Origin of the sequence: Oerskovia sp. Root918 (assembly GCF_001428945.1) — a bacterium.
Taxonomy (GTDB): Bacteria; Actinomycetota; Actinomycetes; order Actinomycetales; family Cellulomonadaceae; genus Oerskovia; species Oerskovia enterophila.
In genome coordinates this window covers 342,664-398,625 of record NZ_LMJG01000011.1, presented here as the reverse complement: position 1 = coordinate 398,625, position 55,962 = coordinate 342,664, and the positions used below count along the sequence as shown (strand labels likewise).

Below are 55,962 nucleotides of genomic sequence, written 5' to 3'. Positions count from 1 at the left end.
CCGGCCGAGGCGGACGAGACGCCGGTCGAGCCCGAGGAGTCCGGAGCGTCCGGAACGTTCGAGGACACCGGACCGGCCCAGGCCGGCGACCGCCGCCTGCGACGACGATGGATCGCCGCCGGTACCGCCCTCGCCGTGATCGCCGCCGGGCTCACGCTCGGCGGAGAGATCGAGGACCGGCGCGCCGCCGACCGCCTGGTCGCTGCTCCCGGTGGCCTTTCCCCGTGGGGCGCGGAACCGCCTCACGAGCTGTGGTCGCTGGACGCGCCCGGAGGTCGTCTCGTCTCCGGTGGCGCCGCAGGGCTCGTGCTCCTCGACCGCGGGACGGTCTCCCGGGTGGACCTGGTCACGGGCGACCTCGGGTGGTCGCGCGAGGTCGGCACCGACCTCGAGTGCGGGACGGACGTCGGCTGGCAGGCGGCCGTCGACCAGGACGACCCGATCGTGTGCCTGTCGGGCACCGACGACCGGGAGGTGACGGTGCTCGACGGCGACGGGAACGTCCTCGGCGAGCTGTCGCTCGACGACTTCCTCAGCACGGGAGCCGACGTCGCGCCCGGCCCCGCGGGGTCGGTCGTCCTGGCCGAACGGGTGGGTGAGCCGTCGGACGCTGCCCCTGAGACGACCGTCAGCGTCCAGACGACGGACAGCTCCGAGGACGTCGTCGTCCCCGCAGGCAGAGGCGTGCAGGTCTCGGTCGTCGACGCCTCCACGGGCGACGTCCGGTGGGAGCGCGAGGTCGACTTCGTCCTGCCCGGCGACGCGGTCGGCGACTGCATCGTCTTCTCCAACGACGAGGAGGGCGGCGAGTCCCACACCGTCGACGTCGAGAGCCTGACGGTCCGCTACACCGGAGGGGTCGTCCAGGTCTCCGGCTGCGGGGTGCGCTCGCTGTTCTCCGCCGACGGCGTCCAGCTCCAGGCTCCGGGCGACGCGAGCATCGGCGTGTTCCCGGTCACGTCGGGCGGGTTCGTCTCGATCGCCGGGTACGTCGAGACCACGAACGCGCTGAAAGACGACGGCACGGTCCGGTGGAAGAGCCCGGGGCGCTACCTCTACCCCGGCTCGACCGACGGCTCCGCGCTCGAGGTGTCGCTGCTCGCCTCCGACGGCCGGCTGGTCGCGGTCGACCCTCGCGACGGCCGTCAGCTCTGGACGGCGGACATCCCCGCCGAGCAGGTGCTGGTGCAGGCCGGCGAACAGGTCGTCGTCACGAGCCACCTGTACCGGAGGGCGCTCGACCCCATCACCGGGCAGACGCTCTGGGAGACGGAGGCCGGCTACGGCGACCGCTTCCCGGCCGGCTCCTTCACGGACGGCAGATGGCTCGTCGAGGTCGCGATGCGCGGCGACCAGTCCACGGACGGGACCCGCCTCACGGCTCACGACCTCAGGACGGGCCAGGAGGCCTGGGTCGTCGACGGCGTGTCGGACCTCGGGCGGTTCGCCGCGATCGACGGAGCGCTCCTCCAGGTCGGCGAGGGGACCGTGTCGCGCTGGGGCTGAGCGGGCGGGCGGCGGGCGCCCGCCCTCGCGCCGCCGCCCGCCGTGCCGTGAGTGCCGGTCAGGAGCGGTTCGCCGCCGCGACCAGGGCCCGCACGCTCGCCCCGAGCACCGACGCGTCCCTCCCCACGGCCCACGCGACCGAGCCGTCCGCGGTGCGGTGCTCCAGGTAGGTCACGGCCCACGCGTCGCTGCCAGCGGTGACGGACTGCTGCGTGAGCCCCAGCACCTCGACCGGGAGTCCCAGTCCGGCCAGGATGCTCGCGAGCGCGTCGACGGGTCCTGCACCGACCGCCGACCGCTCGACCCGCTCACCCTCCACGGACAGCACGACGTCGAGGCGCTCGCCGCCGTCGTCGCTCTCGCCCGGCCGCGCAACCGACCAGGCGAGCGGCAGGATCTGGCGACCTCCGTCGTCGGGCAGGACGTACGCCTCCTCGAAGAGGCGCCACAAGCCCTCCGCCGTCACCTCTCCCCCGCTGCCGTCCGCGTGCTCCTGCACGCGGCCCGCGAAGTCGATCTGGAGCCGTCGCGGCAGCTCGAGCCCGTACGCGGACTCGAGCAGGTAGGCGATGCCGCCCTTGCCGGACTGGCTGTTGACGCGCACCACGGCGTCGTACGAGCGCCCGACGTCGGCAGGGTCGACGGGCAGGTACGGCACCCTCCAGGGGGCGTCCGCAGGATCGAGGCCCGCCGCACGCGCCTGCGCATGATGGCGCGCGAACCCCTTGCGGATCGCGTCCTGGTGCGTCCCGGAGTAGGCCGTGTGGACCAGGTCGCCCGCGTACGGGTGGCGCTCGTGCACACCGATCCGGTTGCAGTCCACGACCGTGCGACGGATCTCGTCGATGTCGGAGAAGTCGATCTCGGGGTCCACGCCCTGCGCGTGCAGGTTGAGGCCCAACGTCACCAGGTCGACGTTGCCCGTGCGCTCGCCGTTGCCGAACAGGCAGCCCTCGACGCGCTGCGCGCCCGCCAGGACCGCGAGCTCGGCGCACGCCACGCCCGTGCCGCGGTCGTTGTGCGGGTGGACGGACAGGATCACGGCCTCGCGCCGGTCGAGGTTCCGGTGCATGTACTCGATCTGGTCGGCGTAGACGTTGGGCGTCGCGACCTCGACCGTCGCCGGGAGGTTGAGGATCACGGGCCGCTCGGGGGTCGCGTCCCACAGGGTAGTCATGCGCGCGCAGACCTCGAGCACGTAGTCGGGCTCGGTGAGGTTGAAGACCTCGGGCGAGAACTCGAAGCGGACGCGCGGATCGTCCCCCGCGTGCCGCAGGACCTCGGTGCCCGCTGCGGCGATCAGGTCTGAGAGCTCGGCCCGGCCCCTGCCCAGGACGACGTCGCGCCAGGTCGGGGCGGTCGCGGTGTACAGGTGCACCACGACGGGGTTGCGCAGACCACGGACCGACTCGAACGTCCGGGCGATCAGGTCCGCCCGGGCGGCCGTGAAGACCACGATCGTGACGTGCTCGGGCGCCAGGTCCGTCTCTGCGAGCAGGCGGACGAAGTCGAAGTCGGTCTGCGACGCCGACGGGTAGCCGACCTCGATCTCCGTGTAGCCCATCGCGACGAGCAGCTCGAAGAACCGCCGCTTGCGGGCGGGGTCCATGGGCTCGGTCAGGGCCTGGTTGCCGTCGCGCAGGTCGACGGGCACCCACAGCGGCGCCGCGGTGAGGCGACGGGTGGGCCACCGGCGGTCCGTGAGCGGGACGTCGACGCGCGAGAACACGTCCTGGTAGCGGTGCGAGGGCATGCGCGAGGCGCGCTGGCGGTTCCACGCGGGCCGGCCAGGTGCGGGTGGGCCGTCGGGGGTGCGCAACGTGGGGAACGGGCTGGTGGTCATGGTCATGTCTCCGGGTGCGGGCCGCGCGGTGCACGGCAGGCGGCGTCCGACCGGCGCACGGCAGACCCCCACGGCGGGGAGCCGGTCGGCTCAGGCCCCGCCGCGGCGACCAAGAAGGAGTGCGCTCCACGACATGGGAGGTACGCTAGCCGCGATCAAGTCCTCAGACAACCTGAGAGGTTGGCTCCCATGCCCACGCTCCGCCGGCTCCCCCTCGCCGACCAGGCGGCCGAGCTCATGCTCGACCGCGTCCGCACCGGCACCTGGCCGCTCGACCACCGGCTGCCCGGCGAGCAGGCGCTCGCGGCCGAGCTCGGCGTCGGACGGTCGACCGTGCGCGAGGCCATCCGTCAGCTCGCGGGCAGAGGGGTGCTCGAGAGCCGCCAGGGCTCGGGCGTCTACGTCGTCCGGGCCGAGCCGGGCGAGGACTGGCAGGAGGTCCTGCGGCGCGGCGAGATCGTCGACGTCCTCGAGGTCCGCGGAGCCCTGGAGACCGAGGCCGCCCGGCTCGCCGCGACCCGCCGCACCCCGGCCGACCTCCGCGCCATGGCCGCGGCGCTCGCGGGTCGCGGCAAGGTACCGGCGACCGCGAGCGCGCAGGAGTACGTCGACGCCGACCTGGTCTTCCACCGAGCGGTCGTCGACGCCGCGCACAACGCGGTCCTGACCGACCTGTTCTCCACGTTCGTCCCTCGCCTGCGTCGGGCGATGGTCGACATGATCGAGCTCGACGGCGCGGGCGAGCGCCACCGGCACGACCAGGACGCCCACGAGGCGATCCTCGACGCCGTCCGCGACCGCGACGCCGACCTTGCCGCCGCGACGAGCCGCCGACACCTCGACTCCGTCCACGAGAAGGTCACCCGTGAGCACTGACACCGCCTCCCCCAGCGTCCCGGCCGGGTCCCCGTCCTCCGTGCGCACCAGCACCGGAGGTCCCGTCCCGCCCGCCGACGCACCACCACCCCCCTCGGCGGGCGTCGTCGTGCTGGACCTGCGCGACGTCGCGTTCGTCCGCAACGGCCGCACGATCCTCGAGCACGTGGACCTCACGGTCCGCGCGGGCGAGCACTGGGCCCTGGTCGGCCCCAACGGTGCGGGCAAGAGCACGATCCTCAGCCTGTGCGGGGCGCGCAACCACCCCACGCGCGGCGAGGTCGACGTGCTGGGGAACACGCTCGGGCGCGTCGACGTCCAGGCCCTGCACAGCAGGATCGGGCACGTGAACCCGCGTCACCCGCTGCGCACGGCGCTCACGATCCAGGAGGTCGTCCTGACCGGGATCACCGGGACGACCGAGTGGCGCCAGCGCTGGGAGCCGACCCGAGCCGAGGTCGACAGGGCGCGCGCCCTCGTCGCGGACATGGGGCTCGGCGGCAAGGAGCACGAGCCCTGGACCACGCTGTCCCAGGGAGAGCGCGGGCGCACGATCATCGCCCGGGCGCTCGTCGCCGACCCCGCGCTGCTGCTGCTCGACGAGCCGAGCACCGGGCTCGACGTCGCGGCACGCGAACAGCTGCTCGCGACGATCGACGCGGTGCGGGTCACGCACCCCGAGGTCGCCTCGGTCCTCGTGACCCATCACCTCGAGGAGCTGCCCACGTCGACGAGCCACGCGCTGCTGCTCGCGCCGGGGCGGGTCTCCGCGGCCGGTCGCGCGGACGAGGTCCTGACGACCGAGGCCGTCTCGCGCTGCTTCGCCCACCCCGTCCACGTCGAGCGCCGCCACGGACGCTGGCGGGCCTCGGCGGGTCCGGGCACCGCCTGACCCGACGCCCCGCCTAGGCTGACCCCATGCGCGCGATCCAGGCACTCCAGGCAGGCGGCCCCGACGTCCTCGAGCTCGTCGAGCTCCCGACCCCAGCACCCGGACCCGGCGAGCTCCTCGTCGACGTCGCGGCGGCGGGCGTCAACTTCATCGACACCTACCGTCGGGCGGGGGTGTACCCGATGGAGTACCCGCACGTGGTCGGCACCGAGGGCGCGGGCGTCGTCGCAGCGGTCGGCCCCGGCGTCACGGACTTCGAGCCCGGCGACCACGTCGCGTGGACCAACGCGTTCGGCTCGTACGCCGAGCAGGTGGTCGTCCCGGCGGACATCGCGATTCCCGTACCGGAGTCGGTCGACCTGCGCGTCGCGGCGGCCGTCGGCCTGCAGGGGCTCACGGCCCACTACCTCGTGACCTCGACGTACCCGGTCCAGCCCGGGGACGACGTCCTGCTGCACGCGGGAGCCGGGGGCGTCGGCCTGCTCGCGACCCAGCTCGCGGTGCGCCGCGGCGCACGCGTCATCACGACCGTCTCGACCGAGGCCAAGGCCGAGCTGTCGCGCGCGGCCGGGGCGTCCGACGTCGTGAACTACGCCGAGCTCGACGACCTCACGACCGAGCTGCCCGCGATCGTGCGCGACCTCACGGGCGGTCGGGGCGTCGCGGTCGCCTACGACTCGGTCGGCAAGGACACGTTCGAGGCCTCCCTCGCGTCGCTGCGCCGCCGCGGGATGCTCGTGCTGTTCGGCGGGTCCTCGGGCCAGGTGCCTCCGTTCGACCTCCAGCGCCTCAACAAGGGTGGTTCGCTGTTCGCGACCCGCCCCAAGCTCGACGACTACACCGCGACGCGCGCCGAGCTCCTCGAGCGCGCCGACGAGGTCTTCGCGCTCGTGGCCTCGGGCGACCTCGACGTGCGGGTGGGCGCGACGTTCCCGCTCGCCCGCGCCGCCGACGCGCACCGCGCCCTGGAGGGCCGGGAGACGACCGGCAAGGTGCTGCTCGTCCCGGGGATCGACCCTGCCGCGGGCTCGGCCACCGAGGAAGGCTCTGTCACCGGGGCGGGCGCCGCCTCGTGAGCTGGGACTGGGTCCCGCCGCGACCCGGCGAGGACGAACCGACCCGGCGCACCGACCGCCGCCTGCGGCTGGCGCTGACCGTCCTCATGGTCGTCTTCACGGGCGTGCTGGCGGTGTACTACCTGACCGTCGGGCTCGACCAGATGCGCACGCAGTGCGTCACCGAGCGCCCCGCAGGCGTGTCGTCGAACCAGGTCAGCACGTCGTGGCGCTGGTGGCCGCCCGGCTACGACTGCGTGTACCCGGAGGCTGGGGCGACGAGCGCCTGAGGCACCGATCAGTTCTCCGAGAAGTGAGCAGTTGCCCCTGTTCGCGGCGGATCAGGGGCATCTGCTCACTTCTCGGCGCCCCCGACCGGCGCCTCGGGCCAGGTCGGCCGGGTCAGCCCCTGCTCGAAGAACAGGTACTCGTGCATCGAGGACAGCTCGAACGCGCGCAGCATACGTTCGCGCTCGGCGGGCGAGGCCCAGCGCGCGGCCTCGTCGGCGAACGAGCACGCGGTGCGTGTCGCCTCCTGGAAGGCCGGGTCGCCGTAGAGCGAGATCCAGCGCGCGTAAGGATGCCCGTCGAGGTCCCCCGCCCGGCGCACCAGGACGTCGCCGATGTACGAGTACAGCCAGTAGCACGGCAGCAGCGCCGCGACGGTCTCCGCGTACGACCCGTTCGACGCCGCGTGCAGGTGGTTGGTGTAGGCGGCGGTCACGGGAGAGGGGTCGACGCTCTCGACCGCCCCCCGGTCCATCCCGACGTGCTCGCCCAACCAGTCACGGTGCAGCGCCTGCTCGACCTCGAGCGACTCGACTGCCGCCCCCGCGAAGAACTGCCGGGCCTCGGGCGTCGGCGCGAGCTGGCTCGCCCGCGACAGCACGCGCGAGTACTCGGCGAGGTACGCGGCGTCCTGCGCGAGGTAGAACCCGAAGTCCTCGGCGGCGAGGCTCCCGTCCGCGAGCGCCCGCACGAACCCCATGCTCTCGACGGCCTCGCGCCACCCCTCGATCCGCTCCCAGGCCTCCTCGGAGAACACCTGCCTGCCCAGCGTGGGCAGGTGCGCCAGGTGGTCGACGGGTCCGCGGCCCGTGCCCACCGCCAACGCTCCCCCGGCCCGCAGCGCGCCGGTCAACCAGGTCTTCGCGTCGCGCGTCGCGCTCTCCCAGCCGTCCCGTCGGGGACGCAGGGCGGCGACCGCCGCCGACAGCGAGCACCCGGTCCCGTGGGTGTGCACGGTGTCGATGCGGGCCGCCGCGAAGGTCGTGACGTCGTCGGGCCCGCGCGCGCCCACCAGGGCGTCGGGCGACTCCTCCCCGGTGAGGTGACCACCCTTCAGGAGCACGACGGCGCCGCTCGCCGCGTGCAGGCGCCTCGCCTGGGCGAGGGCGTCGGGCCAGGTGGTCGCGGCCTGCTCGCCGACGAGGACGGCGAGCTCGGGGAGGTTGGGGGTCACGAGGTCGGCGAGCGCGACCAGCTCGCGCACAGCCTGCTCGGCCTCCTCGTCGAGGAGGCGGTGGCCGCTCGTGGCAACCATGACGGGGTCGAGCACGACGAACGGCGGCTGCACACGACGAAGCCACGCGGCGATCGCGCGTGCGTTCGGCTCGTCGGCGACCATGCCGATCTTGACCGCGTCGATCGTGACGTCGTCCGAGACCGCGTCGAGCTGCTCGGTGAGGAAGTCCGCACCCGGGACGTGGACCGTGCGGACGCCGTGCGTGTTCTGCGCGACCAGGGCGGTCGTGACCGCCATGCCGTACGCGCCGTGCGCCGCGAACGCCTTGAGGTCGGCCTGGATCCCGGCACCTCCCGTCGGGTCGGTGCCCGCGATGGACAGGACGCGGGGGCGGGAGGCCTCGGCCCCCGGCGACACGCCGTGCTCGGTCGCACCCCGGGTCCCCGGCGCAGGTGCGGGGGTGGGGGTGGGCAGGACAGGTGCGGTGGCAGCAAGCGACATTGCCGACATCCCTTCGCTAGTGCTAGCTAGATCAGGTTCGACGGGTGTGTTCTCAGCCCGGCTCGTGGGAGCGGGCACCCCGTGTCATTGCAGGGAACTCTAGCGGGCGAGGGGCGTCCTGCCGGCGGCGGTCCGCCTGGTGGCGGCACCTGAGGCGTCGCCCGCCTCTATGCTCACCGCATGGTTCGCTCCGCTCCCGCTCGCCGGCGTCGCTCGCGCCCCTCGGCCTCGCGATGACCGACGACCTGGTCGCCGGGCTCCTCGACCCGGACCCCGAGGTCCACGAGGACGCGGTCGACGACGCCGCCGAGCGAGCCATGAACGACGACCAGGGCGCCGTCGACGCCCTGCGCGACGTCGTGCTGCACGTCGAGCGATACCCGATCGGCACGTTCGAGCGGACTCTCAACCGCCTCTACGCCTTCGCGGACCCATCGCTCGAACCGGCGATGATGCGCGCCCTCGAGTCCGGGGTGTCGGCCACCTGGTACCTCACGGCAGCCTGCGCTCGGGCGGGATTCCGGGGAGCCGTCCCCTACGCCCTCGCCCTGCTCGGCTCCCCCGTCACCTCCGAGCGGAGTGTCGGCTGCGAGGTGCTCGGTGACCTGGACGCGCACGAGGCAGTGCCGCACCTCGTCGCCCGGCTCGGCGACCCCGAGCACGTCGTGCGGGAGGCCGCGGCCGGAGCGCTGGCCGGTCTCGGGGGTGCCGACGCCGTCGACGCGCTGCGCCGCGAGCTCGTCGAGCACCGGTTCCCGCTCCTGGGGTACGTGGCGAACGCCCTGGGCTCGATCGACCCCGACCAGTCGGTCTGGCTCCTCGACCAGGCGTGCGCACCGGACGTCCACACCCGGTACTGGGCGGTCCGTGCCCTCGGGAGAACCGGGAGCGAGCGTGTCCACGAGCGGCTGCTCCACGTCGCAGCAGACCCTGCGGAGGAGACCGTGGCCATCGCGAACGGCAGCACGGTCGCGAGCGCGGCACGCAAGTCCCTGAAGACCTGGCAGCGCGTGGGCCGTGTCCGCACCGGTACACCGAGCGCGAGCGCCGACCCCCTGTGATGCTGGGGACACTCAGACGCCCCGGGAGGCAGCATGCGCGTCACCACGGCCGACGTCCAGCGGATGACGTCCGCGCTGTTCATCAGCGAGGGGCCGTCCTCCCGGTCACGTCAGGCCACGTTCTGGACCCTGCTGATCCTCGCCGCGATCATCGCGTCGGCGGGCGTCGCAGCCGACAGCACGGCCACCGTGATCGGCGCCATGATCGTCGCGCCCCTCATGACGCCCATCGTCGGGACCGCGCTCGCGATCGTCCTCAACGACCACAGGAACCTGACCTCGTCGGCGCTCCTGGTCGTCGCGGGCGCCGCGGGGGTGGTCGCGACCGGGTACGTCGTCGGGCTGTTCGTCCCGATCGAGATCGTCGCGGCGACCAACAGCCAGGTCGCAGGCCGCGTGACGCCCCAGCTCATCGACCTGCTCGCGGCGCTCGCGACCGGGGCCGTCGGTGCGTTCGCCCTGGTGCGCGCCGACGTGTCGGACGCCCTGCCGGGCGTCGCCATCGCGATCTCTCTCGTCCCGCCGCTCGCGGTCGTCGGCCTCACGCTCGAGTCCGGGGCCCCGAACCAGGCCTTGGGGGCGCTGCTGCTGTTCGCGACCAACGTCGCGGCGATCATCGCGACCGGCACGATCGTCTTCCTGCTCTTCCAGGTCCGCACGGCCGCGGGCGAGACCGAGCGGTTCGTCGGCCCCCTGCGAGGCGCGAGCCTCGTCACGGTCGCCGCTGCCCTGCTCCTCGTCGCGGTTCCCCTCAGCACCATCAGCCAGCACGTCCTGCGGCAGAACGCGGACAAGATCGCCGCGGCCCCTGTGGCCCAGGCGTGGGCCGAGCAGGAGAGCTGGACGATCACCGGGATCTCGTTCAGCGGGTCGGTCCTGAGGATCGAAGCGATCGGCCCGGCCCCCGAGGCCGATGCCGCCACCCTGCGCGCAGCGCTCGACGAGGCGGGGCTCGCCGACGTCGACGTCACGCTCGTGATCGGTGGGACGAGGCGACTGCCGGCGACGGGCTGACGGCCCGACTGCCACGCCCGGTTGAGCCCGCCCGGTTGAGCCCGCGCGATGCTCGGCGGATCCTGGAGGTGGGCCAGGACGGCCCCACGACGAGGAGGCCGGTCATGAGCTCGACGCACGGGAACGACGTCTCGCCTGGGCCCCGCTCGGAGGTCGCTCCGGACCGCGGCCGTCGACGGCTTGTCCTCGCCGTGGCACTGGTCGGCGCGGCCCTCGTCCTCTCCGCGTGCGCGCCTGGGCCCAACCCCGACGTCGGGACGCCCACCGCGGACGGCAGCCCGGCGGGGTTCTGGCTGGGCCTGTGGCAGGGCATCATCGTGCCCGTGACCTTCGTGATCTCGCTGTTCACCGACACGGTGAACATCTACGAGGTCCACAACAACGGGAACTGGTACGACTTCGGGTTCGTGCTCGGCCTGGGGCTGTTCGTGGGTGGTCCGTTCGGGGCGTCCCGCGGACGCCGCCACTCCTGACCAACGCGCGACGAGCGACAGTCGCTCAGTCCTGCCGGATCGCCTCGCCGGCGATCTCGATCTCGACCTTCTTGCCCACCAGCAGCCCGCCGGTCTCCAGCACGACGTTCCACACGAGCCCGTAGGCCTCGCGGTCGAACGTGCCCGAGGCGCTGAACCCGAAGATGTCGCGGCCGTACGGGTCTCGCCGCGCCCCGCCGAACTGCATGGTCAGATCGATCGGCAGGGTCACGCCCCGGATCGTGAGCAGCCCGCTCACGACGAAGTGCCCCGCACCGGCCCCCTGGATCCTGGCCGCAGGGACCTCGGAGCGCTCGGGCGAACGGTTGCGCAGGCGCGCCCAGCTGAGCATGGCGTCGTCCTGCGGGCCCTGCCAGCGCACCGACGTGCTGCGGAACTCGACGGTCGGGAATCGCTCGACGTCCAGGAAGTCGGCGCTGCGCAGGTGCCCGTCGCGCTCGTCGTGGTGGGTCGTGAGGCTCGTCGCGTCCATGGTCGCGGAGACCGTGGACGCGAGGGGGTCGGCCCCGACGACGATCGTGGCGCTCGCACGCGTGAGCTCACCGCGCACCGGCGAGACCATCATGTGCTTGCCGAGGAACCCGACCCGCTTGTGGGCCTCGTCCAGCAGGAACGTCCCCGCATCCGGGATCGTCATGCCGTTCCAGAACCGGGTCGGGTGGTCGATCGTCATCCGGGCAGGGCCTCTCGCTCGTTCTCGCAGGTGCAGAACGGCGGTGTCCGCACCGACCGGGTCGGTGTGCCCCTCGAGCATTCCCCATGAGTAGTAGAAAGTTCAACTACTCGCAGGGTGAACCTGGCCACCTCCCGACCACGGAGGACGACGAGAAGGGCCGCTGCTCCCGGAGGAGCAACGGCCCTTCTGATCGCTCGCGGGAAGCGAGCGGCCCGGGTTCAGCGCGCCGGGAGCGTCCCCGGCATCGGGTCGTCGTCACCGAACCGCGTCACGCGCAACCGACGCGCGTCCGGTCCCGGCACGCTGTCCGTCGAGCCGGAGGCGGCGGCGGACGCGGCTCGCAGCGACTCGGGAGAGTCGTGCGTGACCCGGACGAACGCCCCCGACCACGCGTCGAGCTCTCCGCGCGCGACCGCGACGATCATCTCGACCGTCCGCTCGACCGGGGTCCACTCGGTGCGTCCCACGTGCATGTCCATGGACGCGGTCAGGTCGGTCTGCACGACCCCGGGCGAGACCTCGAACGTCCGCAGCCCCCGGGCATGACCCGACAGGTGCAGGTTCGACCCCATGCGCAGCAGCGCGGTCTTGCTCGCGTTGTAGGCGCTCGCACCGTCCATGTCGTGCGAGCCCGCACCGGAGTTGAGGTCGACCACCCGGCCCCCGCCGCGGGCGAGCATCCGGGGGACGACCGCGCGTGCGAGCAGGAAGGGCCCGCGCACGTTGGTCTCCATGACGGACCACCACTCGTCGGGGTCCGCCTCCCACAGCGGGACCTCGGCATCGATGCGCCCGGCGTTGTTGACCAGGAGGTCGATCCCGCCCAGCTCGGCCTCGGCGCGCGCGACCGCCGCGTCCACCGACGCGGGCGAACCGACGTCCGCGACCAGCCCCACGGAACGGCGACCCAGCGCGCGAACCTCCGCGACGACGTCGTCCACGCGGGACGCGTCCCGACCCAGGACCGCGACGTCCAGGCCCGCCTCGGCGAGCCCCCGCACGACCGCGCGGCCGATCCCGCGCGTACCGCCCGTGACGAGGGCGGTACGCGCGGGGGCGACGCTCACGACGTCAGCCACGCAGCTCGGCCCCGACCTTCTCGTGCGCCGCGGCGACGGCCGCGGCGCGCACCGCCGCGGAGTCCTCCGCGGTCAGGGTGCGGTCGGTGCCGCGCAGGCGCAGCGAGAACGCGAGGGACTTCTTGCCCTCGCCGACCTGGGGGCCGGTGTAGACGTCGAAGAGCGCGAGCTCCTCGAGCAGGTCGCCCGCCCCCTCCTCGATCGCGGCGCGCACGGCCGAGGCCGGCACGGAGGCGTCGACGACGAGCGCCAGGTCCTCCTTCGCGAGCGGGAACGACGAGACGGGAGCCGCCTGCACGGGCTGCTCCGGGGCGGCGGCGATCAGGGCGTCCAGGTCGACCTCGAACGCGACGGTCCGCGCGGGCAGGCCGAGCGTCTCGAGCACCTTGGGGTGCAGCTCGCCCGCGTGCCCGACGACGGTCCCGTCCGACAGCTCGAGCCTCGCCGTCCGGCCGGGGTGCCACGGCGCGTGGTCGTGGTCGGCGACGACCACCACGTCCACGCCCACACGGTCGGCCACGAGCTCGGCGGCCGCGAGCGCGTCGGTCCAGTCGGCGGCGCGACCTGCGCCCCACCAGCCCGAGGCGTCGCGCTGCCCCGTGAGGACTCCCGCGACGCGGCGCGGCTGCGGCGGGACCGCGGCCTGCAACGTGGTCAGGTCCTGCTCGCTCGGGCGGACGCCGCCCGGCAGCTGCGGCGCCGCGGGCGCACCGGCGACCGGGCGCGTCACGAGGCCGATCTCGAAGATCGCGAGGTCTGCGTTACCGCGTCCCACGTTGCGCTTGAGCGTGCCGAGCAGCGTCGTGAGCAGGTTCGTCCGCATCTCGGGGTGGTCGTCCGCGAGCGGGTTGACCAGCCGCAGCGCGCGACGACGCTCGTCGTCCACGGGAAGGCGCAGGTCGTCGTGCGCCTGCGGGTTCACGAACGGGTAGCTGAGCGTCTCGACGAACCCGGCCTCCGCGAGGGCGCGCGCGACCGAGCGGCGGAGCTGCTGCGCGGTCGTGAGCCCACGGCCAGCCGGGGCCGGCGGGAGGATCGACGGGATCTTGTCGTAGCCGACGAGGCGGGCGATCTCCTCGACCAGCTCGGCCGCACCGGTCAGGTCCGGGCGCCACGTGGGCGGGGTGACCTCGAGGGTCGTGCCGCCGTCGAGGTCGCGGACCGTGCAGCCGATCTCGACGAGGACGCCGCGGACCTGTTCCGAGGTGTACTCCACACCCACGAGCCGCTCGGCCTCGCCGATCGGGAAGACGACGGGCGTGACGGGGGCGACCGTGTTGAGGTCGCTCACGGCGGAGTCCGCGGTGCCTCCACCGAGCTCGACGAGGAGGTCGACGACGCGCTGGGCCGCGACGGGCGGCAGCGCCGGGTCGGCGCCGCGCTCGAAGCGCTTGGCCGCCTCGGAGGGCAGCTTGTGGCGACGGGCCGAGCGCGCGACGGTGATCGGGTCGAAGTGCGCGGCCTCGACCAGGACGTCGGTCGTGGTCTCGCCGACCTCGCTCGAGGCCCCACCCATGACGCCCGCGATCCCGAGCACCCGCGACGCACGAGCGCCCTCGGGCGAGTCGGTGATGAGCAGGTCCTCGACGTCGAGCCGACGGTCGACGCCGTCGAGCGTCGTGAGCCGCTCCCCCGCGTGCGCCCGGCGCACGACGATCGGGCCTGCGACCTTCGAGAGGTCGTAGGCGTGCAGCGGCTGGCCGAGGTCGAGCATGACGTAGTTCGTGATGTCGACCGCGAGCGAGATGGGACGCATGCCGGCCTGCGTCAGGCGGCGCTGCATCCAGGCCGGGGTCGGCGCCTGCGGGTCGATGCCCCGCACGATGCGCGTGACGAACCGGTCGCAGCCGGTCACGCCGTGGATCGGGGCGTCGTCCTCGACCTCGACAGGGAAGCCGTCGGGCGTCACGCCCGGCAGGTCGCCCGACGGGAGGCCGCGGTCCGTGAAGGCCGCGCCCGTGGAGTGCGAGAACTCACGTGCCACGCCGCGGTAGGAGAAGCAGTAACCGCGGTCCGGCGTCACGTTGATCTCGAGGACCTCGTCGCCGAGGCCCAGGAGCTCGAGCGCGTCCGTGCCGGGCGTCGTGTCGTAGCCCGTCTCCGGGGAGTACCCGTAGCGGTCGAGCACGATGATGCCGTCGTGGTCCTGCCCCAGCCCCAGCTCCTTGGCCGAGCAGATCATGCCGTCCGAGACGTGGCCGTAGGTCTTGCGGCTCGCGATGGGGAACGGTCCGGGCAGCACGGCACCGGGCAGCGCGACGACGACCCGGTCACCCGGGCCGAAGTTGTGCGCGCCGCAGATGATGCCGCGCGGCGTCCCGCCCTCGGCGACCGGGACGCCGTCGACGTTGTGCGCCCCGACGTCGACCTGGCACCAGTTGATGACCTTGCCGTTCTTCTGCTCCTCGGGCTGGACCGAGACGACCTGGCCCACGACGAGCGGACCCGTGACGGACGACCCGTGGATCGCCTCCTCCTCCAGGCCCACCTTCACGAGCGCGGCGGCCAGCGTCTCGGCCGTCAGGTCGGCCGGCAGCTCGACGTGCTCGCCGAGCCAGTCGATGACGATGTTCGGCATCAGATCCCCATTCCGAACTGGGTCGAGAAGCGGACGTCGCCCTCCACCATGTCGTGCATGTCAGCAATTCCGTGGCGCAGCATGAGCGTGCGCTCGATGCCCATGCCGAACGCGAAGCCCGAGTAGACCTCGGGGTCGATCCCTGCGGAGCGCAGGACGTTCGGGTTGACCATGCCGCAGCCGCCCCACTCGATCCAGCCGGCCCCGCCCTTCTTCTGGGGGAACCACAGGTCCATCTCGGCGCTGGGCTCGGTGAAGGGGAAGAACGAGGGGCGCAGGCGCGTGCGGGCCTCGGGACCGAACATCGCCTTCGCGAAGTGGTCCAGGGTGCCGAGCAGGTGCGCCATGGTCAGGCCCTTGTCGACCGCGAGGCCCTCGACCTGGTGGAACACGGGCGTGTGCGTCGCGTCGAGCTCGTCGGTGCGGAACACCTTGCCGGGGCACGCGATGTACACGGGCAGCTCGCGCTCGAGGAGCGTGCGGGCCTGGACCGGCGACGTGTGCGTGCGCAGCACCAGGTTCGACGGCTCGCCCGGCTCGCCGTCGGGTCCCGCCGGGGTCTGGAGGAAGAACGTGTCCTGCATCTGGCGGGCCGGGTGGTCCGGACCGAAGTTCAGGGCGTCGAAGTTGAACCACTCGGCCTCGATCTCCGGCCCTTCCGCGATCTCCCAGCCCATGGCCGTGAAGAAGTCGGCCGCGCGCTCCTGGAGCGTCTCGAGCGGGTGCCGTGCCCCCGCGGGAGAGCGGTCGACGGGGAGCGTCACGTCGACCGACTCCTCGACGAGGACCCGCTCGTCGCGCTCGGCCTCGAGGACCAGCGTGCGCGCGGCGAGCGCCTGGTTGAGGCGCCCACGGATCGGTCCGAGGAGCTTGCCCGCGGCCGCCTTGTCAGCGGGGGCGAGCTGGCCGATCTGGCGGTTGGCGAGGGCGAGGGCGCTGCGGTCGCCGGTGTGCTGCAGGCGCACCGACTTCAGCTCGTCGAGGTCGCGGGCGGCCTCGACGGCCGCGAGGGCCTCGGAGAGGACGACCTCGAGCGCGGGGCCGTCGAGGGGCGACGGCGCAGCGGGCTGTACCGGATCAGGGGTGGACATGCGTGCCTTCCTGGCGGGATCGGGACCGGACGCGCAGAGGTCACCTCGCGCGTCCAACTGAAGATTCTAGAGCGCCCGCCGGGGCACGACCGGTCGATCCGCGGCCGCCGTGCGGCGGCCGGTGGTCGACGTGCGCAGCGTCAGCCGCGCGGCCCTCGAGCGGGCCACGTAAATCGGCGATCATCGCGCTGCATGCCCCCATCGTCCCACACGCGGTCCGGGGGGCGAGGGTGGGCAGGGCAGAGCAGAGCAGAGCAGAGCAGAGCAGAGCAGAGCAGAGCAGAGCAGAGCAGAGCAGAGCAGAGCACAGCACGCGCCGAGGGCACGGCAGGCGCGGTGAGAGACTGGCGACGTGAGAGGGCGTCGCGACGAGGACCACGACCGGTACGGCCCGGGCGCCGACGGTCCGGACGACCCCTGGCCCGCCTACCCCGCCGGGACGCCCGGCCCGTCCGACCCGCTCTCGGCGACCCGGGACGCGGACCTCACGGGACCCGCGGCTCCCCCGCCCGGGACGCGCCCCGCGGACGCCGCACCCCACCGCCCGCCGGACGCTCCGCCGTCGGGCGTCGCGGCGCTCGTGCGCGACCCCGACCCGGCCGCGCGGACGGCCTTTCGCCCGACGACGGACGGCGACGAGCCGCCCGCCGGGTTCTGGCGGACGGCCCGGTGGATGCTAGTGCTGGGCGGCGTAGTAGGCGCGGCCTACCTCGGGACGTGCTCGGCGCGCGGGCTGACGCTCGACGACGCGGCGGTGTTCCTGCCCGTGGGGATCGGGGGCATGGCCCTGGGGGTCTCGACGGTCGCGACGGTCGTCGCCTGGGTCGTCCGGTACGCCACGACCCGCCGACGCACGGACGCCGTCCCCGTGCCCGGCGCCCTGCGGGGCTGGACACGCGCGTACGGCCTGCTGCTCGGCTTCATGGTCGCGGCGTTCGTCTGGGGCGGCGCCCAGGGCTGACCGAGCTCGTCAGCGACCCGTCAACGACGCACGCCGAGCGGCGAGGTCCGCACGACCTCGTACGACGGGCCTCCGCTGCGCCCTGCCCCGGGGATCGACTCGACCAGGCACAGCGCGTCGGCCGTGAACCGTGGCCCCTCGTAGACCGCCAGGGCATGCGCGAGCTCCGCGAGCCCGGGGCCTGTGGGGCGCGGGTCGGTCTTGCGCCGCCCGCTCGTGCGCGGCCCGGAGGCGCGCGCCACGGTCAGGTGGGCGCGCTGGCGCGGCCGTCGGTCGAGCCGCAGCCCGACGTCGGAGGCCGCCTCCGCGGTCGCGGCGCTCAGGCGGCGCAGCGCCTCCGCGTCGCCACCTACCCCGGCGAACAGGATGCGGTCCTCGAAGGTGCCGGCCCCGCGCAGGTGCAGCGTGAGGGGCTCGGTCGTGTCCGCAACCTCGTCGAGGGCGCGCCCCAGGTCCTCGGCCGCCCCGTCGGCGACCTCGCCGAAGAATGCGACCGTCAGGTGCATGAGGTCGCGCGGCGTCCAGCGCAGCGACGGCCGACCGTCGTCGAGGGCCACCGCGCCGAGAGCCGACAGTGCCAGGCCCAGGTGGTCGAGCGCCTCGTCCGAGGGGTAGAGGGCGGCGAAGAGCCTCGCCGACCGTCCCCTCACGGGGCCTCGTCCGTGACGCGCGGACGGTGCGCCCGGCTCGAGGCGTAGAGGCACACCGTGGCCGCCGTCGCCAGGTTGAGCGACTCGGCCAGACCACGGAGGGGGACGCTCACGACCGCGTCGGACAGCTCACGGTCCTGAGGGCGCAGCCCCCAGGCCTCGTTGCCGAAGACCCACGCCGTGGGTCGGGCCAGGTCCGGGGTGCCGCTGGGCGCGCTGCCCGCCACGTCGAGGAGGTCGTCGAGATCATGGTCGCCCGCGCCGTCCGCCGCGAGGACCGAGAGCCCGGCGGCGCGCAGCGCGTCGACGGTCTCCTCGAGACCCGCACCGGTCACGACCGGGAGGTGGAAGAGGGATCCCGCTGTCGAGCGCACGACCTTGGGGTTGTGCACGTCGACGCTCTCGCCCGCGAGCACCACCAGGTCCGCCCCGGCCGCGTCGGCTGCGCGGATGACCGTGCCGGCGTTGCCCGGGTCACGGACGGTCGCGAGGACCGCGACGAGCCGGGGGCCGCGCGCGAGCACCTCGTCGAGCATGAGCTCCTCGACCCGGACGACGGCCAGGATGCCCTGAGCGTCCTGGCTCATGGCCTCGAACGCCTCAGGTGTCGTGAGGTGCACGTACAGGCGCTGGTCCAGGGCGTCGTCGACGATCTCCGCGTAGCGCTCGGCGGCGGAGGAGGTCACGTACACGTCGCGCACCAGGTGGGCACCGTGCCGGACGGCCTCGCGCACTCCCTGCGGCCCCTCGACGAGGAACTGCTGGTGGCGCGAACGCGCCGAACGCCCGGACAGTGCCCGCACCGCCTTGACCCGGTCGCTCCGAGGGTTCGAGACCTCGGGAACACGATGGGAGAACGGTACGGGGCGACCTGAGGACAGATCGTTCACTGTGCGGGCGTCCGGTGAGAAGAGTCGCTGCTCGATGATCAGGCAGCAGCCTTCGGAGCGTTCACGTCAGCAGGCAGCGCGTCCTTGGCGGCCTGGACGAGCGCGTTGAAGACGGTCACGTCGTTGACCGCGAGGTCCGCGAGCACGCGACGGTCGACCTCGATGCCAGCGGCCTTGAGGCCCTGGATGAGGCGGTTGTACGTCAGGCCCTGGGCGCGGGACGCAGCGTTGATGCGCTGGATCCACAGACGACGGAAGTCGCCCTTGCGCGCCTTGCGGTCACGGTAGGAGTAGACGAGGGAGTGGGTGACCTGCTCCTTCGCCTTCCGGTAGAGACGCGAACGCTGGCCGCGGTAACCCGCAGCGCGCTCGAGAGTTGTACGGCGCTTCTTCTGGGCGTTGACCGCCCGCTTCACGCGTGCCACGTGATGCTCCTTGCAGTTCGGGGCTCAGGTAGGGATTCAGCGATGATCAGCGCCGGGGCGCGACCACCAGGCAGATCACTTACCGAGCAGCTTCTTGATCTTCTTGACGTCTGCGGGGGCGACGACCTGGTCAGCAGACAGGCGACGCGTGCGCGTGCTCGACTTGTGCTCGAGCAGGTGGCGCTTGTTGGCCTGCTCGCGCATGACCTTGCCGCTGCCGGTGATGCGGAACCGCTTCTTGGCGCCGGAGTGCGTCTTGTTCTTCGGCATGGCTGCCGTTTCTCCTTTGTCTGGTCGAGATCCCGGGAGGGACCCGACGTGTTCGGGCCGGGGCCGGTGGGCCTGGCTCGGTGTCAGTTGGTCAGCTGGGCTTGCCACCCGGCTTGGGCTTCGCAGCCGTACCGGGCTTGGGCGCTGCCGGCCGGGGAGCCGGAGGCTTGGGCATCGCGGCCGGCTTGGGCACCGCGACGGGCTTGGGGGCCACCGCAGGCTTGGGCGCAGCGGCCGGCGCGGCCGGAGCAGCAGCCTTGGGGGCTGCGGGAGCCTTGGGGGCCGAGGTGCGAGGCGCAGCCTTGGGGGCAGACGTGCGGGGCGCTGCCGCCTTGGGGGCTGCTGCGGGAGCGGCCTCGGCGACGGGCGCCGGTGCCGGCTCGGGAGCTGCGGCGGCCTTGACCGCGGCAGCTGCCTCGGCCGACGCGACCATCTCTGCGGCCTCGGCGACCTGCACCTCGAAAGGCACGTCGTTGCCGTCCGCGGGCTCCTCGGAGACCTCGACGGGAGCGGCCTTGGCGGCCGACTTCGTCTGGCGGGGCTCGGCCTCCTGGGCGCGGCGACGCTGCTCGTTCTTGGCTTCGGCCTTCTTCTTGACCGGGCCGAGCACCATGATCATGTTGCGCCCGTCCTGCTTGGGCGAGCTCTCGACGAAGCCGAGCTCCGCGACGTCCTCCGCGAGGCGCTGCAGGAGACGGATGCCCATCTCCGGGCGCGACTGCTCACGGCCGCGGAACATGATCATGACCTTGACCTTGTCGCCCGCTGCGAGGAAGCGCTCGACGTGGCCCTTCTTGGTGCCGTAGTCGTGCGGGTCGATCTTCAGACGGAAACGGATCTCCTTGAGGACCGTGTTCGCCTGGTTGCGGCGAGCCTCACGGGCCTTCATGTCCGACTCGTACTTGAACTTGCCGAAGTCCATGAGCTTGCACACCGGCGGGCGTGCGTCGGGGGCGACCTCCACCAGGTCGAGGTCAGCGTCCTGGGCAAGGCTCAGGGCGACCTCAATGCGGACGACGCCGACCTGCTCCCCACCTGGGCCGACAAGTCGGACCTCGGGGACACGGATCCGATCGTTGATGCGAGGCTCGCTGATGTGATGCTCCTAGGAAGTCGTCGGTAGACCACCAGGAACGGGAAAGGCCCCCGTCCCAGAGCGCAGGGAGGAGGCCATCGATCGGGTCGTCGCGGGTGCGACGAACACACCGTCGCGTCACCGTGAAGAACGGCGACGCTCCGGACCGAGACCCGGCCTCTGTCGTGACGATCGTCAGCAGTTGAAGCTCAGGTGGGATGGAATCCACTTTGCGCACCCGTAGTCCACCTCTCGAAGCACCTGCTGGAGCCTCGACAAGAACCTACGGGTCGGTCAGCGACCAACAATAGCACGCACGGGCGGGGGTCCAGTGACGACCAGGAGCGACCAGCCCGCACGGGCCGTCCCGCCTCCCGCGTCCGGACGCCGCCTCCCCACGCACGCGCAAAGGCGCGGCGCGAAGGAGCCGCCCGAGCACCGCCCAGGATCCCACGCCGGACCTCGCGACCACCACGAGCGTTCATCGGCTCGACACGCGCTGGACACCCTCCATTGTTGGAACTCTTCCAGAAAGTGTGGTTAGAGTAGGACTGTGCCGACCGACAAGACGCTCCGCCCCGCGGACCACGAGACCGAGCTCCGCGACAGCGGGCTCCGTGTCACGGCTGCGCGCCTGGCGGTCCTCGACGTCGTGACCCGGCAGCAGCACGCCGACGCGGACGACGTCCTGCGGGCCACCCGCGAGGCCCTCGGGTCGGTGTCCGTCCAGGCGGTCTACGACGTGCTGAACGCGCTCACCGAGCACGGCCTGCTCCGCCGGATCGAGCCCGCCGGCCACCCCGCACGCTACGAGCGTCGGCTGGGCGACAACCACCACCACGTCGTGTGCCGCTCGTGCGGTGCGGTCGCCGACATCGACTGCGCCGTGGGTCACGCCCCGTGCCTGATCCCGAGCGGGAACAACGGCTTCACGATCGACACGGCCGAGGTCACGTACTGGGGCCTGTGCCCCGACTGCGCGGACTGACGCCCGGCACCGCACCACGGCCGCCCGCCGAGCCATCCCCAGCCCCTGACCGCTCCCCGGAGCACCTGTCCCTACCGCCCCCTACCCACGAGCAGGCACCGGGCCCACAGAGCCCTCACCTGAAGGAGAAGACGATGACGAACAACCCCTTCACCACCACGCAGACGGGCACGCCCGTCCCGAGCGATGCCCACTCCCTGACCTCCGGGGCGGACGGCGCGACCGCGCTGCACGACCGCTACCTGGTCGAGAAGCTCGCGCAGTTCAACCGCGAGCGCATCCCGGAGCGCATCGTCCACGCCAAGGGTGGCGGCGCGTTCGGCGAGTTCGTCGTGACGGAGGACGTCTCGGCCTACACGCGGGCGGCCGTGTTCCAGCCGGGCGCGCGCACCGAGACCCTCCAGCGGTTCTCGAGCGTCGCGGGCGAGCAGGGCTCCCCCGACACCTGGCGCGACGTGCGCGGGTTCTCGGTGAAGTTCTACACGACCGAGGGCAACTACGACATCGTCGGCAACAACACCCCCGTCTTCTTCATCCGCGACGGCATCAAGTTCCCCGACTTCATCCACTCGCAGAAGCGCCTGCCGGGCTCGGGCCTGCGTGACGCCGACATGCAGTGGGACTTCTGGACCCTGTCCCCCGAGTCGGCCCACCAGGTCACCTACCTCATGGGCGACCGCGGCCTGCCGCGCTCGTGGCGCGAGATGCCGGGCTTCGGCTCGCACACCTACCAGTGGATCAACGCCGCGGGCGAGCGCTTCTGGGTCAAGTACCACTTCACGTCGAACCAGGGCAACGTCGAGATGGAGGGCTCGGAGGCCGAGCTCATCGCAGGCGCCGACGCGGACTACTACCGCCGCGACCTGTACGAGGCGATCGAGGCCGGCAGCTTCCCCTCCTGGGACGTGCACGTCCAGGTCATGCCGTACGAGGACGCCAAGACCTACCGCTTCAACCCGTTCGACCTGACGAAGGTCTGGCCGCACGCCGACTACCCGCTCATCAAGGTCGGCACGCACACGCTCAACCGCAACCCGCAGAACTTCTTCGCGGAGATCGAGCAGGCGGCGTTCTCGCCGGCGAACACGGTCCCGGGCATCGACATCAGCCCCGACAAGATGCTGATGGCCCGCGTCTTCTCCTACCCGGACGCGCAGCGCTACCGCGTGGGCACCAACTACAACCAGATCCCGGTCAACGCGCCGCACGCCGCACCGGTCCACAACTACTCGCAGGACGGGGCCCAGCGTCACGGGTTCAACGCGCCCTCGACGCCGGTCTACGCCCCCAACAGCCTGGGCGGCCCCGTGGCCGACGAGGCTCGCGCCGGTGTCGGGTCGTGGGAGTCGGACGGCGAGCTGACGCGGGCCGCGGCGACGCTGCACGCCGAGGACGACGACTTCGGTCAGGCCGGCACGCTCTACCGCGAGGTGTTCGACGACGCGGCCAAGGCCCGCTTCCTCGAGACCATCACGGGGGCCGTCGGCGGCGTCCAGAGCCTGGCGATCCGTGAGCGTGCGATCCAGTACTGGACCAACGTCGACGCGAACCTCGGTGCTGCCCTGCGCAGCGCGCTCGAGGCCGCCCCGCTCGCGGCCGACGAGCCGGGCGTCACGTCGGAGCCCGCGCACTCCTGACCCTGCGCTCCCGACCGGCGCGACGCCGTCGGGCAGGACGCCTGTGCACCACCCCGGAGGCCGGGTCCGCTCAGCGGGCCCGGCCTCCGGGCGTTCGGCCCGCCGCCCGTCCGGGACGGCGCGCACTCCGGTCATCTCGCGCTTGGCACACTATTTGCCTCGATGAGACCGCACCAGGCCCGACGGCGCCGCTCGCCCCGACCGTCCGCCTCCCCCTGGGCCGGGCCCCAGCCGATGACGAGCCGCCCGGGGTCCCCGCACGGGCCGCGCTCTGGAAGGATGGAGCCATGACAACCGAGAACGACCCCACCACCCAGGACGCCACCCGGGACATCGCGGACGTCGCGGCCGTCGAGGTCATCACCTCGGCCGCGGTCCACCTCATGAGCGCCGCCGCCGTCAAGTGCGGCCTGGCCGAGGACGCCGCCGAGAAGGGCCACCTGGACCTCGACGAGGCGCGCAAGCTCATCAACGCGCTCGCCGCCCTCGTGACCGCGTCCGCCCCGGACATCGGCAACCAGCACGCGCGCTCGCTGCGCGACGGGCTCCGCACGCTCCAGCTCGCGTTCCGCGAGGCCTCGGTCTACCCCGACGCCCTGGGCGAGGGCCCGGGCGAGAAGTACACGGGCGCGGTCAGTTGAGCACCCCGTCGGGCGGGCAGCCGACGCCTCCCCCGCCGTCCAGCGCGCACGGGGGCTACGGCGTCGTGCCCCCGCCCGGCGGCCCGGCGGGTCCTCCCCCGCCCGCTCCTCCCGGCGTCCCGCCGGCGCCGGCGCACACCCCGACGTCAGCACGGCCCCTGGCCGCCGACGACGCATCTCCGCAGATGTCCGCCTACCAGGCCGCGGCGACGCTGCCCGGGGCGAGCCCCGCGGGTCCTCCCGGCAGCGGCTCGGCGGGCAGCGCCCGGCGCACCCGCCCGGGACGCGGCAAGACCGTCGCGATCGTCATCCTGAGCGTCGCGCTGCTCGCCTCCCTCGGGCTCGGCGCGTACCTCCTGGTCACGACCCTGAGCTGGCAGGACCGCAGCGCGCAGTGGGAGTCCGAGGCGCGCGGCCTGGGCGAGGACGTCGCCCAGCTCACGGCCGACCTCGACGGCGCCAACACCGAGCTCGAGTCGGCGCGCACCCAGCTCGCGACCACGCAGGAGCGCATCACCGAGCTCGCGAACGAGAAGGCGCAGCTCGGCGACGAGAACGTGGCCTCGCAGCAGTACCTCGACTACCAGGCCCGCATCTCCGAGGCCGCGGGCACGGTCGCCGCGGCCCTCGGGCAGTGCACCACGGCCCAGGACGAGCTCATCGGCTACCTCAACAACCGCGACGCCTACAACCCCGACGACCTCGCGCGCTTCGCGACCCAGGTCGACGGGCTGTGCAAGGCAGCGACCGACGCCAACACCGAGCTCCAGAAGGAGCTCAACAAGTGAGGCGGAGCGCCGACGGGCAGCACCGTCGACCGCGACCGGCCGCGCTGCTCGCTGCCGTCCCGCTGCTCGCGGCGCTGGTCGGGGGCTGCGGCGTCCTGCCCGAGCTCCCCGAGCCCATGCCCAGCTCGGTCGTGCCCAGCTTCGCCCAGCAGGCGGAGCCCGTGGGCTCGGAGAACCTCTCCCCGGACGGGTTCGACGCGGTCAAGCGCATGGCCGTGCGCATCCGCAACGTCGGGTGCTCGTCGCTCTCGACGGGCTCGGGCTTCGCGCTCGACGACCGCACTCTCATCACGAACAAGCACGTCGTGGAGGGCTCCAAGTCGCTCCAGGTGCTGACGTACGACGGTCGTGACATCAAGGTCGAGACGGCCAGCGCGGCCGGCCTCGCGGACCTCGCGATCGTGCGCACGAGCGACGACCTGCCCTCGGCCCCGACGCTCGCGGCGGCGGACCCGGTCCAGGGCGAGGCCGTGACCGTCGTGGGCTACCCCGAGGGCGGGCAGCTCACGGTCACGCAGGGCACCGTCGTGGGGACCACCACGGACCCGCTGCACTCGAACCTCGGCGAGGTCCTCGTGACCGACGCGCAGGTCGAGCCCGGCAGCTCGGGCTCCGCGGCGCTCAACGCGGACGGCGAGGTGATCGGCGTCGTGTACGCGAAGTCGAGCAACGCCTCGTTGCTCGTCCCGGTCTCGACGCTGCGGTCGATGCTCGACGACACCTCGGCCTTCGCGCCCCTGCCCGCCTGCTCGTAGGCTGCGAAGCATGAGCAACGACGCCAGCACGGCAGGACGGCCCGACCCCACGTTCGTCACGCGCGCAGCGAACGACGCCTTCTCGGTGCGCAAGGTCTTCGGCGAGGCCTACGAGCGCGACGGGACGCTCGTGGTGCCGGTGGCCAAGGTGTGGGGCGGTACCGGCACGGGCTACGGCTACGGAGTGGGTTCGCCGGGAGACGGCGCGCAGGCACCGGGCGACGGGAGCCCGGCCGCCACCCCCGACGCAGGCGGCGAGGGAGCCGGCGGCGGCGGGGGCTACGGCATGAGCGTGCGCCCGCTGGGCGTGTACGTCGTGGGCCCGGAGGGTGCGCGATGGCATCCCGCGCTCGACCTCAACAGGGTCATCCTGGGTGGGCAGGCCGTGGCCGTGGTGCTCGCCCTCGTGGGCGGCTGGGTCCTGGGACGTCGCCACCGCTGAGGCGGTCCCGCCGGGCGAGCCGGCGGACGCACCGGACCGCGCGGGCTCGTCCGCGCCGTCGGGCGTCCTCGCAGGATGCCCGACGGCGCAGCGCAGGTGGGTCAGTCGGCGCGGCCGATGCGCAGCTCGAGCGAGTCGACGCGCTCGGAGACCACGTCGCTGCCCGCGAGGGCCGCGTTGACCTGGGCGAGGACAGCATCGAGGCCCCGCCGGTCCAGGCCCGAGTCGATCGCGAGGACGACCGCGACCTCGGCGCTGCGTCCGGTCTCGGCACGGACGGCCGCGACGTGCTCGACTCCCGAGACCGCACCCGCGATCGCGTCGGCGACGTCCGCCACGACCTGACCGTCGGCCACGGCAGGGGCCCACTCCTTGCCCTGCGCGAGCGCCCACACCGCGGGACGAGGGATCAGGACCGTGACCGGGCCCGAGGGGTCGAGGACCAGCAGCGACCAGTCCTCGCTCACGGCCGACAGCGCGGCCCGCGGCGCGTCCACGGGGACAGGGCGGGCGTCCGGCCGCCAGGCGGCCATGCTCGCGACGCTCGAGAACACCGGGAGGGCACGCCGTCCGTCGGGGGCCTCGAGCGCGACGACCCCGGCCGCGGCCTCCTTGTCGACCTTCTGCCCGTGCTCGCCCTCGCCCGCCGTGACGAGCTCGGCGAGGATCGGGATCAGCAGGCGCGAGCGGCCGAGCTGCGCGACGACCTGGGTCAGGCCGGCCCCGCCCTCGACGAACGCCGCGAGGACAGCGGTCAGCGCCGGGTCGGCCGAGCCGTCGTCCCCGGAGAACCCGGAGGACGGCGGCAGCGCCTTGCCCTTCGACAGCGGTGCCGCGCCGTGGTCGGACGCTTGGTCGAACGCTTGGCCGGACGCGTGGGCGTGACCGGCGTGCGGGTCCGAGGTCACGGACGGCCTGCCACGTCGAGGGCCTGCGGCAGCGTGAAGGCGCCTGCGTAGAGCGCCTTGCCGACGATCGCGCCCTCGATGCCCTCGCCGACCAGCGCACGCAGCGCCTCGAGGTCGGCCAGGCTCGAGATGCCGCCCGAGGCGATCACGGGCGCGTCGGTGCGCGAGGCGACCTCGCGCAGCAGGTCGACGTTGGGGCCGCGCAGCGTGCCGTCCTTGGTCACGTCGGTCACGACGTAGCGCGAGCAGCCGGCCGCGTCGAGACGCTCGAGGACCTCCCAGAGGTCGCCGCCCTCCTGGGTCCAGCCGCGCGCCGCGAGGGTCGTGCCGCGCACGTCGAGCCCGACGGCGATCGCGTCGCCGTGCTCGGCGATGACCTTGGCCGTCCACTCGGGGTTCTCGAGAGCGGCGGTGCCCAGGTTGACGCGCGAGCAGCCCGTCGCCAGGGCGCGAGCGAGCGACTCGTCGTCGCGGATGCCCCCCGAGAGCTCGACCTTGACGTCGAGGCGCGCGACGACGTCGGCCAGCAGCTCGGCGTTCGAGCCACGGCCGAAGGCCGCGTCGAGGTCGACGAGGTGCACCCACTCGGCGCCCCCGGCCTGCCAGTCGAGAGCGGCCGACAGCGGGTCACCGTACGAGGTCTCCGAGCCGGCCTCCCCCTGGACGAGGCGCACCGCCTGCCCGGCGGCGACGTCGACGGCGGGCAGCAGGACGAGACGATCGGTCATGAGGGGGTCCTTCCGAGGGAATGCACGAGAACGATGGACGGGATGAATGGAGCGGGCAGGGTCGCAGGACACCGCCCGGGACGGGTCAGAGCGAGCGGACCCAGTTCTCCAGGAGCGCCGCACCGGCGTCCCCTGACTTCTCCGGGTGGAACTGGGTCGCGCTCAGCGGGCCGTTCTCGACGGCCGCGACGAACGGGCCGCCGTGCTCGGACCAGGTGACGAGCGGGGCGCGGAACGCGGGCCCCACGGGCTCGTCGACGCCGAGCGGGAAGCGACGGGCCGCGTACGAGTGCACGAAGTAGAAGCGCTCGTCCGCGATGCCGTCGAAGAGCACCGAGCCCTCGGGCACCTGGACCGTGTCCCAGCCCATGTGCGGGACGACGGGCGCGTCGAGGCGGTCGACGATGCCGGGCCACTCGCCGAGCCCCTCGGTGAGGGTCCCGTGCTCGTCACCCTCGTCGAACATGACCTGCATGCCGACGCAGATCCCGAGCACGGCGCGGCCACCGGCCAGGCGACGCTCGACGATCTGGTCGCCGCGCACAGCCTTGAGCCCGGCCATGACGGCGGCGAACGCGCCCACGCCCGGGACGACGAGCCCCTCGGCCTCCGAGGCGCGCGCACGGTCGGCCGTGAGCTCGACCTGTGCCCCGACCCGCTCGAGCGCGCGCACGGCCGAGCGGACGTTGCCGAAGCCGTAGTCGAGGACGACGACCGCGGGTCCGGCGCTCACTTCTTGCGCGCCTTGCGGGCGGTCGACGTGAGCAGGCGCATGGCCTTCCAGCGCGAGATCCCCGCGCTCGGGACGACGCCCGAGAGCTCCGCGACGGTCGTCTGGCCCGTGACGAGGTCCTCGAGCTCCTCGGGCGCACCGCCGAGGACGAGCCCCGGGGCGAGCACGTCGCCCTCGACGCCGTCCTGCCAGCGCGTCGCGCTGAGCTGCTCGCCGCGGCGCGTGAGCAGGATGAGCGGGACGCCCTTGACGAGGGTCGAGACCGCGGCCGCGGCCTGCTGCGGGGCGTCGCCCGTCAGGTCGTGCAGGACGGCCAGGGCACCGATCTCGGTGGGCACGGCGTCGATCTCGAGCTGCGCGAGCGAGCAGGCGGCGGCCAGCGGCTCAGCGCCCGCGATCTGGGTCACGAGGACCGCGAGCTCGGGGTCGGAGGTCGGGGAGAGCAGGCTCGAGATGTCGTCCGGGATCACCAGGTCCAGCTCGGGCTCTTCGGGGTTCTGCGGGGTGCTCATGTCGTCCGTCTCGGTCGTCCGCGGCGCGTGGTCGCCGTGGGGCTGGTCGACGGGTCCGTGGCTGAGCTCGTGGCCGCGCTCGGACCCGTCGGGCTGTGCAGGGGTCGTGGGCTCGGGGCTCACAACGCGCCCTTGGTCGACGGGATGCCGTCGACCCGGGCGTCGGGCGCCACGGCGAACCGCAGCGCTCGGGCGAGGGCCTTGAACTGCGCCTCCACGATGTGGTGGGGGTCGCGGCCCGAGAGCACGCGCACGTGGATGCAGATCGCGGCGTGGTGCGCGATCGACTCGAGCACGTGGCGCGTGAGCGACCCCGTGAAGTGCCCGCCGATCAGGTGGTACTCCTGGCCTGCGGGCTCGCCCTCGTGCACGAGGTACGGACGGCCCGAGACGTCGACGACCGCGAGCGCGAGCGCCTCGTCGAGCGGCACCATGGCGTCGCCGAAGCGGGAGATGCCCGCCTTGTCGCCGAGCGCGATCTTGAGCGCCTCGCCGATCGTGATCGCGACGTCCTCGACCGTGTGGTGCGCGTCGATGTGCGTGTCGCCCGTGGCCCGGACCGTGAGGTCGATGAGCGAGTGCTTGCCGAGGGCCGTCAGCATGTGGTCGTAGAACGGGACGGTCGTCGAGATGTCCGTCTTGCCGGTCCCGTCGAGGTCCAGCTCGACGAGGACGCTCGACTCCGACGTCGCGCGCTCGATGCGCGCGGTGCGCTTCACAGTCCTGCCACCTCCACCAGGGCGTCCTTGAACGCCGTCATCTCCTGCGGTGTGCCGATCGACACCCGCAGCCAACCTTCGGGACCAGTCTCCCGGATGAGGACGCCTCGATCCAACAGGCCCTGCCAGACCGCGTGGCGGTCCGGGAAGGTGCCGAACAGGACGAAGTTCGCGTCCGAGTCGGCGACCTGCAGCACGGCGCCGCCCAGGGCCGCGGGACGCTGGGCCCGCAGCCAGTTCACCGTCGCGTCCCGCTCGGCGCGCAGGGCGTCGACCTGGGCCAGCAGCGAGGACGAGTGCTTGAGGGCCGCGCGCGCGACCGCCTGGGTCGCGGCCGACAGGTGGTACGGCAGGCGCACGACGCGCAGCGCGTCGACCAGCGTGGTCGACGCGGCGAGGTAGCCCACGCGGGCGCCTGCCAGCGCGAACGCCTTGGACATGGTGCGCGAGACCGCGAGGTTCGGGTAGCGCTCGAGCAGCTCGAGCGCGGAGGGCACCCCGGCCCGGCGGAACTCTCCGTACGCCTCGTCGACCACGACGACGGCCGACGTGCCGGGCTCGGCGCCGTGCGGGGTGACCGCGAGCGCCGCCTCGCACACGGCCTCGACGACCTCGCGCGTCAGGGCCGTGCCCGTCGGGTTGTTGGGGCTGGCCAGGAGGATCACCGAGGGGGCGTGCGCGACGATCGCGGCGCGTGCGGCCTCGGGGTCGAGCGTGAAGTCCTCCGCGCGCCGCCCGGTGACCCAGGCGGTCGAGGTGTCGCGGGCGTACTCGGGGTACATCGAGTACGTCGGCGCGAACGAGAGCGCGGTGCGCCCGGGGCCGCCGAAGGCCTGGAGCAGGTGCAGCATGACCTCGTTGGAGCCGTTCGCGGCCCAGACCTGCTCGGGGGCCACGCGCACGCCCGACTCCCCCGCGAGGTAGTCGGCGAGGTCCTGGCGCAGCCCCAGGAAGTCGCGGTCGGGGTAGCGGTTGAGCGTCGCGGCGGCTGTCGCGACGTCGGCCGCGATGGTCGCCACGACCTCGGCCGAGGGCGCGTAGGGGTTCTCGTTGACGTTGAGCAGGACGGGCACGTCGAGCTGCGGGGCACCGTACGGCTCGATCCCCGCGTGCTCGGACCGGACCGGGAGGTGCACCTGCGCCGCGGCGTGCGTGCGGGGCTGCGAGGTGGAGGCACCTGCCTGGGGTGCGTCGTCCGGGGACTCGAGAAGAGGAGTGGTCACCAGGACAGTCTACGAAGCCGTCCGTGAGGGACGGGTGGACGTCCGGCAGGCGGTCGGTGCGCCCGCCTCTCGCAGAGGTCCGGTCCCCGCCGGACGAGCCCGCGACCCGTCAGGCGGTGACGACGTCGGTGCCGCTCACCGTGACGGCGAGACGCGGCAGGGGCGTGGGCGCCGGACCGGCGATCACGTCGCCCGTGCTCAGGTCGAAGCGGGAGCCGTGGCACGGGCAGTCGAGCTCGCCGTCGCCCGGCGCGACCGTGCAGCCCTGGTGCGTGCAGATCGCGCTGAAGGCCTCGAACGTCCCCTCCTCGGGCTGCGTCACGAGGTAGGGGGCACCGTCGACCTGGACCGACACCGCGCCACCCACCGGCACGTCGCCCGTGGCGGTGACCGCGGTGCCCGACGGCGGCGCACCGGCCGAGCTGCCGCCTCCCGTCCCGGTACCCGCGCCGCCCGTCCCGGCGGTGCTCGCTCCTCCCCCGCCGCCCGAGCACGCAGCGAGGACGAGGGCCCCCGCCCCGGCGCCCGCCGAGACGAGCACCGCGCGTCGGGTGAACCGGTCGCGGGGAGCGGGGCCCGGGTCGGTCGGCGCGCACGCTCCGTCCGTCGCGGCCTGCGCGGCGACCGCTCGCGAGGCGCCGCGCCGGTCCGGGGTCTGCTGCGAGGTCGAGGTCATGGTCACCCTCCGCCGTGCGTCCGGGGTCGAGAAGTCTTTCAATTGAAGCATCGGGCCCGGCGCCGCGCGCGAGCGCGCGACGTCCCGCCCGGGCTTCCCGCCCACCCGCACCCGAGCACTCGGAGCACCCCATGGCCGCGTCCGATCCCCCACCCCCCGCAGCGTCCACGCCGGGGGGAGCTCCGTCGTCGGGCACACCACCCGTGCCACCGCCGCTGCCGCGCGGCGCCTGGCTGCTGCGCGGCGTGACGGCCGCGGGGCTGCTGCTCTCGGCCGACGTGCACCTCTTCCTCTACGTCCAGGGGTACCAGGACATCGAGGTCGTCGGCCCGCTGTTCCTGCTCAACGCGGTCGCGGGGTTCGTGCTCGGTCTGCTCGTGCTGGTCTGGCGCCACTGGCTGCCGCTGCTCGGGGCGATCGGCTTCTCGGTCGCGACGCTCGGCGCGTTCTACCTCTCGACGACGGTCGGGTTCTTCACCGTGGAAGAGACGGTCGGCGGGGTCCAGCAGGTCACGGCTGCGGTGAGCGAGTGGGTCGCGCTGGTCGGCGCGCTGCTGGCTCTCGTCGTCGAGCGACGACGGGCCTCGGGCAGGTCCAGAAAGGCCGCCTGAACTGCACCGATATTGCTTGTGATGATCTTCACAAGGGAGCTTCGTCCGGTGTGCCGGACCTTGCGCGAGCGGCCCCGAACACGCTCGGATACGGTCGAAGGACCGGACACCACCGGACGCGAAGCGCGTCCCGTCGCGCCTCGTCGCGCCTCGTCGACGAACGGCTCGACCCCGCCCCGGTGTCCGCTCCTGGAGGAGAGACATGAGCACCATGAAGGCAGCCGTCGTCCACACGTTCGCCGAGCCGCTCACGATCGACGAGATCGAGATCCCCACCCCCGGACCCCTCGAAGCGCTCGTCAAGGTCGACTACACCGGCGTCTGTCACACCGACCTGCACGCAGCCCACGGCGACTGGCCCGTCAAGCCGTCCCCGCCGTTCGTGCCGGGCCACGAGGGCGTCGGCACCGTCGTCGCGGTCGGCGACCAGGTCACGCGCGTCAAGGTCGGGGACAAGGTCGGCAACGCCTGGCTGTGGAGCGCGTGCGGCGAGTGCGAGTACTGCGAGACCGGGTGGGAGACCCTCTGCCCGCACCAGAAGAACGGCGGCTACTCGGTCGACGGCTCGTTCGGCCAGTACATGCTCGTCGACTCACGCTATGCCCCGATCATCCCCGAGGGCGTCGAGGACGCGGCCGTGGGGCCGATCCTGTGCGCGGGCGTCACGGTCTACAAGGGCCTCAAGCAGACCGACACCCAGCCCGGCGAGTGGGTCCTGATCTCGGGCATCGGCGGACTCGGGCACATCGCCGTCCAGTACGCCGTGGCCATGGGGCGCCGCGTCGCCGCGGTCGACGTGGACGACGAGAAGCTCGCCCTGGCGCGCAAGCACGGCGCCGAGGTCACGGTCAACGCGGCCACGTCGGCCGACCCCGCGGCCGAGATCCAGGAGAAGACCGGGGGCGGCGTGCACGGAGCCCTCGTGACCGCGGTCAACGCCCACGCGTTCCCGCAGGCCGTCGGCGCGCTGCGCCGCGGCGGCACGGTCTCCCTGGTCGGGCTGCCGCCCGAGAAGTTCCCGCTCGACATCTTCACGACGGTCCTCTTCGGCCTCACGGTCCGCGGCTCGATCGTCGGGACGCGCAAGGACATGGCCGAGGCGCTCGACTTCTTCGCGCGCGGCAAGGTCAGCCCGACCTACACCGTGCGCCCGCTGAGCGACGTCAACGACATCTTCAGCGAGATGGAGAAGGGCAAGATCGACGGCCGCGTCGTCATGGACATGCACTCCTGACGAGGCTCGTGCGGGGCTGCCCGCCCACCCTGCCCGGCCCCGCGGCCCGGTGCCGTTCGACGGATCTCCGTGGAACGGCACCGAGTCGCGCTCGTGGCGCACCGCCGCACCTGGGCACCCGGCCTGTGCACCGAGCACGCGGTGTCCCACCCTGCGCCTACGATCGCTGGGTGACCTCGTTCCCCCGTGACCAGCACGACCCGTACGCCGACCTCCCTCCCGACTTCGCGTCGGAGCCGCCTGCCGACCTGTACGACGAGCCCCCGGTCCCCGACGACACGGGGGCCGCGCCACGACGCGCGTCCGTCGGCGCGAGCGCTGCTCGCCCGTCGCAGACCGCGGCGGAGCCCGCTGCCGCCCCGACGCCGGGTGCCACAGCCGACGCCGTCTCCGCGGCCGACGCCGCGCGGCTCGCCAAGGTGGCCATGCTGCGCGGTCTCCTCGAGGGCAAGGACCTGCGCGAGGAAGCGGAGACCGCGCTGCGCTCGCTCGTCGGTCGCGACGACGCGAAGCTGCGCGACGACCAGTGGCTCGCGATCGAGGCCCTGGTCGCGTTCCGCCGTCGGGCCCTCGTGGTCCAGCGCACCGGGTGGGGCAAGTCGGCCGTCTACTTCGTCGCGACCTCGCTGCTGCGCTCGCGCGGCGCGGGGCCCACGGTCATCGTCTCGCCGCTCCTGGCCCTGATGCGCGACCAGATCTCGGCCGCGGCCCGCGCCGGAATCCGCGCCGTGACGATCAACTCGTCGAACATGACCGAGTGGGACGACGTGCACGCCGCGATCGCCGCGGGCGAGGTCGACGTCCTGCTCTGCTCGCCCGAGCGCCTCAACAACCCCGGCTTCCGCGACGAGGTGCTCCCCCGGCTCGCTGCCGACGCGGGCCTCGTGGTCATCGACGAGGCGCACTGCATCTCGGACTGGGGCCACGACTTCCGTCCCGACTACCGCCGCATCCGCACCCTCCTCGCGGACCTGCCGCCGGGCATCCCGGTGCTCGCCACGACCGCGACCGCCAACGAGCGCGTGACCGCCGACGTCGCCGAGCAGCTCGGGGTCACGGGCGCGTCGGTCGGCAGCGCAGCGGCCAGCACGTCGTCCGCGGCCGGTGACGCCGCCGCCGTGGCGCCCGCCGGCCCGCGCGAGGACGTGCTCGTGCTGCGCGGCGGTCTCGACCGCGAGTCGCTGCACCTGGCCGTGCTCAACCTGCCGGACCAGCCCAGCCGTATCGCGTGGCTCGCCGAGACGCTCCAGGACGTCGACGGCTCGGGGATCGTCTACTGCCTCACGGTCTCGGCCGCCGAACAGGTCGCGAGCCAGCTGCGAGCGACCGGGCTGGCCGTGGCCGCGTACACGGGCCAGACCGACACGACCGAGCGCGAACAGCTCGAGGCCGACCTCAAGGAGAACCGGGTCAAGGCCCTCATCGCGACCTCGGCGCTCGGCATGGGCTTCGACAAGCCGGACCTCGCGTTCGTCGTGCACCTGGGCGCCCCGTCGTCGCCCATCGCGTACTACCAGCAGGTCGGTCGTGCCGGGCGTGGCGTCGACAGCGCAGTCGTGGTGCTGCTGCCCGGCGAGGAGGACCGGCGCATCTGGGAGTACTTCGGTTCGCTCGCGTTCCCCGCCGAGCGTCAGGTCCGCGAGACCCTCGCAGCCCTCGAGGCGGGCGGCGGGACGCAGTCGGTCGCGGCCCTCGAGACCCAGGTCGACCTCAAGCGCTCGCGCCTCGAGACCATGCTCAAGGTCCTCGACGTCGACGGCGCGGTCCGTCGCGTCAAGGGCGGCTGGGTCTCGACCGGTCAGCCCTGGGTCTACGACGCCGACCGTTACGCGCGCGTCGAGCAGACCCGGCTCGCCGAGCAGCGCTCCATGATCGACTACGAGGCCACGAGCGGCTGCCGCATGGCGTTCCTGCGCGCGACCCTCGACGACCCCGAGCTCGAGCCGGGCTGGACGTGCGGCCGGTGCGACCGCTGCGGCGGCGTGGACCTGCCCGCGGCTCCCGACGCCGAGGCCGTCTCCGCGGCGCGCGCCGACATGGACCGCCCGGGCGTCGAGGTCGTGGCCCGTCGCCAGTGGCCCACGGGCCTCGACCGGATGGGACTCGACCTCAAGGGACGCCTGTCCCCCGAGGAGCTCGCGTCCCCGGGCCGAGCCGTCGCGCGCCTCGACGGGCTCGGATGGTCGGGTCCGCTGCGTGAGCTCTTCGCCCCCGGCGTGCCCGACGGCGAGACCCCCGTCGCGCTGCGTCGCGCGGCAGCGCGCGTGCTCGACGAGTGGGACGCGCTGTACGCGCCTGCCGCCACGGACGGTGAGCCCACCGGGACCGGCGAGGCTGTCGTCGACGCCGCGGCGGCTGACGGGAGCGACGCTCCCGCGCGCCGCCTCCTGCTCGACGGCATCGTGTCCGTGCGGTCGGCCACGCGCCCGCACCTGGTCCAGCACCTGGCGGGCGGGCTCGCGCGCTACCTCGACCGTCCGCTCGTCGGCTCGGTCGGTCCCGTGCCGGGGCGCGAGCAGCCCGGCCGACATGACGTGAACTCGGCCATGCGCCTGGCCGGGGTCGTCGAGCGTCTGCGGCTCGAGCTCTCGGCCCCCGCGATGGCGGGGCTCGCAGGACGCCGGATCCTCCTGGTCGACGACTACACCGACTCGGGCTGGACCCTCACGGTCGCCGCCCGCCTCCTGCGCCAGGCAGGAGCCGCGGCGGTCTACCCGTTCGTGCTCGGGGTGCGCTGACGCCCTGCGCACGACGAGAGCGGGGCGCGGACCGGAGACATGTTCCCCGGTCCGCGCCCCGCTCTCGTCGTCGAGGTGCTGCGTCTACTGGAAGCGTGCCTTGATGGCCTCACCGTGCGCGGGCAGGTCCTCGTCGTTGGCCACGGCCACGATGCGGTCGGCCAGCTCCTGGAGCGCGTCGGCCGAGTACTCCACGACCTGGACCGCGCGCAGGAAGCTGTGCACCCCGAGGCCGCTCGAGTAGTGCGCGCACCCGCCGGTCGGCAGGACGTGGTTCGAGCCCGCCATGTAGTCGCCCAGAGGCACCGGCGAGTAGGGACCGACGAAGATCGCGCCCGCGCTCTGCACGCGCTCGGCCACGGCCGCGGCGTCGGCCGTCTGGATCTCGAGGTGCTCGGCACCGTAGGAGTCCACGACGTCCAGGCCCTGCTCCAGGTCGTCGACCACGATGATCGCCGACTGCGGCCCGGACAGCGCCTGGGCCACGCGCGCCGCGTGCTTGGTCTCGGGGACGAGGTCCACGAGCCGGGCGTCCACGGCGGCCGCGAGCTCGACCGAGGGCGTCACGAGGACCGCCGCGGCGTCGGGGGTGTGCTCGCCCTGGCTGATGAGGTCGAGCGCGACGTGCGTCGGGTCCGCGCCGCCGTCCGCGAGGATCGCGATCTCGGTGGGGCCTGCCTCGGAGTCGATCCCGACGACACCGCGCACGAGCCTCTTGGCGGCCGCGACGTAGATGTTCCCCGGGCCCGTGATGACGTCGACCGGCTCGCACAGGTAGTCGCCGTCCTGCGGCTCGCTGCCCGCGGCACCGTAGGCGAACATGCCGATCGCCTGCGCCCCGCCGACCGCGTAGACCTCCTGGACCCCCAGGAGCGCGCACGCCGCGAGGATCGTGGGGTGCGGCAGGCCGTCGTTGTCGCGCTGCGGCGGGGAGGCGACCGCGAGCTCGCGCACGCCGGCCTCCTGCGCCGCTACGACGCTCATGATGACCGACGACGGGTAGACCGCGATCCCGCCGGGCACGTAGAGGCCCACGCGACGCACCGGGATCCAGCGCTGACGGACCTGCGCCCCCGGGGCCAGGTCGACCGCGAACGGCTGAGGGCGCTGGGCGGCGTGCACCGTGCGGACTCGGCGGATCGCCTCCTCGAGGCCGTCGCGCACGAGCGGGTCGAGCGTCTCGAGCGCCTGGGTCATGCGCTCGGCCGGGACCCGCAGGTGGACCGGACGCACGCCGTCGAACCGCTCGGAGAGGTCACGCAGCGCCGAGGCGCCGTGCAGGCGGACCTCGTGCAGGATCGGGGCGACCTTCTCCGCGGCGTCCTCGACGCCGATCTCCGGACGAGGCAGGATCTCCGTGAGCTCACGGGGAGACAGGGAACGACCGCGCAGGTCGATGCGATTGATCACCGACCCATCGTAGGCCGGGCCGCGAGCCCACCTCCAGGCCATTCAGCAGGTGGTCAGTTCTCCGACGGGTCCCGGACGCGAGAGAATGGGTGCATGACCACGACACCCACGGTGGAGATCACCGACGACGTCATCCGACTCGGCCAGTTCCTCAAGCTCGCGAGCCTCGTCGAGTCCGGCGCCCACGCCCGCGACCTCATCTCCGAGGGAGAGGTCAAGGTCAACGGAGAGGTCGACACCCGCCGTGGCCGCCAGCTCCGCAAGGGAGACGTCGTGACGGTCGACGTCCCGACCGGCGAGATCGGCGCGATCGTCGGCTGACGGACCCGCGCGTCCCGTCCGGAGGACCGGGCCGGGCGCGCGTGGGGCCCCGGCCGCGCCCTGGCCGGGGTGATCCCGGTCGGCGCACGAGCCGGCCCCTCGCCGGGCACCCGCCGGGCACCCGCTCAGGACGTGCCCCGCACCTCAGGCGTCTCAGAACGCCATGTAGCTCGAGCTCATGACCTTGTCGGCGACGATCCGCAGGACCACACGACGCGGGTTGACCCGCGGCTCCTTGTAGCGCTTGGTGTACCGGCGCACGGCCTCGGCGACCTCGTCCGGGTCGCGCGCGACCGAGACGGTGCCCTCGAGCGTGATCCACCGGCCACCCTCGACCTGGCAGACCGCCGCGCGCGGGTGCGCGCCGTCGGGCGTGAGCCGCTCGGCGTTGAGCGCCTTGACCGACGTGTCGTTCGTGGTGATGCGCACGACCCCCGCCTCGGGATCCCACGTGAAGCCCACGGGGACGACGTGCGGGCTGCCGTCCTCGCGGAGGGTGGTCAGGGTCGCCAGGTGGCGCTCGGTCACGAACACGTGCTGCTCAGGGGTCAGGTGGATCACGACGGCGAGTCTACGTCGGCTCGGCGGAGGGGCCCGCCTGCCGGGGCGACTCCTCGGACACACCGGACACTCTGCGTGGCCCCAGGCGGACGACCGGGCGGACGGCACGCGGGACGGCCCAGCCCGCGGGCCAGGCCGTCCCCTGTCAGCCGCCGGTCACACCGTGAGGCAGCTCGGGCCGAGCAGGGCCTTGAGGTCTCCGTACAGCGCGGGGCTCTTCTCGACCCGCAGGGTGTCCTCGAGGCGCATGACCTTGGTGCGTCCGGGGCTCGTGAGCTTGAGGTGGACCTCGGTCACGCCGGGGTGCGTCGAGAGGATCTCGCGCAGCCGCTCGACCACGGGCTGGGTGCAGCGGGACTCGGGCAGGCTCACGAGCACCGGGGTCTCGGCGACCGTCGAGATGTCCGGGAGCGAGACCTCCATGGCCTGGAGCTGCATGGTCTCGTCCCGGCGACGCACGCGGCCGCGGAGCACCACGACCTGGTCCTCGGCGAGGATCGTCGAGTACGCGAGATAGGTCTCTCCGAAGAACATGACCTCGACCCCGCCCTCGAGGTCCTCGATCGTGACCGCGGCCCACGGGTTGCCGTTCTTGCTCATCTTGCGCTGGAGCGAGGTGATCAGCCCGGCGATCACGACGGTCGACCCGTCGGGGCGCGCCTCGTCGGCCATGAGCGCTGCGATCGAGGTGTCGGCCGCGCGCGTCAGGACGTGCTCGAGCCCGGACAACGGGTGGTCCGAGACGTACAGGCCCAGCATCTCGCGCTCGAACGCGAGGCGCTGCTTCTTGTCCCAGTCCGGGATGTCTGGAACGTCGACGCTGAACGACATGGCGGGGTCCTCGGCGCCCAGGTCCGCGAAGAGGTCGAACTGACCCTTGGCCTCCTCGCGCTTGACGCTGATGACCGAGTCCACGGCCTGCTCGTGCACCACGAGCAGCGCACGTCGTGCGTGGTCGAGCGAGTCGAACGCCCCCGCCTTGATGAGCGACTCGATGGTCCGCTTGTTGCAGACCACCGCGGGCACCTTGTCGAGGAAGTCGGTGAAGGAGCCGAACCTCCCCTTGTCCTCGCGCGTCGCGACGACCGCGTCGACGACGTTGGCGCCCACGTTGCGCACCGCCGTCAGGCCGAAGCGGATGTCCTTGCCCACGGCCGTGAAGTTGGCCGACGACGAGTTGACGTCCGGCGGGAGGACCGTGATCCCCATGCGACGGCACTCGTTGAGGTACAGGGCCGACTTGTCCTTGTCGTCGCGCACGCTCGTGAGCAGCGCGGCCATGTACTCGGTCGGGTAGTTGGCCTTGAGGTACGCGGTCCAGTAGGAGACGACGCCGTACGCCGCGGAGTGCGCCTTGTTGAACGCGTAGTCCGAGAACGGCAGCAGGATGTCCCACAGCGTCTTGACCGCGGCCATCGAGTAGCCGCGCTCCTTCATGCCGTTCGAGAAGCCCTCGAACTGCTTGTCCAGCTCGGACTTCTTCTTCTTGCCCATGGCGCGGCGCAGGATGTCGGCCTGGCCGAGCGAGTACCCGGCGACCTTCTGCGCGATGGCCATGACCTGCTCCTGGTACACGATCAGGCCGTACGTGGTCCCCAGGATGTCCTCGAGGGCTTCCTCGAGCTCGGGGTGGATGGGAGTGACCTCCTGCATCCCGTTCTTGCGCAGCGCGTAGTTGGTGTGGGAGTTCGCTCCCATGGGGCCGGGGCGGTAGAGCGCGCCCACGGCCGAGATGTCCTCGAAGTTGTCGGGACGCATGAGCTTGAGCAGCGTCCGCATGCCGCCGCCGTCGAGCTGGAACACGCCCAGGGTGTCGCCTCGCCCCAGGAGCTCGTACGTCTTGGGGTCGTCGAGCGTGAGCGCCTCGAGCTCGACCGGGTCCTTGCCGTTCATCACGATGTTCTCGAGCGCGTCGTCGAGGATCGTGAGGTTGCGCAGCCCCAGGAAGTCCATCTTGATCAGGCCGAGGCCCTCGCACGTGGGGTAGTCGAACTGCGTGATGACCGCGCCGTCCTGGAGGCGGCGCATGATCGGGATGATGTCGATGAGCGGCTCGCTCGACATGATGACGCCGGCCGCGTGCACGCCCCACTGGCGCTTCAGCCCCTCGATGCCCTTGGCGAGCTCGACGACGCGCTGCGCGTCGGGGTCCGCGGAGTGGATCTGGCGGAACTCGTCGGCCTCGTTGTAGCGCTTGTCGTCCGGGTTGAAGATCCCCGTGAGCGAGATGTCCTTGCCCATGATCGCGGGCGGCATCGCCTTGGTGAGCTTCTCCCCCATGGCGAAGGGGAACCCGAGGAGGCGCGAGGAGTCCTTGAGCGCCTGCTTGGCCTTGATGGTGCCGTACGTGACGATCTGCGCGACGCGGTCCTCGCCGTACTTCTCGGTGACGTAGCGGATGACCTCGCCGCGCCGGCGCTCGTCGAAGTCGACGTCGAAGTCGGGCATGGACACGCGGTCCGGGTTGAGGAAGCGCTCGAAGATCAGGCCGTGCTGCAGCGGGTCGAGGTCCGTGATGCGCATCGCGTAGGCCGCCATGGACCCCGCTCCCGAGCCACGGCCGGGCCCCACGCGGATGCCGTTGTCCTTGGCCCAGTTGATGAAGTCGGCGACGACGAGGAAGTACCCCGGGAAGCCCATCTGGACGATGACCTGGGTCTCGTACTCGGCCTGCTTGCGCACGGCGTCCGAGATGCCCTCCGGGTAGCGGTAGTGCAGGCCCTTCTCGACCTCCTTGATGAACCAGGAGGTCTCGTCCTCGCCCGGGGGGCAGGGGTAGTTGGGCATGTAGTTGGCCGAGGTGTCGAAGCTGACCTCGCACTGCTCGGCGATGAGCAGGGTGTTGTCACAGGCCTCGGGCAGCTCTTTCCAGATGTGCCGCATCTCGGCTGCGGACTTCACGTAGTAGCCGTCGCCGTCGAACTTGAAGCGGTCGGGGTCGGCGAGCGTGGAGCCGGAGTTGATGCACAGCAGCGCCTCCTGGGAGTGGCTGTCCTCCTTCTTCACGTAGTGCAGGTCGTTGGTCGCGACCAGCGGGGCCCCGATGGTCTCCGAGAGCCGCAGCAGGTCCTTGATGACCCGGCGTTCGATGTCGAGCCCGTGGTCCATGAGCTCGATGTAGAAGTTCTCCTTGCCGAACACGTCCTGGAGCTCGCCGGCAGCCTGCACGGCCGCGTCCCACTGGCCGAGCCGCAGCTTGGTCTGGATCTCGCCCGACGGGCAGCCCGAGGACGCGATCATGCCCTTGCCGTAACGCTCGAGCAGGTCACGGTCCATGCGGGGCCACTTGCCCATCTGGCCGTCGAGCGACGCGAGCGAGCTGGCCCGGAAGAGGTTGTGCAGCCCTTCGTTGTTGCGGGCCCACATCGTCAGGTGCGTGTACGCGCCGCGGGCCGAGACGTCGTCGGACTCCTGGCCCTTCTCGCCGAACCGGACGCGCGTCTGGTCGAACCGGCTGGTGCCGGGCGTGACGTACGCCTCGACGCCGATGATGGGCTTGATGCCCGCCTGGGTCGCCTTGGACCAGAAGTCGAACGCCCCGAAGATGTACCCGTGGTCCGTGGTCGCGATGGCCTTCTGCCCCAGTCGCGCGGTCTCCTCGAAGAGGTCTCCGAGTCGCGCGGCGCCGTCCAGCATCGAGTACTCGGTGTGGACGTGGAGGTGGACGAAGTCGTCGGACTTCTGGGTGCTTCCAGGGGTGGCGGCAGACGGCATGCGACGAGTCTAGATCGAGCCACCCACGCCTCTCGGCGTGTCGCGTGCCGGTGGCCGCGTGTGCCTTCTCTCAGGACGGCCCGACGGCGCCACGGGCCTCGCGCGGTCGGCGCTCCAGGGCGCGGACCGGCCGGCGAGGGGCGGGCACGTCGAGTGGCTGGCGCCCGGTCCTGGTCCGGCGCCGGCCTCAGCCGTGCGAGCGGAGCGTCTTCGCGGCGTCCCGGTGGTCGATCCCCGCGTCGAGGTACACGGGCCCGTACACCTCGTAGCCGAGGCGCTCGTAGAACCCCGTGGCCTGCGTCTGGGCACTGAGCTCGATCCGCACGGCCCCGTCCGAGGCGTGCTCGGCGAGCGCGACCTCCTCGAGCGCACGCATCACGGCGGCTCCCGCGCCGGTCCCCCGGGCGCGGCGCGCGACGGCCACGCGCCCGATGTGCACCTCGCCGGGGTGCGCGGGGTCCGTGAGCAGGCGTCCCGTCCCGACGACGGCCCCCTCCCCGGGGGCCCGGCCCGCGCGGACGAGGACGTGCGTGGTCGTGGGGGCGAAGTCGGCGTCGTCGATCTCCTCGGCGAGCGGTACCTCCTGCTCGCCCACGAAGACCTCGAGGCGCAGCGCGTGCGCCTCCTCGAGCTGCGCGGGCGTCGTGACCCGCTCGGTCGTCAGCACGGCGTGCTCCCCTCGATGTCCTGGTGGCCCCGGGCGGACCGGGCCGTCGCGGTGATCAGGAGTACGCCCCGCGGACGACCTCGAGCGCGTGCGCCAGGTCCTGCGGGTACTCGCTCGTGACCTGCGTCCACTGCCCCGTCGACGGGTGCTCGAACCCGAGCTGGACCGCGTGCAGCCACTGCCGCGAGAGCCCGACCTTCTTGGCCAGCACCGGGTCCGCCCCGTACGTCACGTCACCCACGCAGGGGTGGCGCAGCGCCGAGAAGTGCACGCGGATCTGGTGGGTCCGGCCGGTCTCGAGGTGCACCTCGACGAGCGAGGCCGCCGGGAGCATCTCGAGGACCTCGTAGTGGGTCACCGAGGGCTTGCCCTCGGCCACGACCGCGAACTTGTAGTCGGCAGAGGGGTGGCGCCCGATGGGCGCGTCGATGGTGCCCGTGGTGGGCTCGGGGTGTCCCTGGACCAGCGCGTGGTAGACCTTCTCGACCGTGCGCTCCTTGAAGGCACGCTTGAGGACCGAGTACGCGAGCTCGCTCTTGGCGACGACCATGAGCCCCGAGGTGCCGACGTCGAGCCGGTGCACGATCCCCTGCCGCTCGGCCGCCCCCGACGTGGAGATCCGGTAGCCCGCGGCGATCAGGGCGCCGACGACCGTCGGTCCCGTCCAGCCCGGCGACGGGTGGGCCGCGACGCCCACGGGCTTGTCGATGACCACGACGTCGTCGTCGTCGTACACGATCTTCATGCCCGGGACGGGCTCGGCGACGATCTGCACGACCGACGTGTCGGGCTCGTCGGGGATCTCGACCTCGAGCCAGGCCCCGGCGACCAGGCGGTCGGACTTGCCGACCTCCCGTCCGTCGACACGGACGCCGCCGTCGGCCGCGATCTCGGCCGCGCGCGTGCGCGAGAGGCCCAGCAGGCGAGCCAGGGCAGCGTCGACGCGCTCGCCCGCCAACCCGTCGGGGACCGGGAGGGCACGGACCTGCGCCATCAGGACACCGTCCTCGTGCTGGGAGCGTCCGGGCCGTCGGCCGCGTCGCTCTTCTCGGGCGCGGCCTCGGTCTGGTCCGCCGCAGCGGGCGCCGCCTCGCCCTCGCCCGAGTGGCGCTGCCCGTCGATGCCGATGCCCTGGATCGAGAGGATCGCGATCATCACCGCGGCCCCCACGACCGCGATGTCGGCGACGTTCCCGATGAACAGGTCGCCGTACCCGATGAAGTCGACCACGTGCCCCTGCGCGACGCCGGGCGCACGGAAGATCCGGTCGATGAGGTTGCCCAGCGCGCCACCCAGCAGCAGCCCGAGCGCGACCGCCCAGCCCCGCGAGCCGATCTTGCGCATGCTCCGCAGGATGAACACGACCACGACCGTGACGACGATCGTCAGGATCCAGGTGTACCCCGAGCCGATCCCGAGCGCCGCCCCTTCGTTGCGGATGAACGTGAGGTGGAGCCACCTCCCGAGGAGCTCGATGGTCGGCTCACCCTCGAGCTTCGCGACGGCCCAGATCTTGGTGGCCTGGTCGACCAGGATCACGAGGGCGGCGAGCACCGCGACCCACAGGACGAGACGCTTCGAGGAGACGGTCGCGCGTTCCGGGACCGCCGCGGAGGGGGCTGCTGAGGTGCCGTCGGCGCCGCCCTCGGACGGGTCGGCGGGCACGGGCTGCTGGGGAGAGGGAGTCGATGGCATCGGCGGCAAGTCTGCCATGTCCGACCGGCTCCCCACGATCCGGTGACGACGACGGCCGCCGTCCCCTCGGGACGACGGCCGTCGTGTGCTGCGGGTGGATCCGTCAGCGGCGCTCCTCGCGCTGCTTGGCCTCGACCGAGAGGTTCGCCCGGGGGTAGGCCTGCAGGCGCGCCTTGCCGATCGGGAGCCCGGTCGCCTCGCACGTCGCGTAGGTACCGGCTGCGAGCCGGTCCAGAGCGTGCTTGGTCTGCTCGAGCAGGTCGCGCGTGTTGTTCACGAGCGTGAGCTCCTGCTCGCGCTCGAGCGCGCTGGACCCGGAGTCGGCCTGGTCGTCGCCGGCACCGTCCCCCGAGTTCCGCAGGAGCTCCGAGAGCTCCTGGTCCGCCTCGGCGAGCTCGCGCTCGAGACGGTCGCGCTCCTCGAGCAGGGTCGCTGCCTGCTCCTCCGCCTCCTTGAGCGTCCACGGCTCCTCGCCGTCACGCACGGGGAAGGACTTGACGTCGCGAGCTAGGTGCGGGAACTGCTGACGTACTGCCGCGCGCGTCGCGGTACTGAGCTTGGTCATGTCGCCCCTCCGGTTCGAGTTGCGGTGAGAGTAGACGCCGCCTGCCGGTACGCACAACGCACCACGCCGGAGGACCCGGGTGGTGCGTCGTGACGGACCGACCAGCGGCGTGACCTCGAGGTCCGCACGCCTGGTGTGATCGTCTGCCAGGTGGCAGTCGGACTAGATGCCCGCGCTCAGGTCGCTCGAGCGACCTGCGCCGGAGCCGCTGCGCGGCGGGAGTGCACTGCCTCGGTTGTCGAGATCCCCCATGAGGTTCTGGAGGTAGCTCTTGAGACGCGTGCGGTAGTCGCGCTCGAAGAGCCGCAGCTCGTCGATCTTGCGCTCGAGGAGCGAACGCTCCTGCTCGAGCTGGGAGAGCGTGCGGTGCGAGGTCTCCTCCGCCTCCTGCACGATCCGGGTGCCCTCTTCCTTGGCTTCCGCGATGAGGCGGTCGCCCTCCTGCTGGCCCGAGCGCACGTAGTCGTCGTGCAGCTTCTGAGCGAGCTGGAGCATGCCGGTCGCGGACTCGGGCTCGCCGTTCAGCTTGCCGGTGACCGCGGCCGAGATCGGCGCGACCGGAGCGGGCTCGGGCGCCACCGGGGCATCCACCACGACCGGCTTGGCCGGACCCGAGGCGTCCGCGCGGCTGAGCTCTGCGACGCGTCGCTCTGCTGCAGCCAGCTTGGTCTTGAGGTCGTCGTTCTCCTCCTGCACGGAGTTGAGCGTCCTCACCACCTCGTCCAGGAAGTCATCGACCTCTTCGACGTCGTATCCTTCGCGGAACTTCGTCGCGGAGAACTTCTTGTTCAGGATGTCCTCTGCTGTCAGCAGTGCCATCGTCTCACCTCAATGCGTTTGCGCCGTCAGTCCGAGCGATCTCGAGATCGCCACAGTCCAAAGTAGCGGAGATTGTCAGAGGAGGCGGCCTCGCCCGGTGCCCGTGCAACGGGTACCGGTGTCAAGATCGCCGTGTTGTCAGTTTTCTACGTGTTTGGAGGAGCCCTCAGAAACTGAGATACCTCAAGAACTGTGCCAAGAACGACACCGCGAGGAACAGCACGATGAATGCGAGGTCCAACCGCACCTGCCCGAGGGTCAGCGGCGGGATGACCTTGCGCAGAGCGCGCAGCGGCGGGTCCGTCAGCGTGTAGATGGCCTCGGCCAGGACGAGCATCACGCCGCGCGGACGCCAGTCCCGGGCGAAGACCTGCACCCAGTCGAAGACCACGCGGCCGATGAGCACGATGAGATAGAGACCGAGGACGAATGCCAGCAGATCGAAGACGAATGTCACGGGGTCAACTGTGCCAGATCCTGCGGTCAGCTCTGGTTGTAGAAGCCGGCCCGGGTCACAGGAGGCTCCGGGGTCTGCTCCTCGCCGGTGATCTCGACGTGCTCGGGCGAGAGCAGGAAGACCTTGTTGGTCACCCGCTCGATGGCACCGTGCAGACCGAAGATGAGCCCGGCGGAGAAGTCGACCAGGCGCTTGGCGTCGGCGTCGTCCATGTCGGAGAGGTTCATGATGACCGGCGTGCCACCGCGGAAGGCTTCCCCGATGACGCGGGCGTCGTTGTAGGAGCGCGGGTGCACGGTCGTGATCCGGCGCAGCTCTGCGGCTGACATGCTCGTCTGGGGTACCTCTCGTGGGGCGACCGTGCGGTGCAGTGGGGTCACCTGAGCCTGGTAGTCGTGCGGCACGTCGGCCCCCAAGTCGTCGTACTCGTCGATGAACTCTTCCTGCTCGTCCTCGCCTCGATCATCAGCGAGGCCCAGGTAAAGCATGGTCTTGCGAAGCGCTCCGGCCATCGCCCTCTCTCCGTCCTCATGTCGACTGCTGGTTCCGTGCTTTGCACGCTAGCCCAGCCCCGGAGACGGGCAGGATGCGACACGCCCGGGAAAGGTCAACAGGCTCGAGGGTGAGAAACCGCACGTCCACGCCGCGCGCAGGGTCATCCGAGGGCCACGACCCCGGCGAACCGGCCCGTCGTGGCACCGTCGCGGGTCGCGAGTCGGTGCGAGTAGAACCGGTGGTCCTCGAGCGTGCAGATCCCGGTCGAGAAGACCTCCGTGACCCCGGCCGCGCGCAGGTCGGCGACGACCCCGGCAGGCAGGTCGAGCGCGGGCGTGCCCCAGCTGGTCGTGGACGCGGTGGCCGGACGGCGGGACGCGACCTCGTCGCGCAGGTCTGCGGGCACCTCGTAGCAGCGCCCGCACGCGGAGGGTCCGACGACGGCGCGCAGCGTCTCGGGCCGCGCGCCCTGGGCGACGAGCGCCTCGAGCACGGTCCCGACGACCCCTCCGGCCAGCCCTTGACGGCCCGCGTGCGCGACCCCGACCACTCCGGCCCCGGCGTCCGCGAGGAGCACTGGGACGCAGTCGGCCACGAGCACCCCGAGCCCCAGACCGGGCGCAGCCGTGACGAGCGCGTCGTACTCACCGCAGGTCTCGGCCCCCGCGCCCCGCTCGCTCCGCGCAGCCCGGTCCTCGCCCGAGAGGACGCGCACCCCGGTCCCGTGCACCTGGGTCCCGAAGACGAGCGGTGCCCCGAGCCACCGGCCGACCGCCTCGCGGTGGACCAGGACCCGCTCGGCGTCGTCCTGGACCCCCAGCCCGAGGTTGAGGCCGTCCCACGGCGCGGGCGAGGTCCCCCCGGCACGGGTCGTGAACGCAGCACGCACCCCCGGACCGAGGTCGACCTCGAGAACCGGGGGTGCGGGCAGTGCAGGATCGAGCACGGTGCTACTTGAGGAAGTCGGGGACGTCGAGCTCCTCGACCTTGCGACGGACGGGCTCCTCGTCGTAGAGGCGAGGCACCTCGACCTGCGCCGACCGCTCGGCCGCGGGCTGCTCCGCGTTCTGGTTGTCCTCGGTGGGGACGACGCTGAACGTCGGGATCGCCGCCGGGTAGCCTGCCGAGACCTGGGCCGCTCCACCTCCGAAGGTGACCGGCACGTCGTCGGGCTCCGAAGCGATGGGGACGACCGGGCGGGGCAGCGTGTGGCTGCCCGTGGTGGTCGGCACCGCGACGGGGCGCTGCGCCTGGACGGGCTGCGCAGGCTGCGCCGCGGGCGCTCCGGCGAGCTGCCCAGGAGCACGCGAGTCCTTGCGGACCTGGGGCGTGCCGCCGTCGAACCCTGCGGCGATGACGGTCACGCGGACCTCGTCGCCGAGGGCGTCGTCGATCACGGCACCGAAGATGATGTTCGCCTCGGTGTGCGCAGCCTCGTGGACCAGTCGCGCGGCCTCGTTGATCTCGAAGAGACCGAGGTCCGAGCCGCCCTGGATCGACAGCAGGACGCCGTGGGCGCCGTCGATGCTGGCCTCGAGCAGCGGCGAGGAGATCGCGAGCTCCGCAGCCTGGACCGCGCGGTCCTCGCCCCGTGCCGAGCCGATCCCCATGAGGGCGCTGCCCGCTCCCTGCATGACCGACTTGACGTCGGCGAAGTCGAGGTTGATCAGGCCCGGGGTCGTGATGAGGTCGGTGATGCCCTGGACGCCAGAGAGAAGGACCTGGTCCGCCGAGTGGAACGCGTCGAGCGCCGAGACGCTGCGGTCCGACATCGACAGGAGCCGGTCGTTCGGGATGACGATGAGGGTGTCGACCTCGTTGCGCAGGGCCTCGATCCCCTGGTCCGCCTGGACCGAGCGGCGCCGGCCCTCGAACGTGAAGGGCCGCGTGACGACACCCACGGTCAGGGCTCCCAGCGACCGCGCGATACGCGCGACGACCGGCGCGCCACCCGTGCCCGTCCCACCGCCCTCGCCCGCCGTGACGAAGACCATGTCGGCGCCGCGCAGGACGTCCTCGATCTCCTCCGCGTGGTCCTCGGCGGCCTTCTTGCCGACCTCGGGATCTGCGCCGGCGCCGAGCCCACGCGTGAGCTCGCGCCCGACGTCGAGCTTGACGTCCGCGTCGGACATCAGCAGCGCCTGCGCGTCGGTGTTGATGGCGATGAACTCGACGCCCTTGAGACCGACCTCGATCATCCGGTTGACGGCGTTCACGCCACCACCGCCGATGCCGACCACCTTGATCACTGCTAGGTAGTTCTGCGGAGTTGCCACGTCAATGCCTCTCGATCCTGTAGCCCTCAACCTTCACCCTCAACTAGAGGGTTATAGTTATGTCAGGTTGTGCTGTGTCGACGGTAGGTGCCCGTCCTGGTCCTATCAACGACCCGCCCGCGCGTGTCGGCGAAAACCTGCTGGGTGGGCCATGTCTCACCCCTGTCGTGCTGCCGCATCCTCGTCGACTCACGCCGGTCGAGCCCGTGGTCCGGCGACCGGGCCCTGGCGCCGGTCACCACGGTCATCGGGTGATCGGCATCGTGGGTGCGGACACGTCGTAAAGCGTCGCGCCCTGGTTCTCCGGCAGCGACCTCAAGGTCTGCAGCACCTTCACCTTGAGGGCTGCGTCCTCCCCGTTGCCCCACTCCACGACCGCCCCGTCACGCAGCGTCATCTCGACCGCGTCCTGCGTCTCCGCCGTGACCTCTGCGACCTCGGCCCGCAGCTCGGGCGGGAGCGCGTTGAGCACGATGCGCGCGGCGCGCAACGACCTGGCCCCCTTCTCGTCGAGGCTCACCCCGATCTCCGGGATCCCCTCGGGCACCGCCTCGACCGTCAGCACCTGGACGCCGTCGCGGTCGAGCAGCACGTAGTCCCCCTGGTGCGGCACCGCGGCCACGGGCTCCCTCGACTCGAGGGTCACGCTCAGCCCGTCGGGCCACTCGCGCAGGATCGTGGCGTCCCGCACACCGTTCAGGGACAGGATCTGCTCGCGCAGCCCGATCGTGTCGACACGGGGCAGGGGCACGCCCGAGACCCCCGACACGATCTGCTGCACCTGCGCGACGTCGATCACGGTCCCCTCCCCCGTGATCTCGACCTTCGCGGGGTCCGTGCCGAGGACCGGGGAGAACAGGGCCACCCAGACGACGGCCGCGACCGCGACCACCGAGGCGACCCAGATCAGGATCGTGCGCCGCACGCGGTGGCGACGCATGGCCGCCTTCTCCGCGAGCCGGTCAGCCATGCCCGTCGAGACGACCCGGTCGGTCGGTCGCGCCGTCGACCTCGCGGCCGACGGACCTCCCGACGGCCTCACCGGGACCTGCCCCGTCGCAGGACGGGCGCCGGAGGTCCGGGGCGCAGGGCGCGACGATCTGACCGGGACGAGCTCCTGCCCCCGGAGCTCGAGGGGCTGCGTGAGGGTCTCGTCCTGCCCGGCGCGGGACGGACGGGTTCCCCGTCGGGGGTCATGGCGGGCACCGCGGTCACGCGCCGCCTCGTCCGTGGCGGACTCCTCGACGGGAGCCTCGACCCGCTCCGCACCGGGGCGCGCCTGCGGGTCCCGCGCCCCCCGAGCCGCCGGTCGGGGAGCCGCAGGACGCGGCCGGGACGGCGGTCTCATCAGCCCTCGGCCTCCCGGGCCGCCCCGTCGCCGTCCCCGGCGGGCGCACCCGCCAGGAGAGCGTCGAGGATCACGGCCCCGAGCTCGGTCACGTCGCCCGCCCCGACCGTGAGGACCAGGTCGCCGGGCCGCGCGGCCGCCGCGACGGCACGCGCGGCCTCGACACGGTCCTCGATGCCGCGCGCGGCGCCGGCGGGCATCCGGTCCACGATCGTCCACGAGCCCGTCTCCGGGTCGAGGTCCTCGCGCGCCGCATAGACACCCGTCACCACGACGTGGTCCGCGAGCGCGAGCGCGTCGGCGAACTCCTGCGCGAACAGCCGCGTCCGGGAGAACAGGTGCGGCTGGAACAGGACCAGGACACGTCCGCCGGCAGCCACCGGTCGAGCAGCAGTGAGGAGCGCGGCGACCTCGGTCGGGTGGTGGGCGTAGTCGTCCACGACCCGCACCCCGCGGGCCTCGCCCTGCGCCTCGAACCGTCGGCCGGTACCCAGGAACTCGCCGACCCCCGCGACAGCCTGCTCCGCGGGAACGCCCAGGAGGAGGGCCGTCGCGACGGCGGCCGCGGCGTTCAGGGCGTTGTGCGCGCCCGGGACCTGCAGGCGCAGCTCGAACGGCCCGGTGGTCGCGCCGGCCGGGCCCACGCCCGACGCACCCCCCGCGACGGTGAGCCGGGCGGCCACCCCCGCGGCGCCGTCGGGCCGGACGTCCGTGAGCAGCACGTCGCTGCCCGGCGTCGTCCCGTACGTGACGACCCTGCCGCCCGCCGCCCGGTGCGCCTGCGCGAGCGCGAGCGCCCCCGGGTCGTCGGCGCACGCGACCAGGTGGCCGCCGGGCACGATGCGGGCCGCGAAGTCCACGAAGGCCTGCTCGAACGCCTCGCGGGACCCGTAGTGGTCCAGGTGGTCGGGCTCGACGTTCAGCACGACCGCGATGGTCGGCGCGTAGTTGAGGAACGAGCCGTCGGACTCGTCGGCCTCGGCGACCAGCACGTCGCCCGCGCCCAGCCAGCCGCCCGGGATCGCACCGTCGCTCGTGATGACCGAGCCGCCGATCGCGAACGACGGGTCGAGCCCCGCGGACCGCAGGGTCGTCGCGATCATGGCCGACGTCGTGGTCTTGCCGTGCGCGCCCGCGACCGCGACCGAGCGACCCTGCGCCATGAGCGCGGCGAGCGCCTCCGAGCGGTGCAGCACGCGCAGTCCCGCGGCACGCGCCGCGACCAGCTCCGGGTTGTCGGGACGGACCGCGCTCGACAGGACGAGCGTGTCCGCGCCCTCGACGTTCGCGGCCGCGTGCCCGACGTGCACCGGGACCTCGTCCGCACGCAGCGCCTCGACCACGGCGCTACCCTTGGCGTCCGACCCCTGCACGCGCACACCGCGGGCCGTGAGCAGGCGAGCCACGACCGACATGCCCGCGCCGCCGATACCGATCAGGTGGACCGTCCCGAGCTCCGCGAGCACCGGAGGCACCGACGGGGCCGACGGCTCCGACGACCCGTCGCCCGTCATCGGGACACCCCCGCAGCCTTCTCGACGAGGTCCGCGACGCGTGCCGTCGCGTCCTGCATGCCCGCGCGCGACGCGAGCGCCGCCATGGTCCGCAGACGCTCGGCGTCGCTCACGAGGCCGGGGAGGTTCGTGGTCACCCAGGCCGAGGTGAACGCCTCGTCGTCGACCAGGATCCCGCCGCCCGCGCGCACGAGCGGCGCGGCGTTCAGGCGCTGCTCGCCGTTGCCGATCGGCAGCGGCACGTACACCGCGGGGATGCCCAGGGCGGCGAGCTCGCTGACCGTCCCCGCGCCCGAGCGGCACACGACCAGGTCGGCGACCGCGTACGCCAGGTGCATCGCCGACAGGTACTCGCGCACGTCGTAGCCGGGCAGGCCGCCCACGACCTCGCGCACCGCGTCGGCCTTGCCCTTGCCCGTCAGGTGCAGGACCTGCGCACCTGTCGCGAGGACGGCGCGCGCTGCACCGGCGAACGCCTCGTTGACGCTCTGCGCGCCCAGCGAACCACCGGTGACGACCACGGTCGGGCGCGCCGGGTCGAGCCCGAGCGAGGCCGCGGCGTTGGTCCGGACCGTCGCCGCGTCGACCGAGCGGTCACGGATCAGGTCCGCGATCTCCCAGCGCAGCGGCAGGCCCGTGACGATGCCGCCCTTGAGCGGCGTGCCGTCGAACGTGACGGCCACGTACTCGGCCCACCGCGCGCCGGCACGGTTGGCCAGGCCCGGTCGGGCGTTCTGCTCGTGGATCACGATCGGCACGCCGCGGCGGTGCGCCGCGAGGTAGGCGGGCGTCGAGACGTATCCCCCGAAGCCCACGACGACCTCTGCCCGGGTCTCGTCGATCACGGCCCCGGCGGCCTCCACGGCCGACTTGAGCTTGCCCGGCAGCGCGACCCACTCACCGCTCGGGCGCCGGGGCAGCGGCACCTTGGGCACGAAGCGCAAGGGGTACCCGCGTGCCGGGACCAGGTCGGCCTCGAGGCCGCTCTCCGTCCCGAGCACCGTGACGACCGCCCCGGGGTTGCGCTCGCGCAGCTCGTCCGCCACCGCGAGCAGCGGGTTCACGTGACCCGCCGTCCCGCCGCCTGCGAGCACCACCGAACCGAGAGAAGAACTCACCACGTACCTCGTCACCTGTCCTTGCTGTTGCTGTCGTCCCCGGAGGACCCGGGAGCCGAGAAGTTCTGGGTCCACCGCATGCCCACGGGCTCGCGGCGGGGCCTGATCATCGGGCCTGGGCGCGCAGACGCCCCGGCAGGGCGCGACGCCCTGCCTGCCCGACGACGGCGAGCGACTTGCGCACGACGCTCCCCCGGGCGGCGAACGCCTCCTTGGCGCCTGGCTCGTTGCGCGCGAACGAGATCACGACGCCGAGGGCCGCCATGGTCGTGATCAGCGCCGACCCGCCCGAGGAGACGAGCGGGAGCGGCACCCCGATGACCGGGATCACCCCGATGACCACGCCGATGTTGATGAACGCCTGACCCACGATCCAGCACGCGATGCCCGCGGTCGTGATCTTGACGAACGGGTCGGGGTGGCGGCGGATCACCCGGCTCATGGCCAGCCCGAGCACCGCGAACAGCGCGAGGACCAGGAGCGTTCCGAGCAGTCCGAGCTCCTCGCCGATGACCGAGAAGATGAAGTCGTTGTGGGCCTCGGGCAGGTAGCTCCACTTCTCGCGGCTCGCGCCGAGCCCGACCCCGCCGAACCCGCCCGTGCCCAGCGCCCACAGGCCGTGGACCGTCTGGTAGCAGACGCTCGAGCCCGCGTTCGCGTCCGAGGTGTCGCACACGTTCGTGTACGTCGCCAGGAACCTGTTCATGCGGTTCGCGTTCTGCTGCATCGCGACGAACCCGACCACTACCACGACCGCCGCCGTGGCACCCGCCAGGGCGAGGAGCCTCCAGTCGACTCCCGCGACGAAGAACGCCCCCGCGACGAGGATGAGGATCACGAGCATGGTGCCCAGGTCGTGCCCCGCGAGCACGAGCCCCATGACCAGGAGCGCCCCGGGGACCGCGGGCACGATCGCGTGCTTCCACGAGCCCAGCAGGTGCTGCTTGCGCCCGAGCACGACGCCGAGCCAGATCGCGAGGGCGAGCTTGGCGGGCTCGGAGGGCTGCACGAAGAACGACCCGAAGTTGATCCAGTTCAGGTTGCCGTTGACCTCGTGGCCGAGCGGGCTGAAGATCATGAGCTGGAGGCACAGGGAGAAGATGATCAGCGGCCACGCGCCGTGCCGGTACACGCGCGTGGGGAGCCTACTCGCGACGAGCAGCACGGGCAGACCGATGAGCGCGTACTGCGCCTGGGTCAGGAACGCGCCGTAGGGCGACTTTCCCGCCGCGATCTCCGTGATCGCCGAGCTCGAGAGCACCATGACGAGGCCGATGATCGCGAGCAGGGTGGTCGCACCGACGAGCAGGTAGTAGCTCGTCACGGCGCTGTCCCACTGGCCGAGCCATGCGCGCTCGCTCGACGCAGCCCTGGCCGGACGCGGCCGAGGACGCGGCGTGCGGGTCCGCCGGGTGGTCCCGCCCTTCGTGGGGAGGCCGGTCGCCGCGGTCGTGGTCGACCGCGCACCGGTCGCGGGACGCGACCCGGAGGGCGTCGAGCCGGTCGTCGTCCGAGCAGCCGGGGTCTTCGCGCGGGGCGTGCCCGCGGTGCTCGCCCGGGAGGAGCCCGCCGCCGAGCGCTGCGCAGGCCCGCGCCCGCTCGTCGTCTGGGCCACCGGACTACCCTCCCAGCGTGGTCTCGGCGCCCACCAACGACCGTGCGGCCTGCGCGAACGCCTCGCCGCGTGCGGCGTACGACGTGAACTGGTCCATCGACGCGCTGGCGGGGGCGAGCAGGACGGTGTCCCCGGGGACCGCCAGGTCCCGGGCTCGTTCGACGGCGCGCTGCATCACCGTCCCAGTGTCACCGGGATCGATGCGGACCACGGGGACGTCGGGTGCGTGTCGGGCCAGTGCACCCTCGATCGGCGCCGGGTCGGCACCGATCAGGACCACGGCACGCAGCCGGGACAGGCGCGCACGCACGAGCTCGTCGTAGGTCGCCCCCTTCGCGAGGCCGCCCGCGATCCAGACCACGGACCCCGGCTCGTAGGCGCCGAGCGAGGCCGAGGCCGCGTGCGGGTTGGTCGCCTTCGAGTCGTCGACGTACGTCACGCCGTCGACCGTCGCGACGCGCTGGATGCGGTGCGCCCCTGGACGGAACGCGCGCAGGCCCTCGCGGACCGCCTGCGCGCTCACGCCGTGGGCGCGCGCGAGGGCCGCCGCAGCGAGGGCGTCGGCGACCACGTGGGCGGGGACGACGCCCCCGGGCCCGGCGAGGTGGGCCAGGTCCGCGAACGTCGCGAGCTCCTGGGCGCTGCGGTGGCGCGCGGGGTCGTCGGGCGCGGCATGGAACGCGCGGTCCACGAGGACGTCCTCGATGACCCCGAGCTGGGCACGAGCGGGTGCGCCGACCGTGAACCCGATCGCACGCGCCCCCTCCAGGACGTCGGCCTCGCGCACGAGGTGCTCGGTGCGCGGGTCGGCGACGTTGTAGACGCACGCCACCTGGGCGCGCTCGTAGACCCGCCCCTTGTCCGCGGCGTACGCGTCGAGCGAGCCGTGCCAGTCGAGGTGGTCCGCGGCGATGTTGAGGACGGCCCCGGCCTGGACCGACATGGAGTGCGTGAAGTGCAGCTGGAAGCTCGAGAGCTCGACCGCCAGGACGTCGAGCCCGGGGTCGAGCGCTGCGACGACCACGGGCGTGCCGACGTTGCCCACGGCCGCGGTCCGCAGACCGGCCGCGGACAGGATCGAGGCCAGCATCTCGACCGTGGTCGTCTTGCCGTTCGTCCCGGTGACCGCGAGCCAGGGGGCGAACGAGCCGTCCGCGCGCGGCGCGCGCAGCGCCCAGGCCAGCTCGACCTCGCTCCACACGGGCACGCCGGCGGCGCGCGCGGCGACCAGCAGGGCCGACGACGGCGCCCACCCCGGGGAGGCCACGACCAGGTCGACCTGGCTCAGGTCCACACCTGACTCGTCCTGCGCGTCGGCGTCCGGGGCCGAACGGTCCACCGTGACGACCGAGGCCACCTTCGCCGCGTCGCGCAGCGCCTGGGCGGCCGCACGCCCGGAGACCCCGAGGCCCGCGACCAGGACCCGGGCCTGCGCCCACGGGACGGTCAGGTCGAGCGGTGCAGGAGAGGGGACGGAGTCCTCCGGCACTAGCTGACCACCCATTCGGCGTAGAAGATTCCGAGGCCCAGCCCCGCGAACAGCCCGGCGATCAGCCAGAACCTGATGACGATCGTGACCTCTCCCCACCCCGAGAGCTCGAAGTGGTGGTGCAGCGGGGCCATCTTGAAGACGCGTTTGCCCGTCATCTTGA

General features: G+C 72.7%; 55 protein-coding genes and 1 riboswitch (2 of these 56 cut by a window edge). Of the genes, 19 read left to right on the top strand and 36 right to left on the bottom strand.

The window, feature by feature from the left end; all coding sequences use genetic code 11:
* On the top strand, positions 1 to 1,506 hold the 3' portion of the coding sequence (locus ASE27_RS09415) for a PQQ-binding-like beta-propeller repeat protein (protein ID WP_056648916.1). 27 nt of this gene lie to the left of the window's left edge; only the last 1,506 of its 1,533 coding nucleotides appear in the window; its start codon lies beyond the left edge, outside the window; it ends in the stop codon at positions 1,504 to 1,506.
* Between the two features lie 58 nt (positions 1,507 to 1,564).
* On the opposite strand, the gene ASE27_RS09410 is transcribed toward ASE27_RS09415, so the two are convergent.
* A complete protein-coding gene (locus ASE27_RS09410) occupies positions 1,565 to 3,349 on the bottom strand; it encodes a 2-isopropylmalate synthase (RefSeq protein ID WP_082608753.1) in 1,785 nt (594 codons plus the stop codon).
* 189 nt (positions 3,350 to 3,538) lie between these two features.
* Here ASE27_RS09410 and ASE27_RS09405 point away from each other — a divergent pair, with 189 nt between their 5' ends.
* The 4 genes from ASE27_RS09405 (at position 3,539) to ASE27_RS09390 (ending at position 6,462) form a co-directional block, all read left to right on the top strand.
* Complete coding sequence (locus tag ASE27_RS09405; RefSeq protein ID WP_056648912.1) at positions 3,539 to 4,225, top strand: FadR/GntR family transcriptional regulator; 687 nt, start codon at positions 3,539 to 3,541, stop codon at positions 4,223 to 4,225.
* A 109-nt stretch (positions 4,226 to 4,334) separates the two neighbouring features.
* Complete coding sequence (locus ASE27_RS09400; RefSeq protein WP_157257502.1) at positions 4,335 to 5,117, top strand: ATP-binding cassette domain-containing protein; 783 nt, start codon at positions 4,335 to 4,337, stop codon at positions 5,115 to 5,117.
* Positions 5,118 to 5,143: 26 nt separating this feature from the next.
* The gene (locus ASE27_RS09395; protein ID WP_082608734.1) at positions 5,144 to 6,193 is read left to right on the top strand and encodes a quinone oxidoreductase; all 1,050 of its coding nucleotides are present in this window, start codon (positions 5,144 to 5,146) and stop codon (positions 6,191 to 6,193) included.
* Entirely contained in the window at positions 6,190 to 6,462 is a 273-nt protein-coding gene (locus tag ASE27_RS09390; RefSeq protein WP_056648911.1) for a hypothetical protein, read from the top strand. Before ASE27_RS09395 ends, ASE27_RS09390 begins: the two co-directional genes overlap by 4 nt.
* A 65-nt stretch (positions 6,463 to 6,527) precedes the next feature.
* On the opposite strand, the gene thiD is transcribed toward ASE27_RS09390, so the two are convergent.
* Complete coding sequence (thiD, locus tag ASE27_RS09385) at positions 6,528 to 8,138, bottom strand: bifunctional hydroxymethylpyrimidine kinase/phosphomethylpyrimidine kinase (protein WP_082608733.1); 1,611 nt, start codon at positions 8,136 to 8,138, stop codon at positions 6,528 to 6,530.
* A riboswitch (TPP riboswitch) is annotated at positions 8,130 to 8,230 on the bottom strand. (Overlaps the previous gene by 9 nt.)
* Before the next feature lie 141 nt (positions 8,231 to 8,371).
* Here thiD and ASE27_RS09380 point away from each other — a divergent pair.
* From ASE27_RS09380 to ASE27_RS09370, 3 genes are all read left to right on the top strand, one after another.
* Positions 8,372 to 9,199, top strand: a complete 828-nt coding sequence (locus ASE27_RS09380) for a HEAT repeat domain-containing protein (RefSeq protein ID WP_056648906.1) — start codon at positions 8,372 to 8,374, stop codon at positions 9,197 to 9,199.
* Positions 9,200 to 9,232: 33 nt separating this feature from the next.
* On the top strand, positions 9,233 to 10,213 hold the full coding sequence (locus tag ASE27_RS09375) for a DUF389 domain-containing protein (RefSeq protein ID WP_056648904.1): 981 nt from the start codon (positions 9,233 to 9,235) through the stop codon (positions 10,211 to 10,213).
* 104 nt (positions 10,214 to 10,317) lie between these two features.
* Positions 10,318 to 10,686 (top strand): hypothetical protein, encoded by a 369-nt coding sequence (locus ASE27_RS09370; protein ID WP_082608732.1) that lies wholly within the window; start codon positions 10,318 to 10,320, stop codon positions 10,684 to 10,686.
* Positions 10,687 to 10,711: 25 nt separating this feature from the next.
* Here the strand turns inward: ASE27_RS09370 and ASE27_RS09365 are convergent, their stop codons facing one another.
* The 4 genes from ASE27_RS09365 to pheS form a co-directional block, all read right to left on the bottom strand.
* The gene (locus ASE27_RS09365) at positions 10,712 to 11,380 is read right to left on the bottom strand and encodes a YceI family protein (RefSeq protein ID WP_056648903.1); all 669 of its coding nucleotides are present in this window, start codon (positions 11,378 to 11,380) and stop codon (positions 10,712 to 10,714) included.
* A 221-nt stretch (positions 11,381 to 11,601) separates the two neighbouring features.
* Positions 11,602 to 12,450, bottom strand: a complete 849-nt coding sequence (locus tag ASE27_RS09360) for an SDR family NAD(P)-dependent oxidoreductase (RefSeq protein WP_235534184.1) — start codon at positions 12,448 to 12,450, stop codon at positions 11,602 to 11,604.
* A 4-nt stretch (positions 12,451 to 12,454) separates the two neighbouring features.
* Positions 12,455 to 15,040: a phenylalanine--tRNA ligase subunit beta gene (gene pheT / locus ASE27_RS09355; protein ID WP_056648899.1), complete on the bottom strand. Its 2,586-nt coding sequence runs from the start codon at positions 15,038 to 15,040 to the stop codon at positions 12,455 to 12,457.
* Positions 15,040 to 16,131, bottom strand: coding sequence for a phenylalanine--tRNA ligase subunit alpha (pheS, locus tag ASE27_RS09350; RefSeq protein ID WP_056648897.1), 1,092 nt, complete (start codon positions 16,129 to 16,131; stop codon positions 15,040 to 15,042). Before pheS ends, pheT begins: the two co-directional genes overlap by 1 nt.
* A gap of 352 nt (positions 16,132 to 16,483) precedes the next feature.
* Between pheS and ASE27_RS09345 the strand changes: the two genes are divergently transcribed.
* Positions 16,484 to 17,092 (top strand): hypothetical protein, encoded by a 609-nt coding sequence (locus tag ASE27_RS09345; RefSeq protein WP_056648894.1) that lies wholly within the window; start codon positions 16,484 to 16,486, stop codon positions 17,090 to 17,092.
* Between the two features lie 20 nt (positions 17,093 to 17,112).
* Here the strand turns inward: ASE27_RS09345 and thpR are convergent, their stop codons facing one another.
* The 5 genes from thpR to infC form a co-directional block, all read right to left on the bottom strand.
* A complete protein-coding gene (gene thpR, locus ASE27_RS09340; protein WP_056648892.1) occupies positions 17,113 to 17,742 on the bottom strand; it encodes an RNA 2',3'-cyclic phosphodiesterase in 630 nt (209 codons plus the stop codon).
* On the bottom strand, positions 17,739 to 18,632 hold the full coding sequence (locus tag ASE27_RS09335) for an RNA methyltransferase (RefSeq protein WP_235534187.1): 894 nt from the start codon (positions 18,630 to 18,632) through the stop codon (positions 17,739 to 17,741). Before ASE27_RS09335 ends, thpR begins: the two co-directional genes overlap by 4 nt.
* Positions 18,633 to 18,670: 38 nt before the next feature.
* Positions 18,671 to 19,057, bottom strand: coding sequence for a 50S ribosomal protein L20 (rplT, locus tag ASE27_RS09330; protein WP_030150471.1), 387 nt, complete (start codon positions 19,055 to 19,057; stop codon positions 18,671 to 18,673).
* Positions 19,058 to 19,132: 75 nt separating this feature from the next.
* Positions 19,133 to 19,327 carry a 50S ribosomal protein L35 gene (gene rpmI, locus ASE27_RS09325; RefSeq protein ID WP_030150472.1) on the bottom strand — a complete coding sequence of 65 codons (195 nt, stop codon included), beginning with the start codon at positions 19,325 to 19,327 and terminating at the stop codon, positions 19,133 to 19,135.
* A 91-nt stretch (positions 19,328 to 19,418) separates the two neighbouring features.
* Positions 19,419 to 20,396: a translation initiation factor IF-3 gene (infC, locus tag ASE27_RS09320; RefSeq protein WP_056648890.1), complete on the bottom strand. Its 978-nt coding sequence runs from the start codon at positions 20,394 to 20,396 to the stop codon at positions 19,419 to 19,421.
* 559 nt (positions 20,397 to 20,955) lie between these two features.
* On the opposite strand from infC, the gene ASE27_RS09315 reads away from it, so the two are divergent.
* The 6 genes from ASE27_RS09315 to ASE27_RS09290 all read left to right on the top strand — a co-directional run bounded on the left by ASE27_RS09315 (position 20,956) and on the right by ASE27_RS09290 (position 25,653).
* A complete protein-coding gene (locus ASE27_RS09315) occupies positions 20,956 to 21,390 on the top strand; it encodes a Fur family transcriptional regulator (RefSeq protein ID WP_056648887.1) in 435 nt (144 codons plus the stop codon).
* 134 nt (positions 21,391 to 21,524) lie between these two features.
* Positions 21,525 to 23,027 (top strand): catalase, encoded by a 1,503-nt coding sequence (locus ASE27_RS09310; RefSeq protein WP_056648885.1) that lies wholly within the window; start codon positions 21,525 to 21,527, stop codon positions 23,025 to 23,027.
* A gap of 287 nt (positions 23,028 to 23,314) precedes the next feature.
* Entirely contained in the window at positions 23,315 to 23,668 is a 354-nt protein-coding gene (locus ASE27_RS09305; RefSeq protein WP_056648882.1) for a DUF1844 domain-containing protein, read from the top strand.
* A 185-nt stretch (positions 23,669 to 23,853) separates the two neighbouring features.
* Positions 23,854 to 24,456: a hypothetical protein gene (locus ASE27_RS09300; RefSeq protein WP_235534188.1), complete on the top strand. Its 603-nt coding sequence runs from the start codon at positions 23,854 to 23,856 to the stop codon at positions 24,454 to 24,456.
* Complete coding sequence (locus ASE27_RS09295; RefSeq protein ID WP_231907552.1) at positions 24,453 to 25,211, top strand: serine protease; 759 nt, start codon at positions 24,453 to 24,455, stop codon at positions 25,209 to 25,211. The genes ASE27_RS09300 and ASE27_RS09295 overlap by 4 nt, the downstream gene beginning before the upstream one ends.
* 10 nt (positions 25,212 to 25,221) lie before the next feature.
* Complete coding sequence (locus ASE27_RS09290) at positions 25,222 to 25,653, top strand: spore germination protein GerW family protein (protein ID WP_056648880.1); 432 nt, start codon at positions 25,222 to 25,224, stop codon at positions 25,651 to 25,653.
* 101 nt (positions 25,654 to 25,754) lie between these two features.
* Here ASE27_RS09290 and ASE27_RS09285 read toward each other — a convergent pair whose 3' ends face one another.
* The 7 genes from ASE27_RS09285 to ASE27_RS09255 all read right to left on the bottom strand — a co-directional run bounded on the left by ASE27_RS09285 (position 25,755) and on the right by ASE27_RS09255 (position 31,152).
* A complete protein-coding gene (locus ASE27_RS09285; RefSeq protein WP_369800562.1) occupies positions 25,755 to 26,561 on the bottom strand; it encodes an SseB family protein in 807 nt (268 codons plus the stop codon).
* On the bottom strand, positions 26,558 to 27,289 hold the full coding sequence (gene priA / locus ASE27_RS09280) for a bifunctional 1-(5-phosphoribosyl)-5-((5-phosphoribosylamino)methylideneamino)imidazole-4-carboxamide isomerase/phosphoribosylanthranilate isomerase PriA (RefSeq protein WP_056648878.1): 732 nt from the start codon (positions 27,287 to 27,289) through the stop codon (positions 26,558 to 26,560). Before priA ends, ASE27_RS09285 begins: the two co-directional genes overlap by 4 nt.
* An 85-nt stretch (positions 27,290 to 27,374) precedes the next feature.
* Positions 27,375 to 28,022 carry an imidazole glycerol phosphate synthase subunit HisH gene (gene hisH / locus ASE27_RS09275; protein ID WP_056648877.1) on the bottom strand — a complete coding sequence of 216 codons (648 nt, stop codon included), beginning with the start codon at positions 28,020 to 28,022 and terminating at the stop codon, positions 27,375 to 27,377.
* Entirely contained in the window at positions 28,019 to 28,657 is a 639-nt protein-coding gene (locus ASE27_RS09270; protein ID WP_235534189.1) for a hypothetical protein, read from the bottom strand. The genes hisH and ASE27_RS09270 overlap by 4 nt, the downstream gene beginning before the upstream one ends.
* Positions 28,654 to 29,253, bottom strand: a complete 600-nt coding sequence (gene hisB / locus ASE27_RS09265; RefSeq protein WP_056648875.1) for an imidazoleglycerol-phosphate dehydratase HisB — start codon at positions 29,251 to 29,253, stop codon at positions 28,654 to 28,656. Before hisB ends, ASE27_RS09270 begins: the two co-directional genes overlap by 4 nt.
* On the bottom strand, positions 29,250 to 30,389 hold the full coding sequence (locus ASE27_RS09260) for a histidinol-phosphate transaminase (protein ID WP_056649074.1): 1,140 nt from the start codon (positions 30,387 to 30,389) through the stop codon (positions 29,250 to 29,252). Before ASE27_RS09260 ends, hisB begins: the two co-directional genes overlap by 4 nt.
* A 196-nt stretch (positions 30,390 to 30,585) precedes the next feature.
* Positions 30,586 to 31,152: a Rieske (2Fe-2S) protein gene (locus ASE27_RS09255; RefSeq protein ID WP_082608729.1), complete on the bottom strand. Its 567-nt coding sequence runs from the start codon at positions 31,150 to 31,152 to the stop codon at positions 30,586 to 30,588.
* Positions 31,153 to 31,355: 203 nt separating this feature from the next.
* On the opposite strand from ASE27_RS09255, the gene ASE27_RS09250 reads away from it, so the two are divergent.
* From ASE27_RS09250 to ASE27_RS09240, 3 genes are all read left to right on the top strand, one after another.
* Complete coding sequence (locus tag ASE27_RS09250; protein ID WP_157257480.1) at positions 31,356 to 31,763, top strand: hypothetical protein; 408 nt, start codon at positions 31,356 to 31,358, stop codon at positions 31,761 to 31,763.
* A 202-nt stretch (positions 31,764 to 31,965) separates the two neighbouring features.
* Positions 31,966 to 32,997, top strand: a complete 1,032-nt coding sequence (gene adhP / locus ASE27_RS09245) for an alcohol dehydrogenase AdhP (RefSeq protein WP_056648874.1) — start codon at positions 31,966 to 31,968, stop codon at positions 32,995 to 32,997.
* 425 nt (positions 32,998 to 33,422) lie between these two features.
* A complete protein-coding gene (locus tag ASE27_RS09240; protein WP_056649065.1) occupies positions 33,423 to 35,735 on the top strand; it encodes a DEAD/DEAH box helicase in 2,313 nt (770 codons plus the stop codon).
* Positions 35,736 to 35,819: 84 nt separating this feature from the next.
* Here ASE27_RS09240 and hisD read toward each other — a convergent pair whose 3' ends face one another.
* A complete protein-coding gene (hisD, locus tag ASE27_RS09235; protein ID WP_056648872.1) occupies positions 35,820 to 37,145 on the bottom strand; it encodes a histidinol dehydrogenase in 1,326 nt (441 codons plus the stop codon).
* 93 nt (positions 37,146 to 37,238) lie between these two features.
* On the opposite strand from hisD, the gene ASE27_RS09230 reads away from it, so the two are divergent.
* Positions 37,239 to 37,466 carry an RNA-binding S4 domain-containing protein gene (locus ASE27_RS09230; protein WP_056648870.1) on the top strand — a complete coding sequence of 76 codons (228 nt, stop codon included), beginning with the start codon at positions 37,239 to 37,241 and terminating at the stop codon, positions 37,464 to 37,466.
* A gap of 153 nt (positions 37,467 to 37,619) precedes the next feature.
* On the opposite strand, the gene ASE27_RS09225 is transcribed toward ASE27_RS09230, so the two are convergent.
* From ASE27_RS09225 to mraY, 17 genes are all read right to left on the bottom strand, one after another.
* Positions 37,620 to 38,027, bottom strand: a complete 408-nt coding sequence (locus ASE27_RS09225; RefSeq protein WP_056648868.1) for a pyridoxamine 5'-phosphate oxidase family protein — start codon at positions 38,025 to 38,027, stop codon at positions 37,620 to 37,622.
* Positions 38,028 to 38,183: 156 nt separating this feature from the next.
* On the bottom strand, positions 38,184 to 41,741 hold the full coding sequence (gene dnaE / locus ASE27_RS09220; protein ID WP_056648866.1) for a DNA polymerase III subunit alpha: 3,558 nt from the start codon (positions 41,739 to 41,741) through the stop codon (positions 38,184 to 38,186).
* Positions 41,742 to 41,928: 187 nt separating this feature from the next.
* The gene (locus ASE27_RS09215) at positions 41,929 to 42,408 is read right to left on the bottom strand and encodes a GNAT family N-acetyltransferase (protein WP_068625443.1); all 480 of its coding nucleotides are present in this window, start codon (positions 42,406 to 42,408) and stop codon (positions 41,929 to 41,931) included.
* Positions 42,409 to 42,463: 55 nt separating this feature from the next.
* The gene (locus ASE27_RS09210) at positions 42,464 to 43,402 is read right to left on the bottom strand and encodes an RluA family pseudouridine synthase (RefSeq protein WP_056648864.1); all 939 of its coding nucleotides are present in this window, start codon (positions 43,400 to 43,402) and stop codon (positions 42,464 to 42,466) included.
* Positions 43,402 to 44,103: a signal peptidase II gene (locus ASE27_RS09205; RefSeq protein ID WP_235535396.1), complete on the bottom strand. Its 702-nt coding sequence runs from the start codon at positions 44,101 to 44,103 to the stop codon at positions 43,402 to 43,404. The genes ASE27_RS09210 and ASE27_RS09205 overlap by 1 nt, the downstream gene beginning before the upstream one ends.
* A 103-nt stretch (positions 44,104 to 44,206) precedes the next feature.
* The gene (locus ASE27_RS09200; RefSeq protein WP_056648860.1) at positions 44,207 to 44,668 is read right to left on the bottom strand and encodes a TraR/DksA C4-type zinc finger protein; all 462 of its coding nucleotides are present in this window, start codon (positions 44,666 to 44,668) and stop codon (positions 44,207 to 44,209) included.
* Positions 44,669 to 44,830: 162 nt separating this feature from the next.
* A complete protein-coding gene (locus ASE27_RS09195; protein WP_056648858.1) occupies positions 44,831 to 45,487 on the bottom strand; it encodes a DivIVA domain-containing protein in 657 nt (218 codons plus the stop codon).
* A gap of 166 nt (positions 45,488 to 45,653) precedes the next feature.
* Positions 45,654 to 45,944, bottom strand: coding sequence for a YggT family protein (locus ASE27_RS09190; protein ID WP_056648856.1), 291 nt, complete (start codon positions 45,942 to 45,944; stop codon positions 45,654 to 45,656).
* A 26-nt stretch (positions 45,945 to 45,970) separates the two neighbouring features.
* A complete protein-coding gene (locus ASE27_RS09185) occupies positions 45,971 to 46,456 on the bottom strand; it encodes a cell division protein SepF (protein WP_056648854.1) in 486 nt (161 codons plus the stop codon).
* 143 nt (positions 46,457 to 46,599) lie between these two features.
* Complete coding sequence (locus tag ASE27_RS09180) at positions 46,600 to 47,385, bottom strand: polyphenol oxidase family protein (RefSeq protein ID WP_235535395.1); 786 nt, start codon at positions 47,383 to 47,385, stop codon at positions 46,600 to 46,602.
* A gap of 4 nt (positions 47,386 to 47,389) precedes the next feature.
* Positions 47,390 to 48,715 carry a cell division protein FtsZ gene (gene ftsZ / locus ASE27_RS09175; protein ID WP_056648852.1) on the bottom strand — a complete coding sequence of 442 codons (1,326 nt, stop codon included), beginning with the start codon at positions 48,713 to 48,715 and terminating at the stop codon, positions 47,390 to 47,392.
* A 244-nt stretch (positions 48,716 to 48,959) separates the two neighbouring features.
* Entirely contained in the window at positions 48,960 to 49,655 is a 696-nt protein-coding gene (locus tag ASE27_RS20885) for a cell division protein FtsQ/DivIB (RefSeq protein WP_235534193.1), read from the bottom strand.
* Positions 49,656 to 50,062: 407 nt separating this feature from the next.
* Entirely contained in the window at positions 50,063 to 51,577 is a 1,515-nt protein-coding gene (murC, locus tag ASE27_RS20605) for a UDP-N-acetylmuramate--L-alanine ligase (RefSeq protein ID WP_056648847.1), read from the bottom strand.
* Positions 51,574 to 52,695, bottom strand: a complete 1,122-nt coding sequence (gene murG / locus ASE27_RS20600) for an undecaprenyldiphospho-muramoylpentapeptide beta-N-acetylglucosaminyltransferase (protein ID WP_369800563.1) — start codon at positions 52,693 to 52,695, stop codon at positions 51,574 to 51,576. The genes murC and murG overlap by 4 nt, the downstream gene beginning before the upstream one ends.
* 106 nt (positions 52,696 to 52,801) lie before the next feature.
* A complete protein-coding gene (locus ASE27_RS09150) occupies positions 52,802 to 54,310 on the bottom strand; it encodes a putative peptidoglycan glycosyltransferase FtsW (protein WP_082608728.1) in 1,509 nt (502 codons plus the stop codon).
* Between the two features lie 4 nt (positions 54,311 to 54,314).
* Positions 54,315 to 55,814: a UDP-N-acetylmuramoyl-L-alanine--D-glutamate ligase gene (murD, locus tag ASE27_RS09145; RefSeq protein WP_082608727.1), complete on the bottom strand. Its 1,500-nt coding sequence runs from the start codon at positions 55,812 to 55,814 to the stop codon at positions 54,315 to 54,317.
* Positions 55,799 to 55,962 carry the final stretch of a phospho-N-acetylmuramoyl-pentapeptide-transferase gene (gene mraY / locus ASE27_RS09140; protein ID WP_056648845.1) on the bottom strand. Its footprint extends 937 nt past the window's final position, so the window shows 164 of its 1,101 coding nt (coding positions 938-1,101); its start codon lies beyond the right edge, outside the window; it ends in the stop codon at positions 55,799 to 55,801. Before mraY ends, murD begins: the two co-directional genes overlap by 16 nt.

What these genes read in the sequence shown, in the direction of transcription:
- ASE27_RS09305 (WP_056648882.1), top strand. Translation starts at nt 23,315, where the DNA reads ATGACAACCGAGAACGACCCCACCACCCAGGACGCCACCCGGGACATC.
- ASE27_RS09210 (WP_056648864.1), bottom strand. Translation starts at nt 43,402, where the DNA reads ATGGCGCAGGTCCGTGCCCTCCCGGTCCCCGACGGGTTGGCGGGCGAG.
- ASE27_RS09405 (WP_056648912.1), top strand. Translation starts at nt 3,539, where the DNA reads ATGCCCACGCTCCGCCGGCTCCCCCTCGCCGACCAGGCGGCCGAGCTC.
- ASE27_RS09370 (WP_082608732.1), top strand. Translation starts at nt 10,318, where the DNA reads ATGAGCTCGACGCACGGGAACGACGTCTCGCCTGGGCCCCGCTCGGAG.
- thiD (WP_082608733.1), bottom strand. Translation starts at nt 8,138, where the DNA reads ATGTCGCTTGCTGCCACCGCACCTGTCCTGCCCACCCCCACCCCCGCA.
- ASE27_RS09375 (WP_056648904.1), top strand. Translation starts at nt 9,233, where the DNA reads ATGCGCGTCACCACGGCCGACGTCCAGCGGATGACGTCCGCGCTGTTC.
- ASE27_RS09395 (WP_082608734.1), top strand. Translation starts at nt 5,144, where the DNA reads ATGCGCGCGATCCAGGCACTCCAGGCAGGCGGCCCCGACGTCCTCGAG.
- pheS (WP_056648897.1), bottom strand. Translation starts at nt 16,131, where the DNA reads ATGTCCACCCCTGATCCGGTACAGCCCGCTGCGCCGTCGCCCCTCGAC.
- ASE27_RS09380 (WP_056648906.1), top strand. Translation starts at nt 8,372, where the DNA reads ATGACCGACGACCTGGTCGCCGGGCTCCTCGACCCGGACCCCGAGGTC.
- ASE27_RS20885 (WP_235534193.1), bottom strand. Translation starts at nt 49,655, where the DNA reads ATGCGTCGCCACCGCGTGCGGCGCACGATCCTGATCTGGGTCGCCTCG.
- murD (WP_082608727.1), bottom strand. Translation starts at nt 55,814, where the DNA reads ATGGGTGGTCAGCTAGTGCCGGAGGACTCCGTCCCCTCTCCTGCACCG.
- adhP (WP_056648874.1), top strand. Translation starts at nt 31,966, where the DNA reads ATGAGCACCATGAAGGCAGCCGTCGTCCACACGTTCGCCGAGCCGCTC.
- ASE27_RS09310 (WP_056648885.1), top strand. Translation starts at nt 21,525, where the DNA reads ATGACGAACAACCCCTTCACCACCACGCAGACGGGCACGCCCGTCCCG.
- ASE27_RS09410 (WP_082608753.1), bottom strand. Translation starts at nt 3,349, where the DNA reads ATGACCACCAGCCCGTTCCCCACGTTGCGCACCCCCGACGGCCCACCC.
- ASE27_RS09200 (WP_056648860.1), bottom strand. Translation starts at nt 44,668, where the DNA reads ATGACCAAGCTCAGTACCGCGACGCGCGCGGCAGTACGTCAGCAGTTC.
- ASE27_RS09240 (WP_056649065.1), top strand. Translation starts at nt 33,423, where the DNA reads ATGCTGCGCGGTCTCCTCGAGGGCAAGGACCTGCGCGAGGAAGCGGAG.
- rpmI (WP_030150472.1), bottom strand. Translation starts at nt 19,327, where the DNA reads ATGCCGAAGAACAAGACGCACTCCGGCGCCAAGAAGCGGTTCCGCATC.
- ASE27_RS09230 (WP_056648870.1), top strand. Translation starts at nt 37,239, where the DNA reads ATGACCACGACACCCACGGTGGAGATCACCGACGACGTCATCCGACTC.
- ASE27_RS09290 (WP_056648880.1), top strand. Translation starts at nt 25,222, where the DNA reads ATGAGCAACGACGCCAGCACGGCAGGACGGCCCGACCCCACGTTCGTC.
- ASE27_RS09255 (WP_082608729.1), bottom strand. Translation starts at nt 31,152, where the DNA reads ATGACCTCGACCTCGCAGCAGACCCCGGACCGGCGCGGCGCCTCGCGA.
- pheT (WP_056648899.1), bottom strand. Translation starts at nt 15,040, where the DNA reads ATGCCGAACATCGTCATCGACTGGCTCGGCGAGCACGTCGAGCTGCCG.
- ASE27_RS09365 (WP_056648903.1), bottom strand. Translation starts at nt 11,380, where the DNA reads ATGACGATCGACCACCCGACCCGGTTCTGGAACGGCATGACGATCCCG.
- ASE27_RS09300 (WP_235534188.1), top strand. Translation starts at nt 23,854, where the DNA reads ATGTCCGCCTACCAGGCCGCGGCGACGCTGCCCGGGGCGAGCCCCGCG.
- dnaE (WP_056648866.1), bottom strand. Translation starts at nt 41,741, where the DNA reads ATGCCGTCTGCCGCCACCCCTGGAAGCACCCAGAAGTCCGACGACTTC.
- priA (WP_056648878.1), bottom strand. Translation starts at nt 27,289, where the DNA reads ATGACCGATCGTCTCGTCCTGCTGCCCGCCGTCGACGTCGCCGCCGGG.
- ASE27_RS09205 (WP_235535396.1), bottom strand. Translation starts at nt 44,103, where the DNA reads ATGCCATCGACTCCCTCTCCCCAGCAGCCCGTGCCCGCCGACCCGTCC.
- ASE27_RS09185 (WP_056648854.1), bottom strand. Translation starts at nt 46,456, where the DNA reads ATGGCCGGAGCGCTTCGCAAGACCATGCTTTACCTGGGCCTCGCTGAT.
- murC (WP_056648847.1), bottom strand. Translation starts at nt 51,577, where the DNA reads ATGACGGGCGACGGGTCGTCGGAGCCGTCGGCCCCGTCGGTGCCTCCG.
- ASE27_RS09195 (WP_056648858.1), bottom strand. Translation starts at nt 45,487, where the DNA reads ATGGCACTGCTGACAGCAGAGGACATCCTGAACAAGAAGTTCTCCGCG.